Source organism: Streptomyces cinnabarinus, assembly GCF_027270315.1.
In the GTDB taxonomy this organism is placed as follows: Bacteria; Actinomycetota; Actinomycetes; order Streptomycetales; family Streptomycetaceae; genus Streptomyces; species Streptomyces cinnabarinus.
In genome coordinates this window covers 1710410-1768080 of record NZ_CP114413.1, presented here as the reverse complement: position 1 = coordinate 1768080, position 57671 = coordinate 1710410, and the positions used below count along the sequence as shown (strand labels likewise).

At 70.5% G+C, this 57671-nt stretch carries 53 protein-coding genes (1 of these 53 cut by a window edge); 43 read left to right on the top strand and 10 right to left on the bottom strand.

Annotated features, from left to right (window positions below):
• Positions 1 to 83 carry the end of an HIT family protein gene (locus STRCI_RS07890; RefSeq protein ID WP_269658136.1) on the top strand. It extends 466 nt beyond the left edge of the window, so only the last 83 of its 549 coding nucleotides appear in the window; the start codon falls outside the window, past its left edge; its stop codon occupies positions 81 to 83.
• Between the two features lie 46 nt (positions 84 to 129).
• Here STRCI_RS07890 and STRCI_RS07885 read toward each other — a convergent pair whose 3' ends face one another.
• Both STRCI_RS07885 and STRCI_RS07880 read right to left on the bottom strand, forming a co-directional pair.
• Complete coding sequence (locus tag STRCI_RS07885) at positions 130 to 1785, bottom strand: hypothetical protein (protein WP_269658135.1); 1656 nt, start codon at positions 1783 to 1785, stop codon at positions 130 to 132.
• Between the two features lie 210 nt (positions 1786 to 1995).
• Positions 1996 to 4194, bottom strand: a complete 2199-nt coding sequence (locus STRCI_RS07880) for an elongation factor G-like protein EF-G2 (RefSeq protein ID WP_269658134.1) — start codon at positions 4192 to 4194, stop codon at positions 1996 to 1998.
• Positions 4195 to 4397: 203 nt separating this feature from the next.
• Between STRCI_RS07880 and pgsA the strand changes: the two genes are divergently transcribed.
• From pgsA to STRCI_RS07805, 15 genes are all read left to right on the top strand, one after another.
• Positions 4398 to 5132 carry a phosphatidylinositol phosphate synthase gene (pgsA, locus tag STRCI_RS07875; RefSeq protein WP_269664504.1) on the top strand — a complete coding sequence of 245 codons (735 nt, stop codon included), beginning with the start codon at positions 4398 to 4400 and terminating at the stop codon, positions 5130 to 5132.
• Entirely contained in the window at positions 5129 to 6037 is a 909-nt protein-coding gene (locus STRCI_RS07870) for a phosphatidylinositol mannoside acyltransferase (RefSeq protein ID WP_269658133.1), read from the top strand. Before pgsA ends, STRCI_RS07870 begins: the two co-directional genes overlap by 4 nt.
• The gene (locus STRCI_RS07865) at positions 6034 to 7203 is read left to right on the top strand and encodes a glycosyltransferase family 4 protein (RefSeq protein ID WP_269658132.1); all 1170 of its coding nucleotides are present in this window, start codon (positions 6034 to 6036) and stop codon (positions 7201 to 7203) included. Before STRCI_RS07870 ends, STRCI_RS07865 begins: the two co-directional genes overlap by 4 nt.
• A gap of 70 nt (positions 7204 to 7273) precedes the next feature.
• Positions 7274 to 7837, top strand: coding sequence for a LemA family protein (locus STRCI_RS07860; protein ID WP_269658131.1), 564 nt, complete (start codon positions 7274 to 7276; stop codon positions 7835 to 7837).
• 117 nt (positions 7838 to 7954) lie between these two features.
• Positions 7955 to 8860: a pyridoxal 5'-phosphate synthase lyase subunit PdxS gene (pdxS, locus tag STRCI_RS07855; RefSeq protein ID WP_269658130.1), complete on the top strand. Its 906-nt coding sequence runs from the start codon at positions 7955 to 7957 to the stop codon at positions 8858 to 8860.
• Positions 8860 to 9465, top strand: a complete 606-nt coding sequence (pdxT, locus tag STRCI_RS07850) for a pyridoxal 5'-phosphate synthase glutaminase subunit PdxT (protein WP_269658129.1) — start codon at positions 8860 to 8862, stop codon at positions 9463 to 9465. The genes pdxS and pdxT overlap by 1 nt, the downstream gene beginning before the upstream one ends.
• A gap of 47 nt (positions 9466 to 9512) precedes the next feature.
• A complete protein-coding gene (locus tag STRCI_RS07845; protein WP_269658128.1) occupies positions 9513 to 10265 on the top strand; it encodes a YebC/PmpR family DNA-binding transcriptional regulator in 753 nt (250 codons plus the stop codon).
• Positions 10266 to 10405: 140 nt separating this feature from the next.
• On the top strand, positions 10406 to 10942 hold the full coding sequence (gene ruvC / locus STRCI_RS07840; RefSeq protein WP_269658127.1) for a crossover junction endodeoxyribonuclease RuvC: 537 nt from the start codon (positions 10406 to 10408) through the stop codon (positions 10940 to 10942).
• Positions 10939 to 11544, top strand: coding sequence for a Holliday junction branch migration protein RuvA (gene ruvA / locus STRCI_RS07835; protein WP_269658126.1), 606 nt, complete (start codon positions 10939 to 10941; stop codon positions 11542 to 11544). The genes ruvC and ruvA overlap by 4 nt, the downstream gene beginning before the upstream one ends.
• 26 nt (positions 11545 to 11570) lie before the next feature.
• Positions 11571 to 12644 carry a Holliday junction branch migration DNA helicase RuvB gene (gene ruvB, locus STRCI_RS07830; RefSeq protein ID WP_269658125.1) on the top strand — a complete coding sequence of 358 codons (1074 nt, stop codon included), beginning with the start codon at positions 11571 to 11573 and terminating at the stop codon, positions 12642 to 12644.
• A gap of 185 nt (positions 12645 to 12829) precedes the next feature.
• A complete protein-coding gene (gene yajC, locus STRCI_RS07825; protein ID WP_269658124.1) occupies positions 12830 to 13327 on the top strand; it encodes a preprotein translocase subunit YajC in 498 nt (165 codons plus the stop codon).
• 132 nt (positions 13328 to 13459) lie between these two features.
• Positions 13460 to 15223, top strand: coding sequence for a protein translocase subunit SecD (gene secD, locus STRCI_RS07820; RefSeq protein WP_269658123.1), 1764 nt, complete (start codon positions 13460 to 13462; stop codon positions 15221 to 15223).
• Position 15224: 1 nt separating this feature from the next.
• Entirely contained in the window at positions 15225 to 16340 is a 1116-nt protein-coding gene (secF, locus tag STRCI_RS07815; RefSeq protein WP_269658122.1) for a protein translocase subunit SecF, read from the top strand.
• A complete protein-coding gene (locus STRCI_RS07810) occupies positions 16337 to 16876 on the top strand; it encodes an adenine phosphoribosyltransferase (RefSeq protein WP_269658121.1) in 540 nt (179 codons plus the stop codon). Before secF ends, STRCI_RS07810 begins: the two co-directional genes overlap by 4 nt.
• Before the next feature lie 274 nt (positions 16877 to 17150).
• A complete protein-coding gene (locus STRCI_RS07805) occupies positions 17151 to 19694 on the top strand; it encodes a RelA/SpoT family protein (protein ID WP_269658120.1) in 2544 nt (847 codons plus the stop codon).
• Between the two features lie 78 nt (positions 19695 to 19772).
• Here STRCI_RS07805 and STRCI_RS07800 read toward each other — a convergent pair whose 3' ends face one another.
• Together STRCI_RS07800 and STRCI_RS07795 are read right to left on the bottom strand one after the other, a co-directional pair.
• Positions 19773 to 21002 (bottom strand): DUF349 domain-containing protein, encoded by a 1230-nt coding sequence (locus tag STRCI_RS07800; protein WP_269658119.1) that lies wholly within the window; start codon positions 21000 to 21002, stop codon positions 19773 to 19775.
• A gap of 136 nt (positions 21003 to 21138) precedes the next feature.
• Positions 21139 to 21987, bottom strand: coding sequence for a peptidylprolyl isomerase (locus STRCI_RS07795; protein WP_269658118.1), 849 nt, complete (start codon positions 21985 to 21987; stop codon positions 21139 to 21141).
• Between the two features lie 146 nt (positions 21988 to 22133).
• Here STRCI_RS07795 and STRCI_RS07790 point away from each other — a divergent pair, with 146 nt between their 5' ends.
• Together STRCI_RS07790 and hisS are read left to right on the top strand one after the other, a co-directional pair.
• Positions 22134 to 22844: an MBL fold metallo-hydrolase gene (locus STRCI_RS07790; RefSeq protein ID WP_269658117.1), complete on the top strand. Its 711-nt coding sequence runs from the start codon at positions 22134 to 22136 to the stop codon at positions 22842 to 22844.
• A 13-nt stretch (positions 22845 to 22857) separates the two neighbouring features.
• Positions 22858 to 24120, top strand: a complete 1263-nt coding sequence (hisS, locus tag STRCI_RS07785) for a histidine--tRNA ligase (RefSeq protein WP_269658116.1) — start codon at positions 22858 to 22860, stop codon at positions 24118 to 24120.
• Positions 24121 to 24352: 232 nt separating this feature from the next.
• Here the strand turns inward: hisS and STRCI_RS07775 are convergent, their stop codons facing one another.
• From STRCI_RS07775 to STRCI_RS07760, 4 genes are read right to left on the bottom strand one after another with little or no spacing between them, the layout of a single operon-like run.
• On the bottom strand, positions 24353 to 24979 hold the full coding sequence (locus STRCI_RS07775; protein ID WP_269658115.1) for a response regulator: 627 nt from the start codon (positions 24977 to 24979) through the stop codon (positions 24353 to 24355).
• A complete protein-coding gene (locus tag STRCI_RS07770; RefSeq protein WP_269658114.1) occupies positions 24976 to 26175 on the bottom strand; it encodes a sensor histidine kinase in 1200 nt (399 codons plus the stop codon). Before STRCI_RS07770 ends, STRCI_RS07775 begins: the two co-directional genes overlap by 4 nt.
• Positions 26172 to 27017: an ABC transporter permease gene (locus STRCI_RS07765; RefSeq protein WP_269658112.1), complete on the bottom strand. Its 846-nt coding sequence runs from the start codon at positions 27015 to 27017 to the stop codon at positions 26172 to 26174. The genes STRCI_RS07770 and STRCI_RS07765 overlap by 4 nt, the downstream gene beginning before the upstream one ends.
• Entirely contained in the window at positions 27014 to 27880 is an 867-nt protein-coding gene (locus tag STRCI_RS07760; RefSeq protein ID WP_269658111.1) for an ABC transporter ATP-binding protein, read from the bottom strand. Before STRCI_RS07760 ends, STRCI_RS07765 begins: the two co-directional genes overlap by 4 nt.
• A 145-nt stretch (positions 27881 to 28025) precedes the next feature.
• On the opposite strand from STRCI_RS07760, the gene STRCI_RS07755 reads away from it, so the two are divergent.
• The 3 genes from STRCI_RS07755 to rpsD all read left to right on the top strand — a co-directional run bounded on the left by STRCI_RS07755 (position 28026) and on the right by rpsD (position 30992).
• On the top strand, positions 28026 to 28682 hold the full coding sequence (locus STRCI_RS07755) for a vitamin K epoxide reductase family protein (protein ID WP_269658110.1): 657 nt from the start codon (positions 28026 to 28028) through the stop codon (positions 28680 to 28682).
• A gap of 43 nt (positions 28683 to 28725) precedes the next feature.
• Positions 28726 to 30081 (top strand): replication-associated recombination protein A, encoded by a 1356-nt coding sequence (locus STRCI_RS07750; RefSeq protein ID WP_269658109.1) that lies wholly within the window; start codon positions 28726 to 28728, stop codon positions 30079 to 30081.
• A gap of 296 nt (positions 30082 to 30377) precedes the next feature.
• Entirely contained in the window at positions 30378 to 30992 is a 615-nt protein-coding gene (gene rpsD / locus STRCI_RS07745; protein WP_059207958.1) for a 30S ribosomal protein S4, read from the top strand.
• A gap of 27 nt (positions 30993 to 31019) precedes the next feature.
• Here rpsD and STRCI_RS07740 read toward each other — a convergent pair whose 3' ends face one another.
• Positions 31020 to 33191, bottom strand: coding sequence for an ATP-binding protein (locus STRCI_RS07740; protein ID WP_269658108.1), 2172 nt, complete (start codon positions 33189 to 33191; stop codon positions 31020 to 31022).
• Positions 33192 to 33343: 152 nt separating this feature from the next.
• Here STRCI_RS07740 and STRCI_RS07735 point away from each other — a divergent pair, with 152 nt between their 5' ends.
• The 14 genes from STRCI_RS07735 to nusB all read left to right on the top strand — a co-directional run bounded on the left by STRCI_RS07735 (position 33344) and on the right by nusB (position 46595).
• On the top strand, positions 33344 to 33787 hold the full coding sequence (locus tag STRCI_RS07735) for a DUF948 domain-containing protein (protein WP_269658107.1): 444 nt from the start codon (positions 33344 to 33346) through the stop codon (positions 33785 to 33787).
• A gap of 7 nt (positions 33788 to 33794) precedes the next feature.
• Positions 33795 to 34145 carry a hypothetical protein gene (locus STRCI_RS07730; RefSeq protein ID WP_269658106.1) on the top strand — a complete coding sequence of 117 codons (351 nt, stop codon included), beginning with the start codon at positions 33795 to 33797 and terminating at the stop codon, positions 34143 to 34145.
• Complete coding sequence (alaS, locus tag STRCI_RS07725; RefSeq protein ID WP_269658105.1) at positions 34145 to 36817, top strand: alanine--tRNA ligase; 2673 nt, start codon at positions 34145 to 34147, stop codon at positions 36815 to 36817. The genes STRCI_RS07730 and alaS overlap by 1 nt, the downstream gene beginning before the upstream one ends.
• On the top strand, positions 36817 to 37281 hold the full coding sequence (gene ruvX, locus STRCI_RS07720; RefSeq protein WP_269658104.1) for a Holliday junction resolvase RuvX: 465 nt from the start codon (positions 36817 to 36819) through the stop codon (positions 37279 to 37281). Before alaS ends, ruvX begins: the two co-directional genes overlap by 1 nt.
• Before the next feature lie 121 nt (positions 37282 to 37402).
• Complete coding sequence (gene mltG, locus STRCI_RS07715; RefSeq protein WP_269658103.1) at positions 37403 to 39100, top strand: endolytic transglycosylase MltG; 1698 nt, start codon at positions 37403 to 37405, stop codon at positions 39098 to 39100.
• A 31-nt stretch (positions 39101 to 39131) separates the two neighbouring features.
• The gene (locus STRCI_RS07710) at positions 39132 to 39971 is read left to right on the top strand and encodes a shikimate dehydrogenase (protein ID WP_269658102.1); all 840 of its coding nucleotides are present in this window, start codon (positions 39132 to 39134) and stop codon (positions 39969 to 39971) included.
• 50 nt (positions 39972 to 40021) lie between these two features.
• Entirely contained in the window at positions 40022 to 40360 is a 339-nt protein-coding gene (locus STRCI_RS07705) for a hypothetical protein (protein ID WP_269658101.1), read from the top strand.
• A 185-nt stretch (positions 40361 to 40545) separates the two neighbouring features.
• Positions 40546 to 41730: a chorismate synthase gene (gene aroC, locus STRCI_RS07700; protein ID WP_269658100.1), complete on the top strand. Its 1185-nt coding sequence runs from the start codon at positions 40546 to 40548 to the stop codon at positions 41728 to 41730.
• Positions 41727 to 42245: a shikimate kinase gene (locus STRCI_RS07695; protein WP_269658099.1), complete on the top strand. Its 519-nt coding sequence runs from the start codon at positions 41727 to 41729 to the stop codon at positions 42243 to 42245. The genes aroC and STRCI_RS07695 overlap by 4 nt, the downstream gene beginning before the upstream one ends.
• Positions 42242 to 43333: a 3-dehydroquinate synthase gene (gene aroB / locus STRCI_RS07690; RefSeq protein WP_015661804.1), complete on the top strand. Its 1092-nt coding sequence runs from the start codon at positions 42242 to 42244 to the stop codon at positions 43331 to 43333. The genes STRCI_RS07695 and aroB overlap by 4 nt, the downstream gene beginning before the upstream one ends.
• A gap of 163 nt (positions 43334 to 43496) precedes the next feature.
• Positions 43497 to 44318, top strand: coding sequence for a Pro-rich N-terminal domain-containing protein (locus STRCI_RS07685; protein WP_269658098.1), 822 nt, complete (start codon positions 43497 to 43499; stop codon positions 44316 to 44318).
• A 115-nt stretch (positions 44319 to 44433) separates the two neighbouring features.
• On the top strand, positions 44434 to 45540 hold the full coding sequence (locus STRCI_RS07680; protein WP_269658097.1) for an aminopeptidase P family protein: 1107 nt from the start codon (positions 44434 to 44436) through the stop codon (positions 45538 to 45540).
• A gap of 51 nt (positions 45541 to 45591) precedes the next feature.
• The gene (gene efp / locus STRCI_RS07675; protein ID WP_015661807.1) at positions 45592 to 46158 is read left to right on the top strand and encodes an elongation factor P; all 567 of its coding nucleotides are present in this window, start codon (positions 45592 to 45594) and stop codon (positions 46156 to 46158) included.
• A gap of 2 nt (positions 46159 to 46160) precedes the next feature.
• Positions 46161 to 46595 carry a transcription antitermination factor NusB gene (nusB, locus tag STRCI_RS07670; RefSeq protein WP_269658096.1) on the top strand — a complete coding sequence of 145 codons (435 nt, stop codon included), beginning with the start codon at positions 46161 to 46163 and terminating at the stop codon, positions 46593 to 46595.
• 166 nt (positions 46596 to 46761) lie between these two features.
• Here nusB and bldD read toward each other — a convergent pair whose 3' ends face one another.
• A complete protein-coding gene (gene bldD, locus STRCI_RS07665; RefSeq protein WP_015661809.1) occupies positions 46762 to 47262 on the bottom strand; it encodes a transcriptional regulator BldD in 501 nt (166 codons plus the stop codon).
• Between the two features lie 252 nt (positions 47263 to 47514).
• Between bldD and pyrR the strand changes: the two genes are divergently transcribed.
• The 8 genes from pyrR to pyrF all read left to right on the top strand — a co-directional run bounded on the left by pyrR (position 47515) and on the right by pyrF (position 57440).
• A complete protein-coding gene (pyrR, locus tag STRCI_RS07660; protein WP_269658095.1) occupies positions 47515 to 48075 on the top strand; it encodes a bifunctional pyr operon transcriptional regulator/uracil phosphoribosyltransferase PyrR in 561 nt (186 codons plus the stop codon).
• Between the two features lie 82 nt (positions 48076 to 48157).
• A complete protein-coding gene (locus STRCI_RS07655; RefSeq protein WP_269658094.1) occupies positions 48158 to 49135 on the top strand; it encodes an aspartate carbamoyltransferase catalytic subunit in 978 nt (325 codons plus the stop codon).
• A gap of 4 nt (positions 49136 to 49139) precedes the next feature.
• Positions 49140 to 50426: a dihydroorotase gene (locus STRCI_RS07650; protein WP_269658093.1), complete on the top strand. Its 1287-nt coding sequence runs from the start codon at positions 49140 to 49142 to the stop codon at positions 50424 to 50426.
• Positions 50423 to 50983 (top strand): PH-like domain-containing protein, encoded by a 561-nt coding sequence (locus STRCI_RS07645; RefSeq protein ID WP_269658092.1) that lies wholly within the window; start codon positions 50423 to 50425, stop codon positions 50981 to 50983. Before STRCI_RS07650 ends, STRCI_RS07645 begins: the two co-directional genes overlap by 4 nt.
• Positions 50980 to 52122: a glutamine-hydrolyzing carbamoyl-phosphate synthase small subunit gene (gene carA / locus STRCI_RS07640; protein ID WP_269658091.1), complete on the top strand. Its 1143-nt coding sequence runs from the start codon at positions 50980 to 50982 to the stop codon at positions 52120 to 52122. The genes STRCI_RS07645 and carA overlap by 4 nt, the downstream gene beginning before the upstream one ends.
• Positions 52115 to 55423, top strand: coding sequence for a carbamoyl-phosphate synthase large subunit (carB, locus tag STRCI_RS07635; RefSeq protein ID WP_269658090.1), 3309 nt, complete (start codon positions 52115 to 52117; stop codon positions 55421 to 55423). The genes carA and carB overlap by 8 nt, the downstream gene beginning before the upstream one ends.
• A gap of 68 nt (positions 55424 to 55491) precedes the next feature.
• Complete coding sequence (locus STRCI_RS07630; protein WP_269658089.1) at positions 55492 to 56601, top strand: quinone-dependent dihydroorotate dehydrogenase; 1110 nt, start codon at positions 55492 to 55494, stop codon at positions 56599 to 56601.
• On the top strand, positions 56598 to 57440 hold the full coding sequence (gene pyrF, locus STRCI_RS07625; RefSeq protein WP_269658088.1) for an orotidine-5'-phosphate decarboxylase: 843 nt from the start codon (positions 56598 to 56600) through the stop codon (positions 57438 to 57440). The genes STRCI_RS07630 and pyrF overlap by 4 nt, the downstream gene beginning before the upstream one ends.
• Positions 57441 to 57671 lie beyond the last annotated feature (231 nt).

Here is a 57671-nt window from a genome sequence, read left to right as displayed (position 1 = left end):
CGGTGGTCGGCCACACGCGGGTGCTGCCGCAGTTGCTGGCGGACACGCGGAAGATGCTGGCGGAGGCCTGGCCGAAGGCTTGAGACGAGTGCCGCGGCCGTCCCCGCCGGGGGCGGCCGCGGCACTCCGTCACGCGTCGTACACGTCGGCCTTGCGGGGCGCGGGGTCCTGGACGGCCCCGCTGAGGAAGGCGGAGCGCGCCCCGAACTTCTCGGTGTCCACGCCGTTCTCCCGAAGCACCTTGATCGCCGCGGCATGCACCACGCGCAGCACCGGTGTGGCCGCGCGCAGCGCGTCGTCGGCCATGAAGCGGTGCCGCCAGGGCTTGTCCGCCCAGGCGTGCCGCAGGCCGAAGGGCTCGGGCAGGCTGAGGGTGCCGCCGAGCCAGTTCAGCAGCGGCGGGTACCAGCCGAGCGGGGCCCGGGCGGCGAGCCGGACCACCTCGTCGGCGTTGACCAGCGGCAGCTTGATCGTCCGGGTCTCCCAGGGCTTCAGCGACTTCTGGACCGACTTCGTGGGGGCCTCGGACTTCGAGGTGAACAGGGAGTGCACCGGCCCCAGCGCGTGCCCGGTGACCTCGATGCGCAGCGTCTCGTGCAGCACGGTCACCGTGATCAGCATGGTGATCACCAGCTGTCCGTCCCACAGCGTCCACTGCACGCCCAGGTAGTGCCGGTTGCCCGCGCCGAACTGCTGCTTGTTGCAGATGTCCTGTATCGCGTGCTGCTTGATCTGGTAGGCGTCCACGTCGGTGCCGTCGGGGCGGGAGACCGACTTGGCGTTCTCCCCGATCGGCGTGACGACCCAGTGCCGTATGGACGGGGTCGGGAAGCCGCCGGTGTTCAGCGGGCCGCGGGTGAGCATCTTCAGCTGGTCGTGGATGGACCGTATGACGTCCCAGCTGCGGAAGGGGTGGATCTCGCGGTCCGGGTCGGCCTGGACCAGGTCCTCGGCGAGCTGCCAGCTGCCCCAGCGCGTGCCCATGCCGAGGATGCCCTTGGGACCGGCGTAGAACACGGAGTTGGACTGCTGCTCGGCGCTGAGCTTGGCCAGGGACTGACGCAGTTGCTCGGCGGCGGTCTCGCCGGGGCTGCTCGGTACCGCCTCGGGGACCTTCGCGCCGACGCTGCTGCCGGCCAGCAGGCTGTCCCAGCGCTCGCGCAGGTCCTTGGCCGTGCGCTCGCAGATCTGCTTGGCCAGGTACCAGCCGACGACGGGCAGGACGACGGCCCCGCGCGCGTACCAGGCCCAGAAGCCGGTGAACGGCATCCGGATCAGGAAGATCACGGCGAGGGCGCCGACCGCGACGAGCAGCGCGGTGGCGAGCGTGCCCGCCCGCTTGTCCTCGCGCTTGGCCATGGCGGTGCGCAGCTGGAACACCAGCAGCCAGGTCAGCAGACCGGGCAGGAACAGCACTCCGCACAGGACCATGACGACGGTCAGGCGGTTGTCGCGCTCCTTGCGGATGTTGTTGGCCGCCAGGCAGTGGTCGACGACGACCGCTGGTTCGGCGCCGAAGGACTGGATGAGCGACCCCCGGCCGGGGCCGACCATGCGGTTGACGACCGCGCGGGAGAAGGCCTCACCGAGGTTCGGCTTGAACAGCTTTATCTTGCCCGCGTTGACCTTCGACTCGTGCCACTCGCTGTTGGCGTCCAGGATCTTCTCGACGTCACTGTCGCGGTAGGCCGCCGAGGCCAGCGCGAACGTCGCCGTCTGTCCCTCGTCGCCCGTGCGCGGCACCTGGGGACCGAAGATGTCCCCGTAACCGCTGTCAACGGTCATTCCCGCCCCCGATCGCCGCCCACTGTCGTTCTGCGGCCTTCCCGACTTCCGTGCCCGGCACACCTGTTGATCAGGTCATCAGCGTATCCGCAGCCACCGACAATTCGTCGGCGGACGGCCGAAGCCGCCCGCCGACGCGGAGGGGAGCGTTCCACAAAGGCCTTTCGGGTGGGGCGCGTTCGGCCCCACCCGGGTTGTGCCCGGTGCCAACTACGCGGAATCCCGCATCTCTTCGCGGATCCTCTCGGCGACCTGCTGCGGCATCGGCTCGTGCCGCGCGTAGGAGCGGTTGAAGCGGGCGGTGCCGTGCGACAGGGAGCGCAGATCGACCGCGTACCGGCCGATCTCGATCTCCGGCACCTCGGCGCGCACCAGTGTGCGTGCGCCAGGCGTCTGCTCGGTGCCGAGCACCCGGCCGCGGCGCCCGGACAGATCGCTCATCACAGCGCCCACGTACTCGTCGCCGACCAGCACACTCACCTCGGCCACCGGCTCCAGCAGATGGATCTTCGCGTCGGCCGCGGCCTCCCGCAGCGCCAGCGCCCCGGCCGTCTGGAAGGCGGCGTCGGAGGAGTCCACCGAGTGCGCCTTGCCATCGAGGAGCGTGATCCGTACGTCGATCAGCGGATGACCGGCGGCGACACCCTTGGCGGCCTGGGCCCGCACGCCCTTCTCGACGGACGGGATGAACTGCCGCGGCACCGCCCCGCCGACCACCTTGTCCACGAACTCGATGCCCGAGCCACCGGGCAGCGGCTCGACCTCGATCTCGCAGATGGCGTACTGCCCGTGCCCGCCGGACTGCTTCACATGCCGCCCGCGCCCGGCCGACTTGTCCGCGAAGGTCTCCCGGAGGGAGACGCGGTGCGGGACCACGTCGACCTGGACGCCGTAGCGGTTGCGCAGCCGCTCCAGGGCGACGTCCGCGTGGGCCTCGCCGAGGCACCACAGGACGACCTGGTGGGTGTCCTGGTTCTGCTCCAGGCGCATCGTGGGGTCCTCGGCGACCAGCCGGGACAAGCCCTGGGAGAGCTTGTCCTCGTCGGCCTTGCTGTGCGCCTGGATGGCGAGCGGCAGCAGCGGGTCGGGCATCTCCCAGGGCTCCATCAGCAGCGGGTCTTCCTTGGCGGAGAGCGTGTCGCCGGTCTCCGCGCGGCTCAGTTTGGCGACGCACGCCAGATCGCCCGCGATGCAGTGGGTGAGGGACCGCTGCTGCTTGCCGAACGGCCCGGACAGCGCGCCGATCCGCTCGTCGACGTCGTGGTCCTCGTGCCCGCGGTCGGCGAGCCCGTGGCCCGAGACATGGACGGTCTCGTCGGGGCGCAGGGTGCCGGAGAAGACGCGGACCAGCGAGACCCGGCCGACATACGGGTCGGAGGCCGTCTTCACGACCTCCGCGACCAGCGGCCCGCCGGGGTCGCAGACCTTCAGCTCGCGTGGCTTGCCGTCGACGGTGGTGACCCGGGGTGCCTCGCGCTCCAGCGGGGTCGGGAAGCCGCCGGTGACCAGCTCCAGCAGCTCGACGGTGCCGAGCCCCTGCCGGGCGCCCTCGGCCGCGGGGGCGGCGGCCAGGACGGGGAAGAACACCCCGCGCGCGACGGCGCGTTCCAGGTCCTCGATGAGCGTGCTGACGTCGACCTGCTCACCGCCGAGGTAGCGGTCCATGAGGGTCTCGTCCTCGCTCTCGGCGATGATCCCCTCGATGAGCCGGTTGCGGGCCTCCTCGATCTGCGGCAGCTGGTCCTCGCCCGGCTCGGACTCCTTGCGCTCCCCGGAGGCGTAGTCGAACAGCTTCTGCGACAGCAGCCCGATCAGCCCGGTCACGTGCGCGTGCCCGTCCGGTGCCTGCGGGCCGTGCAGCGGCAGATAGAGCGGGAGCACGGCGTCGGGGTCGTCGGCGCCGAAGGCCTCCGCGCAGATCCGCGTCATCTCCTCGTAGTCCGCGCGCGCGGACTCCAGATGCGTGACGACGATGGCGCGCGGCATGCCGACCGCCGCGCACTCCTCCCACACCATGCGGGTCGAGCCGTCCACGCCGTCCGAGGCCGAGACGACGAAAAGGGCCGCGTCCGCCGCTCGCAGACCGGCCCTGAGTTCCCCGACGAAGTCGGCGTATCCGGGGGTGTCCAGAAGATTGATCTTGATGCCGTCCCATTCGACGGGCACCAGGGAGAGCTGTACCGAGCGCTGTTGCCGGTGCTCGATGTCGTCGTAGTCGGAGACGGTGCCGCCGTCCTCCACGCGGCCCGCCCGGTTCACCGCTCCCGCGGTGAGCGCGAGAGCCTCCACCAATGTCGTCTTGCCCGATCCGGAGTGGCCGACCAGCACCACATTCCGTACGGACGCGGGGTGGTCGGCCGCTGTAGCCCTGCCGGCGGCTCCGGGGTGTGCGTTCGCCTTGTCGCCCATGATCCTGCCTCCCGTGCACGGTGAGGTCGCTGTGGGCGCGGACATGCGGACCCGCGTGCGGTGGCGGCTCCGATGACGCCCGCGGTCCTTCGAGCTTTCCACTCCCGTCACGGTGCGTCCATACGGCGGACGTGATCGCGACCGCCTCCCGCGCGGAGCGTGATCCGCCGCCCGGCCGCCGCCCACGCGCGGGCGTGGCTACGATGGGCCAGCCGGTGGCCAGCAGGGGCCGCGCGGCCACACCGAACCTCGGGAAGGTCATGCTGAACAAGTACGCGCGTGCATTCTTCACGCGTGTCCTCACACCGTTCGCCGCGTTTCTGATCCGGCGGGGCGTCAGCCCCGACGCGGTCACGCTGATCGGCACCGCCGGAGTGATGGCGGGCGCGCTGGTGTTCTACCCGCAGGGCGAGTTCTTCTGGGGCACGGTCGTGATCACGCTCTTCGTGTTCTCCGACCTCGTCGACGGCAACATGGCCCGCCAGCTCGGCCGCTCCAGCCGCTGGGGCGCCTTCCTGGACTCCACGCTCGACCGCGTCGCCGACGGCGCGATCTTCGGCGGTTTCGCCCTCTGGTACGCCGGTGGCGGCGACGACCTCGTCCTGTGCGCCGTCTCGATCTTCTGTCTGGCGAGCGGTCAGGTGGTGTCGTACACCAAGGCCCGGGGCGAGTCGATCGGTCTGCCGGTGGCCGTGAACGGTCTGGTGGAGCGGGCCGAGCGGCTGGTGATCTCCCTGGTGGCGGCCGGTCTCGCGGGGCTGCACACCTTCGGGGTGCCCGGCATCCAGTACCTGCTGCCCGTCGCGCTGTGGATCGTCGCCGTGGGCAGCCTGGTCACGCTGATCCAGCGGGTCGTCACCGTGCGCCGGGAGTCCGCGGAGGCGGACGCGGCGGCCGCGGTGGACAATGCCCCGCAGGGGAGCGAGGCGGCGAAATGAGTGCCCAGGAGCGGCTGACGGACGCGCTGTACGGCCTGGGCTGGGGCACCGTCAAGAAGCTCCCCGAACCGGTCGCGGTACGGCTCGGCCGCACCATCGCGGACGCCGTCTGGAAGCGGCGCGGCAAGGGTGTGCTGCGGCTGGAGAGCAACTACGCGCGCGTGGTGCCCGACGCGAGCCCGGAGCGCCTCGCGGAGCTGTCCCGCGCGGGGATGCGTTCGTACCTGCGCTACTGGATGGAGTCCTTCCGGCTCCCCGCGTGGAGCGCGGACCGCGTCAAGGGGGGCTTCGACCCCAAGGACGTGCACTACCTCACCGACGGCCTCGCGTCCGACCGGGGCGTCATCCTGGCCCTGCCGCACCTGGGCAACTGGGACCTCGCGGGCGCCTGGGTCACCACCAAGCTGGAAACGCCGTTCACCACGGTCGCCGAGCGGCTGAAGCCGGAGTCCCTCTACGACCGGTTCGTCGCCTACCGCGAGGGTCTCGGCATGGAGGTGCTGCCGCACAGCGGTGGCTCGGCCTTCGGCACGCTGGCCCGCCGACTGCGCGACGGCGGCCTGGTCTGCCTGGTCGCCGACCGTGATCTGTCCGCCTCCGGCGTCGAGGTCAAGTTCTTCGGCGAGACGGCCCGGATGCCCGCCGGACCGGCTCTGCTCGCCCAGCAGACCGGCGCGCTGCTGCTGCCGGTGACGCTCTGGTACGACGACTCGCCCGTGATGCGCGGGCGGGTGCATCCCCCGGTCGAGGTGCCCGAGACAGGTACCCGGGCCGAGAAGACGTCTGTCATGACACAGGCGCTGGCCGACGCCTTCGCCACGGGGATCGCCGAGCATCCGGAGGACTGGCACATGCTTCAGCGCTTGTGGGTGGCCGATCTGGACCCCGAGAAGGGGTCGTCGTGAGGATCGGCATCGTCTGCCCGTACTCCTGGGACGTGCCGGGCGGCGTCCAGTTCCACATCCGCGATCTCGCCGAGTACTTCATCCGCCTCGGCCACGAGGTCTCCGTGCTGGCCCCGGCCGACGACGACACCCCGCTGCCGCCGTACGTCGTCTCGGCCGGCCGCGCGGTCCCGGTGCCGTACAACGGCTCGGTGGCCCGGCTGAACTTCGGGTTCCTGTCGGCCGCGCGGGTACGGCGCTGGCTGCACGACGGCGCGTTCGACGTCGTGCACATCCACGAGCCGTCCTCGCCCTCCCTCGGGCTGCTGACCTGCTGGGCCGCGCAGGGGCCGCTGGTCGCCACCTTCCACACCTCCAACCCGCGCTCCAAGGCGATGATCGCCGCGTACTCGATCCTCCAGGCCGCCCTGGAGAAGATCAGCGCGCGCATCGCGGTGAGCGAGTACGCCCGGCGCACCCTGGTGGAACACCTGGGCGGCGACGCGGTCGTGATCCCCAACGGCGTCGACGTCGACTTCTTCGCCAAGGCCGAGCCCAAGGCGGAGTGGCAGGGCGACACGATCGGCTTCATCGGCCGCATCGACGAGCCCCGCAAGGGACTGCCGGTGCTGATGAAGGCGCTGCCGAAGATCCTCGCGGCCCGGCCGCAGTCCCGGCTGCTGGTCGCCGGGCGCGGTGACGAGAAGGAGGCGGTGGAGTCGCTGCCCGCCGAGCTGCGCTCCCGGGTGGAGTTCCTCGGCATGGTCAGCGACGAGGACAAGGCCCGCTTCCTGCGCAGCGTCGACCTGTACGTCGCTCCCAACACCGGCGGAGAGAGCTTCGGCATCATCCTGGTCGAGGCGATGTCCGCCGGAGCGCCGGTGCTCGCCTCCGACCTCGACGCCTTCGCCCAGGTCCTCGACCAGGGCGCGGCGGGAGAGCTCTTCGCCAACGAGGACGCCGACGCGCTCGCCGAGGCTGCCGTACGCCTGCTGGAGGACCCGGCACGCCGCGAGCAACTGCGCGAGCGGGGCAGCGCCCACGTCCGCCGCTTCGACTGGTCGACGGTCGGCGCGGACATCCTGTCGGTGTACGAGACGGTGACGGCGGGCGCGGCCGCGGTGGCGGCGACGGACGACGAGCGTGGGCCCGGGCTGCGGGCACGACTGGGGCTGGCACGGGACTGAGCGTCCGCGTCGCGCCCACGCGCGTGGGCGGGCGTAGCCGGGTTCCGGTACGTCGGTAACCTTGCCGCCCGTGACCGCAACCCTCATCTGGATCCTCGTCGCGCTCCTCGCGATCGGCGTCTACCTGAGCTGGACGGCGGGCCGTCTGGACCGGCTCCACGCCCGGATCGACGCCACCCGTGCCGCCCTCGACGCCCAGCTGCTCCGTCGGGCCTCCGTGACCCAGGAACTGGCCACCTCCGGAGTGCTCGATCCGGCGGCGTCGATCGTCCTGTACGAGTCCGCGCACGCCGCCCGGCAGGCGGAGGAGGAGCAGCGGGAGGTCGCCGAGAGCGAGCTGAGCCAGGCGCTGCGTGCCGTGTTCGCCGAACAGGCCCAGGTCGAGGGGGTCCGGGAGGCGCCCGGGGGAGAGTCGGCCGCCCATGAACTCACCGAGGCGGTGCGCCGGGTCCCCATGGCCCGCCGGTTCCACAACGACGCGGTCGGCGCCGCCCGCCGGCTGCGCGAGCACCGCAAGGTGCGCTGGTTCCGGCTGGCCGGCCACGCCCCCTTCCCGATGGCCTTCGAGATGGACGACGAGCCTCCGGCCGCCCTCGTCGACCGCACCGCCCAGCAGGGGCCCGGCACTGCCTGAATCCGGTTGAATCCGAAAAGGATCCACCGCCTCACCATTGGCCCTTGCTGTGGCCTGGTCCCGTCACGTTTCCTCGGTGCAGTAGAAACCCGCTTTTCACGTCAGTGAGGTCAATCCGTGTCCATCACCGAGAACCAGGCTTCCGCCACCGGCACTGCCCGCGTCAAGCGCGGTATGGCCGAGCAGCTCAAGGGTGGCGTCATCATGGACGTCGTCACGCCGGAGCAGGCGAAGATCGCCGAGGACGCGGGCGCGGTCGCCGTCATGGCCCTGGAGCGGGTCCCGGCCGACATCCGCAAGGACGGCGGGGTGGCCCGGATGTCCGACCCGGACATGATCGAGGGCATCATCGAGGCGGTCTCCATCCCCGTGATGGCCAAGTCGCGCATCGGCCACTTCGTCGAGGCCCAGGTCCTTCAGTCCCTCGGCGTCGACTACATCGACGAGTCCGAGGTCCTGACCCCGGCCGACGAGGTCAACCACTCCGACAAGTGGGCCTTCACCACCCCCTTCGTCTGCGGTGCCACCAATCTGGGCGAGGCCCTGCGCCGTATCGCCGAGGGCGCCGCCATGATCCGCTCCAAGGGCGAGGCCGGCACCGGCAACGTCGTCGAGGCCGTCCGCCACCTGCGCCAGATCAAGAACGAGATCGCCAAGCTGCGCGGCTTCGACAACAACGAGCTGTACGCCGCCGCCAAGGAGCTGCGCGCCCCGTACGAGCTGGTCAAGGAAGTCTCCGAGCTGGGCAAGCTCCCGGTCGTGCTGTTCTCCGCCGGTGGCGTGGCCACCCCGGCCGACGCCGCGCTGATGCGCCAGCTCGGCGCCGAGGGCGTCTTCGTCGGCTCCGGCATCTTCAAGTCCGGCGACCCGGCCAAGCGCGCCGCCGCCATCGTGAAGGCCACCACCTTCTACGACGACCCGAAGATCATCGCGGACGCCTCCCGCAACCTGGGCGAGGCCATGGTCGGCATCAACTGCGACACCCTCCCCGAGGCCGAGCGTTACGCGAACCGAGGCTGGTAATGACCACTCCCGTCATAGGCGTCCTGGCCCTTCAGGGCGACGTACGGGAGCACCTCGTCGCCCTGGCCACGGCCGATGCCGTGGCCAGGCCGGTGCGGCGCCCCGAGGAACTCGCCGAGGTGGACGGCCTGGTCATCCCCGGCGGTGAGTCCACCACCATCTCCAAACTGGCCATCCTCTTCGGCGTGATGGAGCCGCTGCGCACGCGCGTGCACAGCGGGATGCCGGTCTACGGCACCTGCGCCGGCATGATCATGCTCGCCGACAAGATCCTCGACCCGCGCTCCGGCCAGGAGACGGTCGGGGGCATCGACATGATCGTGCGCCGCAACGCCTTCGGACGTCAGAACGAGTCCTTCGAGGCCGCCCTCGACGTGCGGGGCATCGCGGGCGATCCTGTGGAGGGCGTCTTCATCCGCGCCCCCTGGGTGGAGTCCGTCGGCGCCGAGACCGAGGTGCTCGCCGAGCACGACGGTCACATCGTCGCGGTCCGCCAGGGCAACGCGCTCGCCACGTCGTTCCATCCGGAACTGACCGGCGACCACCGCGTGCACGGGCTCTTCGTCGACATGGTGCGCGCGAACGGGACAGTGGAGTCCTTGTAGGATCTCTGGCGTTCGTTCTTAGTGGGTTACGCGAAGGAGACAGGCAGATGTCCGGCCACTCTAAATGGGCTACGACGAAGCACAAGAAGGCCGTGATCGACGCCAAGCGCGGCAAGCTCTTCGCGAAGCTGATCAAGAACATCGAGGTCGCGGCCCGCATGGGCGGCGTCGACATCGAGGGCAACCCGACCCTTTACGACGCCATCCAGAAGGCCAAGAAGCAGTCGGTTCCCAACAAGAACATCGACTCCGCCGTCAAGCGCGGCGGAGGCCTCGAGGCCGGCGGCGCCGACTACGAGACGATCATGTACGAGGGCTACGGCCCGAACGGCGTCGCGGTGCTCATCGAGTGCCTCACCGACAACCGCAACCGCGCCGCCTCCGACGTCCGCGTCGCCATGACCCGCAACGGCGGCAACATGGCCGACCCGGGCTCCGTGTCGTACATGTTCAGCCGCAAGGGCGTCATCATCGTCCCCAAGGGCGAGCTGTCCGAGGACGACGTCCTCACCGCCGTCCTGGACGCGGGCGCCGAGGAGGTCAACGATCTCGGTGAGTCCTTCGAGGTCGTCAGCGAGGCCACCGACCTGGTCGCGGTCCGCACCGCGCTCCAGGAGGCCGGCATCGACTACGACTCCGCCGAGTCCAGCTTCGTGCCGTCCGTCCAGGTCGAGCTGGACGAGGACGGCGCCAAGAAGATCTTCAAGCTGATCGACGCCCTGGAGGACAGCGACGACGTGCAGAACGTCTTCGCCAACTTCGACGTCAGCGACGAGATCATGGAGAAGGTCGACGCGTAACGCTGCCGCGAACCGAGCGGATTCCGGCGGGCCGGTGGGACACACCCCACCGGCCCGCCGCCGTTGTCAGTGGCACCGGATAGCCTGCACAAACTGGGGGCACCACCCAGCGAAGCCGGGGGAGAACGAGGGGAGGGCGTGTGCGGGTACTCGGGGTTGACCCCGGACTGACGCGATGCGGGGTCGGGGTCGTCGAAGGCGTCGCGGGGCGGCCGTTGACGATGCTCGGCGTCGGTGTCGTACGCACGCCCGCGGACGCGGAGTTGGGGCAGCGCCTGGTCGCCGTGGAGCAGGGCATCGAGCAGTGGCTGGACGAGCACCGGCCCGAATTCGTCGCCGTGGAGCGGGTGTTCAGCCAGCACAACGTCCGTACGGTCATGGGCACCGCCCAGGCCAGCGCCGTCGCCATGCTCTGCGCCGCCCGCCGCGGCATCCCCGTCGCCCTGCACACCCCCAGCGAGGTCAAGGCGGCCGTCACCGGCAGCGGCCGCGCCGACAAGGCACAGGTCGGCGCCATGGTCACCCGCCTGCTGCGGCTCAGCGCGCCGCCCAAGCCCGCGGACGCCGCCGACGCCCTCGCCCTCGCCATCTGTCACATCTGGCGCGCCCCCGCGCAGAACCGACTCCAGCAGGCCGTCGCCCTGCACACAGCTTCATCGAAAGGCCGTAGCGCATGATCGCCTTCGTCAGCGGCCCGGTCGCCGCCCTCGCTCCCGACTCCGCGGTGGTCGAGGTGGGCGGGATCGGCATCTCGGTCCAGTGCACGCCCGGCACCCTCTCCGGGCTCCGCATGGGACAGCAGACCAAGCTCGCCACCTCCCTCGTGGTCCGCGAGGACTCGCTGACCCTGTACGGCTTCGCCGACGACGACGAACGCCAGGTGTTCGTGCTGCTCCAGACCGCGAGCGGGGTCGGCCCCCGGCTGGCCCAGGCGATGCTCGCCGTGCACTCGCCCGACGCCCTGCGCAGAGCCGTCGCCACCGGGGACGAGAAGGCGCTCACCGCCGTCCCGGGCATCGGCAGGAAGGGTGCGCAGAAGCTGCTCCTGGAACTGAAGGACCGCCTCGGCGAGCCCCTCGGCGCCCCCGCGATCGGTGCCCCGGTCAGCCAGGGCTGGCGCGACCAGCTGCACGCCGCCCTGATCGGCCTCGGGTACGCCACCCGCGAGGCCGACGAGGCCGTCACCGCGGTCGCCCCGCAGGCCGAGGCCGCCGGGGAAGCACCCCCGGTCGGCCAGCTGCTCAAGGCGGCCCTCCAGACCCTCAACCGCGCCCGCTGACCCCACCACGCTGAGGCACACCACTGATGAACTGGGACGACACCACCGACACCGACGCCGCCGGCGAGCGTCTTGTGGGCTCCGTCGCCGACCGTGAGGACCAGGCCGTCGAGGCCGCGCTGCGCCCCAAGGACCTGGGCGAGTTCATCGGTCAGGAGAAGGTCCGCGAACAGCTCGACCTGGTCCTGCGCGCCGCCCGCGCCCGCGGCGCCACCGCCGACCACGTCCTGCTCTCCGGCGCCCCCGGCCTCGGCAAGACCACCCTCTCGATGATCATCGCCGCCGAGATGGGCGCCCCGATCCGCATCACCTCCGGCCCCGCCATCCAGCACGCCGGCGACCTCGCCGCGATCCTCTCCTCCCTCCAGGAGGGCGAGGTCCTCTTCCTCGACGAGATCCACCGCATGTCCCGGCCCGCCGAGGAGATGCTGTACATGGCGATGGAGGACTTCCGGGTCGACGTGATCGTCGGCAAGGGCCCCGGGGCCACCGCCATCCCGCTGGAGCTGCCGCCCTTCACCCTGGTCGGCGCCACCACGCGCGCGGGCCTGCTGCCGCCCCCGCTGCGCGACCGCTTCGGCTTCACCGCGCACATGGAGTTCTACGAGCCCGCCGAGCTGGAGCGCGTGGTCCACCGCTCCGCGCACCTCCTCGACGTCGAGATCGACACCGCCGGAGCCGCCGAGATCGCCGGCCGCTCCCGCGGCACGCCCCGCATCGCCAACCGCCTCCTGCGCCGGGTCCGCGACTACGCCCAGGTCAAGGCGGACGGACGGATCACCCAGGACATCGCGGCGGCGGCCCTCGCGGTCTACGAGGTCGACGCCCGCGGCCTGGACCGGCTGGACCGGGCCGTCCTTGAAGCCCTGCTCAAGCTGTTCGGCGGCGGCCCGGTCGGCCTGTCCACCCTCGCCGTCGCGGTGGGGGAGGAGCGCGAGACGGTCGAGGAGGTCGCCGAGCCCTTCCTGGTCCGGGAGGGCCTGCTGGCCCGTACGCCCCGGGGCCGGGTCGCCACGCCCGCCGCATGGGTGCATCTCGGCCTCACCCCGCCGCACTCCCGGACCGGCGGAAACGGACAACAGGACCTGTTCGGGACGTGAGGGCGCCGTGACCGCGCCATCACGGCGCGGTATTGGCCGGGTCAGGAACCTGGGTGCCATGCTGAGCGTTGTTCCATGCACGCGGACTCGCTTAGACTCCGCCGATGCCGCCGTTGTCGGCGGCACACATACCCCCAACCATCAGGCCGCTCCCCATCGCGGTCGTGTGAAGGAAGTTCCGACCCGTGAGTCTCGTGACCCTCCTCCCGTTCATCGTGCTCATCGGGGCCATGTTCCTGATGACCCGGTCGGCCAAGAAGAAGCAGCAAGCCGCGGCCGACATGCGGAACCAGATGCAGCCCGGTTCCGGCGTCCGCACCATCGGGGGCATGTATGCCACGGTCAAGGAGGTCAACGAGGACACCGTCCTCGTCGACGCCGGTCCGGGTGTGGAACTGCTCTTCGCGAAGAACGCCATCGGTGCCGTCCTCTCGGACGACGAGTACAACCGCATCGTCCATGGCGTCGAGCACGACCTGAAGACCGACGCCGACGTCGTCCCGGACGACGCCTCCTCCCTCACCGAGTCCGACGACGCTGCCGCCGCCTCCGACGAGAAGTCCGTCGACCTCGGGAAGAAGGACGCGGACGCCGACGAGGAGCCCGCGGACGACGTCGCGGTCGCCGAGACGAAGGCCGACAGCGAGCCGAAGAAGTCCGACGGCGACTCCGACGCCAAGTAGCCGCTGACCGGGGGCGCGCGGACCCGCTCGCGCGCCCCGGGAGACACGTGGCTCTCGCAGGGGATCCCGACTACATGTCATGGCCGCCGACGCCCACCCGGCGAGAGGCGGCCCGAGAGGGAGTACGAGAAGGTGGCAGCACCTAAGAAGGGCCGGAGCGCGAGCGCCCAGAGCAAGCCGGGGCGCTCGCTGGCCCTCATTCTGATCGCCATCGTGGCGCTCACCGGGGGAATGTTCCTCTCCGGTCACACCACCCCGCGTCTGGGCATCGACCTGGCCGGCGGTACGAGCATCACGCTGCGCGCCGAGGCCGAGCCGGGCCAGGAATCGGCGATCAACAAGACCAACATGGACACCGCCGTCGACATCATGGAGCGGCGCGTCAACGGTCTTGGTGTCTCCGAGGCCGAGGTCCAGACCCAGGGCGATCGCAACATCATCGTCAACATTCCCAAGGGCACCAACTCCAAGGAAGCCCGGGACCAGGTCGGCACCACCGCCAAGCTGTACTTCCGCCCGGTCATCGCCACCGAGGTCTCCGGCGCCGCCGCGACGACCAGCCCGTCCCCGAGCGCCTCCGGCGGCGCCAAGGACAAGGCCACCGACAAGGCGACGGACAAGGCGACCTCCTCCTCGTCCCCCTCGGCGTCCAGCACGCCGTCGGCGACCTCCACCACGCAGGGCCGCGCGGCCACCGACGCCCTGAAGGCCGACCCCACCCCGTCGGACAGCGCGAGCTCCAGCGCCTCCCCGTCGGCAAGCGCCAGCCCCTCCGGCTCCGCGGACGCCGGCAAGCTCGAAGCGCAGTACGCCGCGCTCGACTGCACCGACGAGACGGCCCGCGCCAATGCCGGTGACGGCGCCAAGCCCGAGGACTCCACTGTCGCCTGCGGCCAGAACGCCGACGGCCAGTGGCAGAAGTACATCCTCGGCCCGGCCGAGGTCGACGGCACCGAGGTCGACAGCGCCGAGGCGTCGTTCAACACCCAGACCGCCGCCGGCTGGACCGTCAACATGAAGTTCACCGGCGAGGGCCGCAAGAAGTTCGGTGACATCACCGGCAAGCTCGCCCAGAACCAGCCCCCGCAGAACCAGTTCGCCATCGTCCTGGACAACGACGTCGTCTCCGACCCCCGGGTCAGCGAGGCGCTGACCGCCGGCACGGCCGAGATCTCCGGCAACTTCGACCAGGCGTCCGCGCAGTCCCTGGCCAACATGCTGTCGTACGGCGCCCTGCCGCTGACCTTCGGCGAGGACAGCGTCACCACGGTGACCGCCGCGCTCGGCGGTGAGCAGCTGCGGGCCGGTCTGATCGCCGGTGCGATCGGCCTCGCCCTGGTCGTCATCTACCTGGTGGTCTACTACCGGGGCCTGTCGCTCATCGCGGTCGCCTCGCTGCTGGTCTCCGCCGCCCTCACCTACGTGATCATGTCGCTGCTCGGCCCGGCCATCGGCTTCGCGCTGAACCTGCCGGCCGTCTGCGGTGCCATCGTCGCCATCGGCATCACAGCGGACTCGTTCATCGTGTACTTCGAACGCGTCCGGGACGAGATCCGCGAGGGCCGCACCCTGCGTCCCGCCGTCGAGCGGGCCTGGCCGCGCGCCCGGCGCACCATCCTCGTCTCCGACTTCGTGTCGTTCCTGGCCGCCGCGGTGCTCTTCGTCGTCACCGTCGGCAAGGTCCAGGGCTTCGCGTTCACGCTCGGCCTGACCACCGTGCTCGACGTGGTCGTGGTGTTCCTGTTCACCAAGCCGCTGCTGACGCTCCTGGCGCGCAGGAAGTTCTTCGCCAGCGGCCACCCCTGGTCCGGTCTCGACCCCAAGCGTCTCGGGGCCCAGCCGCCACTGCGCCGTACCCGCCGTCCCTCCGCCCCCATCGAGACGAAGGAGGCGTGAGATGTCGAAGCTCGGCAACCTCGGCGCCCGACTGCACCGTGGCGAAATCGGCTACGACTTCGTCGGCAACCGCAAGATCTGGTACGGCCTGTCCATCCTGATCACCATCACGGCGATCGTGGGCCTCGCGGTGCGCGGCCTGAACATGGGCATCGAGTTCCAGGGCGGAGCGGTCTTCACCACCCCGAAGACCTCCGTCTCCGTCTCCCAGGCGCAGGAGTACGCGGAAGAGGCCTCCGGCCACGACGCGATCGTCCAGAAGCTCGGCAACGGCACGCTCCGCATCCAGGTCGCGGGCATCGAGACCAAGGAGGCCGACCGGGTCTCCACGGAGCTCGCCAAGGACCTGAAGGTCGACGAGAACGACGTCACCGGCGAACTGGTCGGCCCCAGCTGGGGTGAGCAGATCGCCAACAAGGCCTGGCAGGGCCTCGGGATCTTCCTGGTCCTGGTCGTGATCTATCTGGCGATCGCCTTCGAGTGGCGCATGGCGGTCGCCGCGTTCGTCGCCCTGATCCACGACATCACCATCACGGTCGGCATCTACGCCCTGGTGGGCTTCGAGGTCACCCCGGGTACGGTGATCGGTCTGCTGACGATCCTCGGCTACTCGCTGTACGACACAGTCGTCGTCTTCGACAGCCTCAAGGAACAGACGAAGGACATCACCAAACAGACCCGCTGGACCTACAGCGACGTCGCCAACCGGTCGATCAACAGCACCCTGGTCCGCTCCATCAACACCACGGTGGTCGCGCTGCTGCCGGTGGCGGGCCTGCTGTTCATCGGCGGCGGCTTCCTCGGCGCGGGCATGCTGAACGACATCTCGCTGTCGCTGTTCGTCGGCCTCGCGGCCGGTGCGTACTCCTCGATCTTCATCGCCACGCCGCTCGTCGCCGATCTCAAGGAGCTCGAGCCGCAGATGAAGGCCCTCAGGAAGCGCGTACTCGCCAAGCGGGCCCAGGCCGCGGCCAAGGGCGAGCCGCTGACCGCCGGTGTCATCGACGAGCCCGTGGGCGACGAGCCGGACGACGCCCCGCACGCGGTCGTCGGCCCCCGCAACCAGCCCGCGTCCCGCAGCCGGGGCCGTGGCCGGCCCTCGGGGAAGCGCCGATGACCGGCATCGAGGAGCTGCTGCTCAGCCGTATCCGCGATGTGGCCGACTACCCGGAGCCGGGCGTGATGTTCAAGGACATCACCCCGCTCCTGGCGGACCCGGCGGCGTTCACCGCGCTCACCGACACCCTCGCGGGGATCGCCGAGCGAACCGGCGCCACCAAGGTCGTGGGCCTGGAGGCCCGTGGCTTCATCCTCGGCGCCCCCGTCGCCGTCCGCGCCGGACTGGGCTTCATCCCGGTGCGCAAGGCGGGCAAGCTCCCCGGAGCCACCCTCAGCCAGGCCTATGACCTGGAGTACGGCTCGGCGGAGATCGAGGTGCACGCCGAGGACCTGAGCGCCGAGGACCGGGTGCTGGTCGTCGACGACGTCCTCGCCACCGGCGGTACCGCCGAGGCGTCGATCCAGCTCATCCGCAGGGCGGGCGCCGAGGTCGCGGGCCTCGCCGTGCTGATGGAGCTCGGCTTCCTCGGCGGCCGCGACCGCCTGGCACCGGCGCTCGACGGTGCCCCTCTGGAGGCCCTGCTCAAGATCTGAGCAACCCGGTGCACACGGGGCGCACACTTCCCGGAAGGGGGGCGTGCGCCCCGCGCGCATGTCCGGGCACGCATCGGTGCGGCACGCGGGAGTGAGGACCCGGAAAGCCTTCGGCCACCCGGAGGACACCGGCCAGGAATCCCCGGGCGGTCTCTCATGTTGCTCCGGTGTACAGGCCTCACATCGGCCTGAAGGCGATCCTGGGGCGCAGGATCGCTACCATGGGGTCTCCGGAGCCTGACCGGGGGACCCGGATCGCGCACGAGGAGCCCTCTTGCCAGACGAGGCCCAGCACCTGACCGCCGCCAAGCCCGACTCCGCCTCGGGCCCCGCGGCCAAGCCCGCGCCGGACACGTCGACCGCGAAGAACACGCGCAAGGACGTCCACGGGCCGGTCCAGCACGCCCAGTCCGCGCCCGTGGGCAAGCCGGCCGACCAGTCGCGCCCCAAGCCCGCCCCGCCCGAGCGCCCCGCCACGCCCGCGGTCCGCCCGAACACCGGCCAGCCGCCCCGCTCCGGCTCCTCGAACCGCGTCCGCGCCCGCCTCGCCCGCCTCGGCGTCCAGCGCTCCAACCCGTACAACCCGGTGCTGGAGCCGCTGCTGCGGATAGTGCGCAGCAACGACCCGAAGATCGAGACCGCCACCCTCCGCCAGATCGAGAAGGCCTACCAGGTCGCCGAGCGCTGGCACCGCGGTCAGAAGCGCAAGAGCGGCGACCCGTACATCACGCACCCGCTCGCCGTCACCACCATCCTCGCCGAGCTGGGTATGGATCCGGCCACGCTCATGGCGGGCCTGCTGCACGACACCGTCGAGGACACCGAGTACGGCCTCGACCAGCTCCGCCGTGACTTCGGCGACTCCGTCGCGCTGCTCGTCGACGGCGTGACCAAGCTGGACAAGGTCAAGTTCGGCGAGGCCGCGCAGGCCGAGACCGTGCGCAAGATGGTCGTCGCCATGGCCAAGGACCCCCGCGTCCTGGTCATCAAGCTCGCCGACCGCCTGCACAACATGCGCACCATGCGCTACCTCAAGCGCGAGAAGCAGGAGAAGAAGGCGCGCGAGACCCTGGAGATCTACGCGCCGCTCGCCCACCGCCTGGGCATGAACACCATCAAGTGGGAACTGGAGGACCTCGCCTTCGCGATCCTCTACCCCAAGATGTACGACGAGATCGTCCGGCTGGTGGCCGAAAGGGCACCCAAGCGTGACGAGTACCTGGCCATAGTGACCGACGAGGTCCAGCAGGACCTGCGCGCCGCCCGCATCAAGGCCACCGTCACCGGCCGCCCCAAGCACTACTACAGCGTCTACCAGAAGATGATCGTCCGCGGCCGTGACTTCGCGGAGATCTACGACCTGGTGGGCATCCGCGTCCTGGTGGACACCGTCCGCGACTGCTACGCGGCCCTGGGCACCGTCCACGCCCGCTGGAACCCGGTTCCGGGGCGGTTCAAGGACTACATCGCGATGCCCAAGTTCAACATGTACCAGTCGCTGCACACGACGGTCATCGGCCCCAACGGCAAGCCGGTCGAGCTCCAGATCCGCACCTTCGACATGCACCGCCGCGCCGAGTACGGCATCGCCGCGCACTGGAAGTACAAGCAGGAGGCCGTCGCCGGCGCCTCCAAGGTGCGTACCGACGTGCCCAAGGCCGGCAAGGGCAAGGACGACCACCTCAACGACATGGCGTGGCTGCGCCAGCTCCTGGACTGGCAGAAGGAGACCGAGGACCCCGGCGAGTTCCTGGAGTCCCTGCGCTTCGACCTGTCCCGCAACGAGGTCTTCGTCTTCACCCCCAAGGGCGATGTCATAGCGCTCCCGGCCGGGGCCACCCCGGTGGACTTCGCCTACGCCGTGCACACCGAGGTCGGCCACCGCACCATAGGGGCCCGGGTCAACGGCCGGCTCGTCCCCCTCGAATCCACCCTGGACAACGGCGACCTGGTCGAGGTCTTCACCTCCAAGGCGGCCGGCGCGGGCCCCTCCCGGGACTGGCTCGGCTTCGTGAAGTCGCCGCGCGCCCGCAACAAGATCCGCGCCTGGTTCTCCAAGGAACGCCGCGACGAGGCCATCGAGCAGGGCAAGGACGCCATCGCCCGCGCGATGCGCAAGCAGAACCTGCCCATCCAGCGCATCCTCACCGGCGACTCCCTGGTCACCCTCGCGCACGAGATGCGCTACCCCGACATCTCCTCGCTGTACGCGGCGATCGGCGAAGGCCATGTGGCCGCGCAGAACGTCGTACAGAAGCTGGTGCAGGCGCTCGGCGGCGAGGAGGCGGCCACCGAGGAGATCGACGAGGCGGTCCCGCCCGCCCGTGGCCGCAGCCGCAAGCGGCGCAGCAGCCAGGACCCCGGTGTGGTGGTCAAGGGCGTCGACGACGTCTGGGTCAAGCTTGCCCGCTGCTGTACGCCCGTCCCCGGCGACCCGATCATCGGCTTCGTCACCCGCGGTAGTGGCGTATCGGTTCACCGCAGTGACTGCGTCAACGTGGAGTCACTGTCCCGCGAGCCCGAACGGATCCTCGACGTCGAGTGGGCGCCCACCCAGTCCTCGGTCTTCCTGGTCGCCATCCAGGTCGAGGCCCTCGACCGGTCCCGGCTCCTGTCCGACGTCACCCGCGTCCTGTCCGACCAGCACGTCAACATCCTCTCCGCGGCCGTGCAGACCTCCCGCGACCGCGTCGCCACCTCCCGCTTCACCTTCGAGATGGGCGACCCCAAGCACCTGGGGCACGTCCTGAAGGCGGTCAGGGGCGTCGAGGGCGTCTACGACGTGTACCGCGTGACATCGGCGCGCAGCCGGTCGTAGAGACGTGTGAGGCGGCTGCCGTAGAGGCATACGAAAGGGCCCCGCACCGGAGTGCGGGGCCCTTTCACACCTACGGTCTCAGCCGCCGAACTCCTGGAGGCCCTTCAGGGCCTGGTCCAGCAGGGCCTGGCGGCCCTCCAGCTCGCGCTCCAGCTTGTCGGCCTTGGCGTTGTTGCCCTGGGCGCGCGCCTGCTCGATCTGGCCGCGGAGCTTGTCCACGGCGGCCTGGAGCTGACCGGTCAGACCCGCGGCACGCGCGCGTGCCTCCGGGTTGGTCCGGCGCCACTCGGCCTCCTCGGCCTCCTGGATCGCCCGCTCCACGGCGTGCATCCGGCCCTCGACCTTCGGCCGGGCGTCCCGCGGCACATGGCCGATGGCCTCCCAGCGCTCGTTGATCGACCGGAACGCGGCCCGCGCGGTCTTGAGATCCGTCACCGGGAGGATCTTCTCGGCCTCATGGGCCAGCTCCTCCTTCAGCTTGAGGTTCTCCGACTGCTCGGCGTCCCGCTCGGCGAAGACCGAGCTGCGCGCCGCGAAGAACACGTCCTGGGCGCCGCGGAAGCGGTTCCACAGATCGTCCTCGTGCTCGCGCTGGGCCCGGCCCGCGGCCTTCCACTCCGCCATCAGCTCGCGGTAGCGCGCGGCCGTCGGACCCCAGTCCGTCGACCCGGACAGCGCCTCGGCCTCGGAGACCAGCCGCTCCTTGGTCTTGCGGGCCTCCTCGCGCTGCGCGTCCAGCGCCGCGAAGTGCGCCTTGCGCCGCTTGGAGAACGCCGAGCGCGCGTGCGAGAAGCGGTGCCACAGCTCGTCGTCGGACTTGCGGTCGAGACGCGGCAGCCCCTTCCAGGTGTCCACCAGCGCCCGCAGCCGCTCACCGGCCGCCCGCCACTGGTCGGACTGGGCCAGCTCCTCCGCCTCGACGACCAGCGCCTCCTTGGCGTGCCGGGCCTCGTCGGACTGCTTGGCGCGCTGCTGCTTGCGCTCCTCGCGACGCTTGTCGACCGACTCCACGAGCTTGTCCAGACGCTGCCGCAGCGCGTCCAGGTCACCGACCGCGTGGTGCGCGTCGACCTGCTCGCGGATGTGGTCGATCGCCACCTGGGCGTCCTTCGCCGACAGGTCGGTGGTCTTCACTCGCTTCTCGAGGAGGCCGATCTCGACAACCAGGCCCTCGTACTTGCGCTCGAAGTAGGCCAGCGCCTCCTCAGGGGAGCCGGCCTGCCAGGAACCGACGACCTGCTCGCCGTCGGCCGTACGCACGTACACGGTCCCCGTCTCGTCGACGCGGCCCCACGGGTCGCTGCTCACAGCGCCTCCTCCACATGATGCCTGCGAGGGGCTTCAGTGCCCCCGGGCATCGTCCACAGTTTCGTCACGGCCAACATAGGCGACCGGCGGGTTGCCTGTCCGCATCCCGCGCGACCGAAATTTCGCAGTTGGGGGGTCAGGATTTGCTGACAGTTGCCTTGTTGATCACCACGGTCGCGTTGGGCGCCGTGTTGCCCGTCGTGGGGTCCGCGGCCTGCGCCCCGGCGGCGGAGAGCTTCGTGAGGACCTTCATCCCCGACTCGGTCACCGTGCCGAAGGGCGTGTAGTTGGCCGGCAGCGGACTGTCCTGGTAGACGAGGAAGAACTGGCTGCCGCCGGAGTCCTTGCCCTCACCGGTCTGGGCGTTGAACTGGTTCGCCATCGCGACCGTGCCCGCCGGGTAGACGTCGCCCTTGACGTCCTTGTCCTTGAGGTTCTCGTCCGGGATGGTGTAGCCCGGCCCGCCGGTGCCGGTGCCCGTCGGGTCGCCGCACTGCAGGACGTAGATGCCGCTGTCCGTCAGCCGGTGGCACTTGGTGTGGTCCAGGTAGCCCTTGTTCAGCAGGAAGTTGAACGAGTTCACCGTGTGCGGGGCGGCCTCGGCCTTGAGCGCTATGTCGATCTCACCGCAGGTCGTCGACAGCTTCATCGTGTAGTCCGCGGACTTGTCGATGGTCATGGCCGGTTCCTTCTTCCAGCTCATGGTCTCGACCTCGCCCTTGGCCGCCTTCTCGCACGGGTCCGGGACCTTGCTGGTCGGCGCGGCGCTCGGCGTGACCTCCGCGCCCGCGTTCGACTTGCCGTCGTCCCCGTCGAAGGCGCCCGCCGTGTAGAGCCCGAGGCTGCCGATGAGGACGACGCCGATCGCCGACGCGATCACCGCGTTGCGCGTGCGTGACTTGCGCCGCGCGTCCGTGCGCCGCTGCTGCTGCCGCAAGAACTTCTCCCGGGCGAGCTGACGCCGCCGCTGTTCCTGGCTGACCACGGGGTTGTCTCCTCAAGCGTCTGTATGCGTCTGGGTGTGCCCCGTACCGTATATGGGTTCGCTGAGGAATCGGCAGCGCCGGTAGGCTCTGACCTCAGGCGCAGCCCACCGACTTGTCACCCGAACCGACACAACGAAGGACGATCGTGCTCATTGCCGGGTTCCCCGCCGGGGCCTGGGGGACGAACTGTTATCTCGTCGCCCCCGCCGCCGGTGAGGAGTGCGTGATCATCGACCCTGGCCATCAGGCCGCCGAAGGCGTCGAGGAAGCGATCAGAAAGCATCGCCTCAAGCCCGTCGCCGTCGTCCTCACCCACGGCCACCTCGACCATGTGGCCTCGGTCGTCCCCGTGTGCGGCGCGCACGACGTACCGGCCTGGATCCACCCCGAGGACCGGTACATGATGAGCGACCCCGAGCGGGCGCTCGGCCGCTCCATCGGGATGCCGCTGATGGGCGAACTGACCATCGGGGAGCCGGACGACGTCAAGGAACTGACCGACGGCGTGAAGCTGGAGCTGGCGGGCCTTGAGCTGACCGTCGCCCACGCACCGGGCCATACCAAGGGGTCGGTGACCTTCGGGCTGCCCGAGGCGGCGGACATCCCGCCGATCCTGTTCTCGGGCGACCTGCTGTTCGCCGGCTCCATCGGACGCACCGACTTCCCCGGTGGCTCCATGGACGACATGCTCGAGTCCCTGGCCCGCGTGGTCCTGCCGCTCGACGACGCCACCGTGGTGCTGCCCGGTCACAACGAGTACACGACCATCGGCCAGGAACGCGCCACCAACCCGTATCTGCGGCAGGTGGCCGACGGCCAGGGAGCAGCCCAGCAGGCTCCCCGACGAGGAATGTGACGAGAGACTTTCCGTGAGCACCTTCAAGGCCCCCAAGGGCACCTACGACCTGATCCCGCCGGACAGCGCCAAGTTCCTGGCCGTCCGCGAGGCGATCGCGGCTCCGCTGCGCAACTCCGGCTACGGCTACATCGAGACGCCCGGCTTCGAGAACGTCGAGCTGTTCGCGCGCGGTGTCGGTGAGTCCACCGACATCGTGACCAAGGAGATGTACGCGTTCGAGACCAAGGGCGGCGACCAGCTCGCGCTGCGTCCCGAGGGAACCGCCTCCGTGCTGCGCGCCGCGCTGGAGGCCAACCTGCACAAGGCGGGCAACCTCCCGGTCAAGCTCTGGTACTCCGGCTCGTACTACCGCTACGAGCGCCCCCAGAAGGGCCGTTACCGCCACTTCTCCCAGGTCGGCGCCGAGGCGATCGGGGCCGAGGACCCGGCGCTGGACGCCGAGCTGATCATCCTGGCGGACCAGGCGTACCGCTCGCTGGGCCTGCGCGACTTCCGTATCCTGCTCAACAGCCTCGGCGACGCGGAGTGCCGTCCGGTCTACCGCGCCGCCCTCCAGGACTTCCTGCGCGGCCTGGACCTCGACGAGGACACCCTGCGCCGCGCGGAGATCAACCCGCTGCGCGTCCTCGACGACAAGCGCGAGTCGGTCCAGAAGCAGCTCGGGGAGGCGCCCCTGCTGCGCGACTATCTCTGCGACGCCTGCAAGGCGTACCACGAGGAGGTCCGCGAACTGATCACGGCCGCGGGCGTGGCCTTCGAGGACGACGCCAAGCTGGTGCGCGGCCTCGACTACTACACGCGCACGACCTTCGAGTTCGTCCACGACGGCCTGGGCTCCCAGTCCGCGGTGGGCGGCGGCGGCCGCTACGACGGTCTGTCCGAGATGATCGGCGGCCCCGCGCTGCCGTCCGTCGGATGGGCCCTCGGCGTCGACCGCACGGTCCTCGCCCTGGAGGCCGAGGGCGTGGAGCTCGCGCTGCCCTCCACGACCAGCGTGTTCGCGGTGCCGCTCGGCGAGGAGGCCCGGCGGGTCCTGTTCGCGAAGGTCACCGAGCTGCGCAAGGTCGGCATCGCGGCGGACTTCTCGTACGGCGCGAAGGGCCTCAAGGGCGCCATGAAGAACGCCAACCGCAGTGGCGCCCGCTACACCGTCGTGGCCGGTGAGCGCGACCTCGCGGAAGGCGTCGTCCAGCTCAAGGACATGGAGACCGGCGAGCAGACGGCGATCGGCGTCAACGAGATCGTGGCCGAGCTGGAGTCCAAGCTCGGCTGACCCGCCTGACAGAGGGCGCCGGGCACAGGCCCGGCGCCCTCTTCATGTGTCGAGGAGCCCATGCCGCAGGACAATGGTGACCGCCGCCGCCCGATCGTCCACCCCCAACTTGCCGAAGACGCGCAGCAGATGTGTCTTCACCGTCGGCTCCCCGATGCTGTGTCCATGTGCGGTTGCCGGCGCGTGGGCCGTCGCTCGATCCCGGCGTCCGCGCGGTTTTCGGTGCGTGGTGTCAGTGGTCGAGCAGTCCGTGGCGCATGGCGTTCGTCACGGCGGCTGTGCGGTCGTCGACTCCCAGCTTTCCGAAGACGCGCAGCAGATGCGTCTTCACCGTCGACTCCCCGATGAACAGCCGCCGCCCGATCTCCGCGTTGGTGCAGCCCTCCGCGACCAGTCGCAGCACCGCCACCTCACGGTCCGACAGCCGCGGCCGCTCCGGCTTGGTGCGCAGCTGGTCCACCAGCCGGGCCGCCACGGACGGTGCCAGCACCGTCTCGCCCCGTGCGGCCGCCCGTACGGCCTCCGCCAGTTCCCCGCGCGGCAGATCCTTCAGCAGGTAGCCCGCGGCGCCCGCTTCCACGGCCCGCAGGATGTCGCGGTCCGTCTCGTACGTCGTGAGGACGATCACCCGGCACGGCAGCCCGGCCGCGGTCATCCGCACGATCGAGTCCACGCCCCCGCCGCCCGGCATCCGCAGGTCCATCAGCACGATGTCGGGCCGCAGTTCGGCCGCCAGCGCCTCGGCCTGCGGGCCGCTGGAGGCGTCGGCGACGACGGTCAGGTCCGGTTCGGCGCTCAGCATCGCCCGCAGGCCCTCCCGTACGACGGGATGGTCGTCGGCCAGGATGATCCGGATCATGAGGAACTCCTCGGAGGGGGTACGGGCAGCCGGACCGTCACTGTCGTGCCCTTGCCCGGTGCGCTGTCGATCCGGGCGGTACCGCCGGCCTCGGCGGCCCGGGCGCGCAGCCCCGCAAGACCGTAGCCGTCGGTCACGGACGAGGGGTCGAAGCCGGTGCCGTCGTCCCGAACGGACACGGTGAGGGCGTCGGGCGAGTACGTCAGCGTGATCCCGACGGACACCGAACTCCCGGCGTGCTTACGGGCGTTCGACAACGCCTCCTGGCAGGAGCGCAGGGCCACCACCTCCGGTCCCGCGGGCAGGGGACGCACCGGTCCGGTCACCTCCAGCGTCGCCGCCCGGCGCGCCGCGAGCCGGCCCAGCGCGTCCGGGAGCGAGGCACCGTCCAGATCGGCCGGCGCCGCCCCGGCGACCAGGGCGCGGGCCTCGGCCAGGTTCTGCCGGGCCGTATCGTCCATCAGGGCCAGATGACGCCGCGCCTGCGGAACATCGTGCTCCAGCTCGGCCTCGACGGCCTGGACGAGCATGAGCAGGCTGGTGAAGCCCTGGGCGAGCGTGTCGTGGATCTCCCGCGCCATCCGCTCCCGCTCGGCCAGCGCCCCGTGCGCCGCCGACAGCCGCGACACCTCGTGGCGGCTCGCGTCCAACTCCGCGATCAGCTCGGCCCGCTCCTGGCTCTGCTCGATGACCCGGATGATCCAGCTGCCGACGGCGATCGAGAAGACGAACGTGACGAGCGCGAACACCGAGTTGAAGAACACGGCCTCGTCCCCGGGCCACCACAGCAGCGCCCAGCCCAGCACGGGCACGAGGTTGATCACGCCCACGGCCACGAACGCCCACCGCGTCCGCAGCGTCATGAAGCACTGGGGGACCAGCGCGAACGTCATCAGCCGCGTCTCGCCCACCAGCACCGCAGACGGCAGGAACAGCGCCACAGCCGCCGTCAGATAGCCGAGCGCCCGCCGCTCGTCGGGCGGATCGGCCCGCAGGATGGGGCGGCCGACGAGGACGTACAGCGGGATCAGCGGCACCAGCAGCGCCGCCGACGTGAGCCGGACCGGCCACCCCGGGAAGCCCGTGCCGAGCACGAACACCAGGGTGGCCAGCCAGATCAGCGCGAAGAACGTGTCCCAGAGCCGGAACGAGCGGTCCCAGGTGTACGCGCTCGCCGCGGCCGTGGACACGGTCATCCGGCGCGCCGGTTCTTCCACCGGAAGGTCAGCAGACACAGCGCCAATCCTCCGACGCACCACGCCCCGAGCACCAGGGCGATCCGCTCGAACTCCCAGCCGCCCGCCTGCTCCAGGATCTGCGCCGAGTCCGGCAGGAACACCCCGCGCAGCCCCTGGCACATCCACTTCAGCGGGAACAGGGCGCCGATGTTCAGCATCCAGTCGGGGATGGTGTCGATCGCGATGTACACCCCGGAGATGAACTGCAGGACCAGGAAGGGCAGGACCACCACGGAGGTCGCGCTCTTGCCCGACTTGGGGACCGAGCTGATCGCGATGCCGAGCAGCGCGCACGCCGTGAGACCGAGGACGAAGACCCAGGTGAAGTGGAACCAACTGGTCAGGTCCGAGGGCAGATTCACGTCGTAGAGCGTCGTGCCGACGAGCAGCAGGATCGCTGTCTCCAGCAGACCGGTGACCAGAACCAGCCAGATCTTGCCGAGGAAATAGGAGGCCGGGGGCATCGGAGTGCCGCGCAGCCGGCGCAGCACCTTCTCGTCGCGTTCGATGGCGATCGAGATGCCGAGGGACTGGAAGCTCGTCGACATGATGCCGGCGGCCATCATCGCGGGGACGTACAACTGCGAGGCGGTGACGCCGGCGCCGTCCACGTCGTCGCTGAAGATCGACGCGAACAGGAACAGGAAGACGACCGGGAAGGCGAAGGTGAACACCACCTGGTCGCGCTGGCGGAAGAACTGCCTGATCTCCAACGCACCCCGCCGCATCCCGAGCCCCCAGGCCCCGGGCAGGCGCTCCACGGAAGCCTCGCTCCGAAGCCGTACGGCGGTCGTGGTCATCGCGCGTCCTCCTGTCCGGTGAGCCGGAGGTAGACGTCCTCCAGCGTGGGGCGGGTCACCGTGAGCCCCGGGATCTCACCGTCGAAGCGGTGCGTCAGCTCGGCGACCGTGCGGGTGGGCGTGTCGGTGTGCTCGGCGCGCGGGGTGCCGTCCCGCTCGGTCCACTCGACGGTGGCGCCGGTGCCGTGCCGCTCGCGCAGTGCGGCGGGCGGGCCCTCGGCGACGATCCGTCCCGCGGTGACGATGGCGAGCCGGTCCGCCAGCGCCTCTGCCTCCTCCAGGTAGTGCGTGGTGAGCACGATGGTCGTGCCCTCGTCGGAGAGCGTGCGGATCAGCTCCCAGAACTGACGCCGGGCCGCGGGGTCGAACCCGGTCGTCGGCTCGTCGAGAAGCAGCAGATCGGGGCCGCCGATCACGCCGAGCGCGACATCGAGACGGCGCCGCTGGCCGCCCGAGAGCGCCTTGATCCGGCTGTTCGCCTTCGCCTCCAGACCGACCAGGCCGATGACCTCCTCCGGGTCGCGCGGCCTCGGGTAGTAGCGCGCGAAATGCTGCACGGTCTCGCGGACCGTCAACTCGGCGGGCGCCGATTCGTCCTGCCAGACAATTCCGACACGTGAACGCCACGCACGCGTGCCCTGCGCCGGGTCCGCGCCGAGCACGAAGACCTCGCCCGCGTCCCGGTCCCGGTGGCCCTGGAGGATCTCCACCGTGGTGCTCTTGCCCGCGCCATTGGGTCCGAGCAGGCCGAACACCTCTCCCGCGCGGATACCGAGATCGATGCCGTCGACCGCGGTGAGGTCGCCGTACCGCTTGCGCAGTCCTCGTACATCCACCGCGAGTTCGCTCCTGTGTGCTGTCATGCGTCGAGCCTCGGCCGGAACCGAACGTTCAGGGACGATCGTCCGTACCTCCTTATGTCCACCGAACGGTGGACACGGGCCCTGGTGCGGCACAATGGCCCCTGCTCAAAGAAGGTCCAACTCTCAAGCAGACGGAATCGGCGTGATGAGCAAGACGACAGTGAAAGACGTCTCCACCGAGCCCGAACCGGAGCGCACCGTCGAGGCGCCACGCAGAGAGGGCGGCAGTACCGCCTTCGCGCTGATGCTGGTGATCACCGGCGCTGCCGGACTGCTCGCGGCGTGGGTCATCACGATCGACAAGTTCAAGCTGCTGGAGGCCAAGGTCGAGGGGAAGACCTTCGTCCCCGGGTGCAGCCTGAACCCCGTCGTCTCCTGCGGCAGCGTCATGGAGAGCGACCAGGCGTCGGTCTTCGGCTTCCCCAACCCGATGCTCGGCCTAGTCGCCTACGGCATCGTCATCTGCGTCGGCGTCAGCCTGCTCGCCCGCGCCCGCTTCCCGCGCTGGTACTGGCTCACCTTCAACGCCGGCACCCTCTTCGGCGTGAGCTTCTGCGCCTGGCTGATGTTCCAGTCGCTGTACCGCATCGGCGCCCTGTGCCTGTGGTGCTCCCTGGCCTGGGTCGCGACGATCATCATGTTCTGGTACGTGACCTCGTTCAACGTGCGCAACGGCTTCCTGCCGGCACCGCGCTGGCTGAAGAGCTTCTTCGGCGAGTTCACCTGGGTGCTCCCGGTGCTGCACATCGGCGTCATCGGCATCCTGATCATGACCCGCTGGTGGGACTTCTGGACCAGCTGATCGGCCCGAGGGCATTGTCAGTGCCGTGATTTAGGGTTTCAGCGTGGAGCCCGACCTGTTCACCGCCGCCGCGGAAGAGCGCCAGGAGAAAGACCCGGCCGCCAGCCCCCTGGCCGTCCGGATGCGCCCCCGCATCCTCGACGAGGTGGTGGGCCAGCAGCATCTCCTCAAGCCCGGCTCACCGCTGCGCAGACTGGTCGGGGAGTCCGGCGGCGGCCCCGCCGGACCTTCCTCGGTGATCCTCTGGGGCCCGCCCGGCACCGGCAAGACGACCCTGGCGTACGTCGTCTCCAAGGCCACCAACAAGCGGTTCGTGGAGCTGTCCGCGATCACCGCGGGCGTCAAGGAGGTCCGCGCGGTCATCGAGGGCGCGCGCCGCGCCACCGGCGGGTTCGGCAAGGAGACCGTCCTCTTCCTCGACGAGATCCACCGCTTCAGCAAGGCCCAGCAGGACTCCCTGCTCCCGGCGGTGGAGAACCGCTGGGTGACCCTGATCGCGGCGACCACCGAGAACCCCTACTTCTCGGTCATCTCCCCGCTGCTGTCCCGCTCCCTGCTGCTGACCCTCGAACCCCTCACGGACGACGACCTGCGGGGACTTCTGCACCGGGGGCTCACCGACGAGCGCGGCCTCAAGGGCGCCGTCACCCTCCCCGGCGACACCGAGGACCACCTCCTGCGCATTGCGGGCGGCGACGCCCGGCGCGCCCTGACCGCCCTGGAGGCCGCCGCCGGGGCCGCCCTCGACAAGGGCGAGGAGGCGATCTCCCTCACCACCCTGGAGGAGACCGTCGACCGCGCCGCCGTGAAGTACGACCGCGACGGCGATCAGCACTACGACGTGGCCAGCGCCCTGATCAAGTCCATCCGCGGCTCCGACGTCGATGCCGCCCTGCACTACCTGGCCCGCATGATCGAGGCCGGCGAGGACCCCCGGTTCATCGCCCGCCGCCTGATGATCTCCGCCAGCGAGGACATCGGCCTCGCCGATCCGAACGCCCTGCCCATCGCGGTCGCCGCCGCCCAGGCCGTCGCCATGATCGGTTTCCCCGAGGCCGCCCTCACCCTCAGCCACGCCACCATCGCCCTCGCCCTGGCCCCGAAATCCAACTCCGCGACGACCGCGATCGGCGCCGCCCTGGAGGACGTACGCAAGGGGCTGGCCGGGTCCGTGCCGCCGCATCTGAGAGACGGCCACTACAAGGGCGCCGCCAAGCTCGGGCACGCGCAGGGGTATGTGTACCCGCACGACCTGCCCGAGGGCATCGCCGAGCAGCAGTACGCCCCGGACGCCCTGAAGGACCGCGAGTACTACGCCCCGACCCGGCACGGCACGGAGGCGCGGTACGCGGACGCCGTGGAGTGGACCAGGAAGCACCTCGGTCGCAGGCGGTCCTGAGCACCCTGTAAACTGCTCCGAAGTGCTGAGTCCCGCGCAGTCAGAGCGGGACATCCAGCCGGAGCCCCTCCGGGGGTTCCAGGAGCGTCGCGCACCGTCGATCGGTGTCGCGGGCAGCCCACCACCATCCCGTCGCAGTACGGGACCGGCCGGTGGGCCACTCGCGTGCTGCACGTATGTGCCCAGACCAGGGGAGCGGCTGCCCGGCAGGCCCTTCGAGGCCCCAAGGGTTTCCCCGGCTGCGGATGCGACCTCCCGCCAACACTGACAAGCCGAACACCAAGAAATGAGAGATTGTGGCGAACCAGTCCCGCCCCAAGGTCAAGAAGTCGCGTGCCCTCGGCATCGCGCTGACCCCGAAGGCCGTCAAGTACTTCGAGGCCCGTCCCTACCCGCCGGGTGAGCACGGCCGTGGCCGCAAGCAGAACTCGGACTACAAGGTCCGTCTGCTGGAGAAGCAGCGTCTGCGTGCGCAGTACGACGTGTCCGAGCGTCAGCTCGTCCGCGCCTACGAGCGTGCCGCCAAGACCCAGGGCAAGACCGGTGAGGCCCTGGTCATCGAGCTCGAGCGTCGTCTCGACGCCCTGGTCCTGCGTTCGGGCATCGCCCGCACCATCTACCAGGCCCGTCAGATGGTCGTGCACGGCCACATCGAGGTCAACGGCCAGAAGGTCGACAAGCCGTCGTTCCGCGTCCGTCCCGACGACGTCGTGATGGTCCGCGAGCGCAGCCGCGAGAAGACCCTCTTCTCCATCGCCCGTGAGGGCGGCTTCGCCCCCGAGGGCGAGACCCCGCGCTACCTCCAGGTGAACCTCAAGGCCCTGGCGTTCCGCCTGGACCGTGAGCCGAACCGCAAGGAGATCCCGGTGATCTGCGACGAGCAGCTCGTCGTCGAGTACTACGCCCGTTGATCCTTCAGCGGTCGTAGGCACTGCGCCTCAGCCCGCCGTCTCCCCGCCCTTCCGGGTGGGCGAGGCGGCGGGTTCCTGCGTTTCGGGGGTGACCTTGGTCTGCCGCACCGGCCCGCGCGGCACCGGCAGCGCCTCCAGCGCCTGCGCCGTCGGCCGCCCCAGACCCAGCGCCCGGGTCACCGCCGCCTCCCGGTCCAGCAGGGCACCGGCGCGTACGCAGTCCTCGTACCGCTCATCGCCGAGCCGCTCCCGGGCCATGGCCTCGCACAGTTCGTGCGGGGCGTTGTAGTAGGCCGAGCCGAACAGCGGCAGCCCCACCGAGGGCCACATCCGCCCGGCCGCCCCTTGCAGCACCGCCGCCTCCGCCGCGTCCCCCTCCGTCACGGTGACCAGGGCCAGCAGCTCCACCGTGAGCACCGAGCCCAGCAGATCGTGGAAGGAGTGTGCGCTGCCCAGACAGTCCGTCAGCAGCTCCCGCGCCCGGCCCTGATCGCCCTCCCGCCAGGCCGCGTACGCCAGCACGTACAGCGCGTACGACCGGGCCCAGCGCTCGCCGTGGTCCTCGCAGACCCGGCGCACGTCCTCGCACAGCCGTACCGCCTCGGCCAGATCGTCCTGGAAGGCCCGGGTCATGCCCAGCTCCACCTGGCCCATCAGGACATTGCTGTTGAGCTCGCCGATTTCCTGGTAGCGGTCCAGCGCCGAGCGCAGCAGCGCCTCGGCACCGGCCATGTCGTCGCTGACCAGGGCCAGACAGCCAGTGCGGTGCTCGGCGTAGGCCGCCGCGGTCTCGTTCACCGACAGCTCCGCCTCCTCGGCGCACTCGTGCAGGGCGGCGAGCGCGGGGACCGTGTCGCCCTGGAGGATCGCCACATAGCCGAGCACCCACAGGGCCTTCAGCCGGGACTGCTCATGTCCGGAGTCCAGCCGCACCGCCTGGTCCAGCCAGTGCCGCCCCTCCGACAGCCGCCCGCAGCCGACCCAGTAGAACCACAGGGAGCCCGCGAGGAGCTGCCCCAGATGTGCCTCGTCGGGCTCGGACAGACAGTGCTCCAGCGCGCTGCGCAGATTCGGCAGCTCCGCCTCCACGCGCGCGGCGACCTCGGACTGGCGTGGCGAGAACCAGTCCAGCTCGCACCAGGTCGCCAGGCCCAGGTACCAGTCGCGGTGCCGGCGCCGCAGCCGGTCCGCGTCCCCGGTGGCCACCAGCCAGTCGGCGCCGTAGGCCCGGACGGTGTCGAGCATCCGGTACCGCACGCCTGAGCCGGTCTCCTCGCGGGAGACCACCGACTGCGCGAGGAGTTCCGAGAGCACGTCGAGGACATCTTCGGAGTGCAGACCGTGCCCGCTGCACACGTACTCCACGGCCTCCAGGTCGAACCGCCCGGCGAACACCGACAGCCGCGCCCACAGCAACCGCTCCTCGGGCGTGCACAGTTCATGGCTCCAGCCGATCGCCGTACGCAGTGTCCGATGCCGCCACGGCGAGTCCCCGCCGGCCCTGGTCAGCAGCCGGAACCGGTCGTCGAGCCGGGCCAGCAACTGCCCGGGGGACAGCGCCCGCAGCCGCCCGGCCGCCAGCTCCACGGCCAGCGGGATCCCGTCCAGCCGGCGGCACAGCTCCCGTACGTCCGCGTCGTCCGCGACCGCCACCCCGTGCAGGGCGGCCCGGTCCGTGAACAGTTCCACCGCCTCGTCCTCGCCCAGCGGCGCCAGCGGGAGCAGCCGCTCACCCGGCACCGCGAGCGGTCTGCGGCCCACGGCGAGCACCCGCAGCCCGGGCGCCCGGCCCAGTAACTCGGTCACCAGCTCCGCGCAGGACTCCACCAGATGCTCGAACCCGTCCAGGAGCAGCAGGAGTTGACGGTCGGCGAGCCGGTCGAGGAGGGTCTCGCGGGGTGGGCGCGTGGTGTGGTCGGTCAGTCCCAGGGCCGCCACCACCGCGTGGTCGACGAACGCGGGATCGCGCACCGGCGCCAGTTCCACCCGCCACACCCCGTCCGGCGGCGCGGACCGGGCGGCGGCGCGGGCGGCGAGCCGGGACTTGCCCACCCCGCCCACCCCGGTCACCGTCACCAGCCGGGTCCCGGCGAGCGCCTCGGCCAGCCCCGTCAGTTCGGCCGTGCGTCCGACGAACGCGTCGAGCTCCAGGGGCAGATTGCCGGCCACCGGGGTGTCCTCACCCTGTCCTTCTCGCATGGGATACGGAGCGTACTGAAGCGTATTCACTCCGTACAATCGCTTCGCGCAACTCGGGCGCGCACGGGCGGTAATCCGGTACGGAGCCCCACGCCCGGCGCGATAGGCTCGGTCCACGACTTTTCGATGTTGAGGCGCGTTTCAGGGAGCGGGTGCACACAGTGTCCGGTGGAGAGGTGGCCGGGATCCTGGTGGCCGTGTTCTGGGCGATCCTGGTCTCCTTCCTCGCTGTGGCACTGGTGAGGCTGGCCCAGACGCTCAGGGCGACCACCAAGCTGGTCGCGGACGTGACCGATCAGGCCGTACCGCTCCTGGCGGACGCCTCCTCCGCGGTGCGCTCGGCGCAGACCCAGATCGACCGGGTCGACGCCATCGCCTCCGACGTCCAGGAAGTCACCTCCAACGCCTCCGCGCTGTCGTCCACGGTGGCCTCCACCTTCGGTGGCCCCCTGGTCAAGGTCGCGGCCTTCGGCTACGGCGTGCGCCGGGCCATCGCGGGCCGCAAGGACGACGTGCCCGTGCGAGAACCCCGGCGTACCGTGATCGTGGGCCGCACCGTTCCGGCCGCACGGCGGAGCAAGCGGAAGAAGGGCTGATCCAGCGATGTTCCGCCGTAGCTTCTGGTTCACCACGGGCGTCGCGGCCGGTGTGTGGGCCACTACCAAGGTCAACCGCAAACTGAAGCAGCTGACCCCCGAGCACCTGGCCACCCAGGCCGCCAACAAGGCGCTGGAGGCGGGCAACCGGCTCAAGGACCGCGCCGTCGGCTTCGCGCTCGACGTCCGCGACAACATGGCCCAGCGGGAGGCCGAGCTGGAGGACGCGCTGGGCATCGGCGCGGACCCCGAACTCCCCGCGCCGCGGCGTCAGGCCGCGATCGAGAACCGCAGCAAGCCGAAGTCGTACGTCATCGACAACACGACGTACTCGTACAACCGGAATGAGGACCACTGATGGAGTCGGCTGAGATCCGCCGCCGCTGGCTGAGCTTCTTCGAGGAGCGCGGGCACACCGTCGTCCCTTCGGCGTCGCTCATCGCGGACGACCCGACTCTGCTCCTCGTCCCGGCCGGCATGGTGCCCTTCAAGCCCTACTTCCTGGGTGAGGTCAAGCCGCCCTTCGACCGCGCCACCAGCGTGCAGAAGTGCGTGCGCACCCCGGACATCGAAGAGGTCGGCAAGACCACCCGGCACGGCACGTTCTTCCAGATGTGCGGCAACTTCTCGTTCGGCGACTACTTCAAGGAAGGCGCCATCAAGTACGCCTGGGAGCTGCTCACCGGCCCCCAGGACAAGGGTGGTTACGGCCTGGAGCCGGAGAAGCTCTGGATCACCGTCTACAAGGACGACGACGAGGCCGAGCGCATCTGGCACGAGGTCGTCGGGGTGCCGAAGGAGCGCATCCAGCGCCTCGGCATGAAGGACAACTACTGGTCCATGGGCGTCCCCGGTCCCTGCGGCCCCTGCTCCGAGATCAACTACGACCGCGGCCCCGAGTTCGGCGTCGAGGGCGGCCCCGCCGTCAACGACGAGCGGTATGTGGAGATCTGGAACCTCGTCTTCATGCAGTACGAGCGCGGCGAGGGCATCGGCAAGGACAACTTCGAGATCCTCGGAGAGCTGCCGAGCAAGAACATCGACACCGGCCTCGGACTTGAGCGGCTCGCCATGATTCTGCAGGGCGTGCAGAACATGTACGAGATCGACACCTCCATGGCCGTCATCAAGAAGGCCACCGAGCTGACCGGCGTGGCCTACGGCGACGCCCACGACTCGGACGTCTCCCTGCGCGTGGTCACCGACCACATGCGTACGTCGGTGATGCTCATCGGCGACGGCGTCACCCCCGGCAACGAGGGCCGCGGTTACGTCCTGCGCCGCATCATGCGCCGCGCCATCCGCAACATGCGGCTGCTGGGCGCCACCGGTCCGGTCGTGAACGACCTCGTCGACACCGTGATCGCGATGATGGGCCAGCAGTACCCGGAGCTGGTCACCGACCGCGAGCGCATCGAGAAGGTCGCCCTCGCCGAGGAGAACGCCTTCCTCAAGACGCTGAAGGCCGGCACCAACATCCTCGACACCGCCGTCAGCGACACCAAGGCCGCCGGTGGCGCGGTCCTCGCCGGCGACAAGGCGTTCCTGCTCCACGACACCTGGGGCTTCCCGATCGACCTCACCCTGGAGATGGCCGCCGAGCAGGGCCTTTCCGTGGACGAGGACGGCTTCCGGCGCCTGATGAAGGAGCAGCGGGAGCGCGCCAAGGCCGACGCCCAGGCCAAGAAGACCGGCCACGCCGGCGCCGGCGCCTACCGGGCGATCGCCGACAAGGTCGGCGAGACCGAGTTCATCGGCTACGGCGACACCGAGGGCGAGTCGACGATCGTCGGCATCCTCGTCGACGGCGCCTCCTCCCCGGCCGCCACCGAGGGCGACGAGGTCGAGATCGTCCTGGACCGCACCCCGTTCTACGCCGAGGGCGGCGGCCAGATCGGCGACACCGGCCGGATCCGCGTCGACACCGGTGCCGTGATCGAGATCCGCGACTGCCAGAAGCCGGTCCCGGGCGTCTACGTCCACAAGGGCGTCGTCCAGGTCGGAGAGGTCACCGTCGGGGCCAAGGCCCAGGCCTCCATCGACTCCCGCCGCCGGACGGCCATCGCCCGCGCCCACTCGGCCACCCACCTCACCCACCAGGCCCTGCGCGACGCCCTCGGCCCGACGGCCGCCCAGGCCGGTTCCGAGAACCAGCCCGGCCGCTTCCGCTTCGACTTCGGCTCGCCCTCCGCCGTGCCCACGGCCGTGATGACCGACGTCGAGCAGAAGATCAACGAGGTGCTCGCCCGCGACCTGGACGTGCGCGCCGAGGTCATGGGCATCGACGAGGCCAAGAAGCAGGGCGCCATCGCCGAGTTCGGCGAGAAGTACGGCGAGCGGGTCCGGGTGGTGACCATCGGCGACTTCTCCAAGGAGCTGTGCGGCGGCACCCACGTCCACAACACCAGCCAGCTCGGCCTGGTCAAGCTGCTCGGCGAGTCGTCGATCGGCTCGGGTGTGCGCCGTATCGAGGCCCTCGTCGGTGTCGACGCCTACAACTTCCTCGCCCGTGAGCACACGGTCGTCGCCCAGCTCCAGGAGCTGATCAAGGGCCGTCCGGAGGAGCTCCCGGAGAAGGTCTCCGCCATGCTCGGCAAGCTGAAGGACGCCGAGAAGGAGATCGAGAAGTTCCGCGCCGAGAAGGTGCTCCAGGCCGCCGCCGGTCTTGCCGAGTCCGCCAAGGACGTCCGGGGCATCGCCCTGGTCACCGGGCAGGTCCCGGACGGCACCACCGCCGACGACCTGCGCAAGCTCGTGCTCGACGTGCGCGGTCGCATCCAGGGCGGCCGGGCCGCCGTGGTCGCCCTGTTCACCGTGGCGGGCGGCAAGCCGCTTACCGTCATCGCCACCAATGAGGCCGCCCGCGAGCGCGGTCTGAAGGCCGGCGACCTGGTCCGTACGGCCGCCAAGACCCTCGGCGGCGGCGGTGGCGGCAAGCCGGACGTCGCCCAGGGCGGCGGCCAGAACCCGGCCGCCATCGGCGAGGCCGTGGACGCCGTGGAGCGCCTGGTCGGGGAGACGGCCAAGTAATGCGCAGAGGACGCCGACTCGCCATCGACGTCGGGGACGCCCGCATCGGGGTCGCCTCGTGCGACCCCGACGGGATCCTCGCCACCCCGGTGGAGACGGTGCCCGGCCGGGACGTCCCGGCGGCCCAGCGCCGGCTGAAGCTGCTGGTGGAGGAGTACGAGCCGATCGAGGTCGTCGTCGGGCTCCCGCGCTCCCTCAAGGGAGGCGAGGGCCCGGCCGCGGTCAAGGTCCGCGGCTTCGCCCAGGAGCTCGCCAAGGGCATCGCGCCCGTGCCGGTGCGGCTCGTGGACGAGAGAATGACCACGGTGACGGCCAGTCAGGGACTGCGTGCTTCCGGGGTGAAGTCGAAAAAGGGCAGATCGGTCATTGACCAGGCAGCCGCTGTGATCATCCTCCAGCAGGCCCTGGAATCCGAACGGGTGTCAGGTAAAGCACCCGGCGAGGGCGTCGAAGTGGTCATCTGATCGCGATACGGTAACGTTCCGCGCGATGCGGCGGTGTTCGAACAGCTGCCGCACAAAGAGAGGCGGAACGGAAGCCGGGCAGGACGCCGCGCGACCGCCGCCTCGCGGCTCTAGGGGATCGATGACTGAGTATGGCCGGGGCCAAGGCTCCGAACCGTGGCATCCCGAGGACCCGTATTACGGGGACGGGGGATGGGGAGGACAGCAGGCCGAGCAGGGCCAGCAGTCCCCCTACGGCGGCCAGCCACAGCACTATCCGCAGCAGCCGCAGCAGCCGCAACAGCAGTACGGCGACTGGGGCACCGGCCAGCAGGCCGCATACGGTCAGGGACACGGACAGCCCCAGCAGTACGACCAACAGCAGTACGACCAGCAGCAGTACGACCAGCAGCAGTACGCGGGCCAGGGCTACCAGCAGCAGGGTTACGACAACAGTGGCTGGGGCACCGGCACGCACGGTCAGGTCCCGTACACCGACCCGTCGGATCCGTACGGCCAGCAGGCCGCCACCTACGGAGGTCAGCAGCCGGACTACTACGGGACGCCCGAGGCGTACCCGCCGCCGGAGCCGCCGAGCAGGCGGCAGCCCGAGCCCGAGCAGCCGCGCACCGACTGGGACCCGGGTCCCGACCAGGGCGAGCACGCCTTCTTCGCGGGCGGCGACGACGATGACGACGACCTCGACGACGAGTCGGGGGACCGGCGCGGCCGGGGCGACCGGCGGGGCCGGGGTGGTGGCAAACCCAAGAAACGCCGCAGCGGATGCGCCTGTCTGGTGGTGCTGCTGGTGTTCGGCGGAGGTGTCGCCGGAGTCGGATATTTCGGGTATCAGTTCTACCAGGATCGTTTCGCCTCGGCTCCGGACTACGCCGGGGAAGGCACCGACGACACGGTCTCCATCGTGGTGCCCAAGGGTGCGGGCGGTGCCCAGATCGGGCGGATCCTCAAGGATGCGGGCGTTGTCAAGAGCGTCGACGCGTTCGTCTCCGCGTTCACGCAGAACAACGGCGACCGGATCCAGGCCGGGGCCTATCTGCTGAACAAGCAGATGTCCGCCAAGAGCGCGGTCGACATGATGCTCGACCCCAAGAGCCAGAACAACCTCGTCGTCGCCGAGGGCCTGCGCAACAGCGCGGTCTACAAGCTGATCGACGCGCGCGTCGGCGCGGCCGAGGGCACCACGGCGAAGATCGCGAAGTCCAAGTACAAGGACCTCGGGCTGCCCGACTGGGCGCTGGGCCACGGCGACCTCAAGGACCCGCTGGAAGGGTTCCTCTATCCCTCCAGCTACGCGGCCAGCAAGGGCCAGAAGCCGGAGGCCATCCTCAAGGACATGGTCACCCGCGCCACCGAGAAGTACGAGGAGATGGGCCTGGAGAAGAAGGCCGAGAGCGTGGGCCTCGACGACCCCTGGCAACTCCTCACCGTGGCGAGCCTGGTCCAGGCCGAGGGCACCAGCCACGAGGACTTCCGCAAGATGGCCGAGGTCATCTACAACCGCCTCAAGCCGGGCAACCCGCAGACGTACGGCGCCCTGGAGTTCGATTCCACGTACAACTACGTGAAGAACCAGAGCAAGATCGACCTGACGATCGCCGAGCTGAAGCAGTACGACAACCCCTATAACACCTACTTCGTCAAGGGACTGCCGCCCGGCCCGATCGACAACCCCGGCGAGGACGCGCTCAAGGGCGCCCTGAAGCCGACGGATGACGGCTGGTACTACTTCATCTCGCTCGATGGCAAGACCAGCAAGTTCACCAAGACGCTCGCCGAGCACGAGAAGCTCGTCGAGGAGTTCAACGCGTCGCGGGACTAGACGCGGAACCAGAACTGAGGACGGTTCACGGATGACAGTTCGGGCCACTGACGCCCGTCGGGCCGCGGTGCTCGGCTCGCCCATCGCCCACTCCCTCTCCCCGGTGCTGCACCGCGCCGCGTACGAGGAGCTGGCGCTGGCCGGCTGGACGTACGACCGGTTCGACGTGGACGAGGACGCGCTGCCCGGCTTCTTTGACGGGCTCGGTCCGGAGTGGGCCGGGCTGTCGCTGACGATGCCGCTGAAGCGGGCGGTCATCCCGCTGCTCGACGAGGTCAGCGAGACGGCCCGCTCGGTCGAGGCGGTCAACACCGTGGTGTTCACCGAGGACGGCCGCCGGCTCGGCGACAACACCGACATCCCCGGCATGGTCGCCGCCCTGCGTGAACGCGGCATCGAACAGGTCGACTCCGCGGCCGTCCTGGGCGCGGGCGCCACCGCCTCCTCCGCCCTGGCCGCCCTCGCCCGGATCTGCACCGGCGAGGTCGTGGCCTACGTCCGCAGCGCCGCCCGCGCCGCGGAGATGCGCCAGTGGGGCGAACGGCTCGACATCGAGGTGCGTACGGCGGACTGGTCCGACGCCGCCGAGGCGCTCGGCGCGCCCCTGGTCATCGCCACCACTCCGGCCGGTACGACCGACGAGCTCGCCTCCGCCGTACCCGAGCGGCCCGCCACGCTCTTCGATGTGCTGTACGAACCGTGGCCGACGACGCTCGCCGCGCGCTGGTCCGCTTACGGCGGTGCCGTGGTCAGCGGTCTCGACCTGCTGGTGCACCAGGCGGTGCTCCAGGTGGAGCAGATGACCGGACGTGCTCCGGCCCCGCTGGACGCCATGCGAAAAGCGGGCGAACACGCGCTCGACGCCCGATAAGATCCACTCCGGTTCCGCAGGGGGCGGGACCAGGAGGGGAACGACGTCCGATGTCCGCAGTCCAGCCACTGGCGTCCGCGAAGAGCCAGATCTTCGAGAGCCTGTTGTGGTTCCTGCCCGACTGGGTGCAGAACACCGTGCTCGTACTGATCATCCTGGCCGTGCTGGCGACCTGGATCATCAAGTTGCGCAACAAGATCGTCGGCCGCCGTGCCCTGCGCCAGGCGCAGACCCAGCCGGTGCCCGCGGCCGCCCAGTACGACCAGGGCAGCGGCGCCGACCACCTCGGCCCCTACGCCCCGCGGCAGACCCAGCCCCAGCAGCCGAGCGGTGCCGACTTCCTCGGCGCGTACGCCCCGCAGCGGCGCCCGGAGGACGGCACCGCCTGATGACGCAGCCGCGTCGCGGGCTGACACATTCGCGTCCGACTGATGGACCGGCGGCCGGGGACGGCTCCGGGACGTGGGAGGATCGGTTGTGGCGGGCCGGGGCCGCGCACCTGGTCCAGCCGTCGCCGTACGCGAGGACACGCGTACGAAGGGCAGTACCAGGGCGCGAGCACTGAGGAGCATCGTTGAGCAGGTTGCGCTGGCTGACCGCGGGGGAGTCCCACGGCCCCGCACTCGTGGCGACGCTGGAGGGCCTCCCGGCCGGCGTGCCGATCACCACGGAGATGGTGGCGGACCACCTGGCCCGGCGCCGGCTCGGCTATGGCCGCGGCGCGCGGATGAAGTTCGAGCGCGACGAGGTCACCTTCCTCGGCGGCGTCCGGCACGGCCTCACCCTGGGCTCCCCGGTGGCGATCATGGTCGGGAACACCGAGTGGCCGAAGTGGGAGCAGGTCATGTCGGCCGACCCGATCGACCCGGAGATCCTCGCCGGACTCGCCCGCAACGCCCCGCTGACCCGGCCGCGCCCCGGCCACGCGGACCTCGCGGGCATGCAGAAGTACGGCTTCGACGAGGCCCGGCCGATCCTGGAGCGCGCCTCGGCGCGTGAGACGGCGGCCCGGGTCGCGCTCGGCGCCGTCGCCCGGTCGTACATCAAGGAGACGGCCGGCATCGAGATCGTCAGCCATGTCGTCGAGCTGTGCTCCGTCAAGGCCCCGCAGGGCGTCTACCCGACCCCGGCCGACGTCGACAAGCTCGACGCCGACCCGCTGCGCTGCCTCGACGCCGACACCTCCAAGGCGATGGTCGCGGAGGTCGACCAGGCTCACAAGGACGGCGACACCCTCGGCGGCGTGGTCGAGATCCTGGCCTACGGCGTGCCGGTGGGCCTCGGCTCGCACGTGCACTGGGACCGCAAGCTCGACGCCCGGCTCGCCGGTGCGCTCATGGGCATCCAGGCCATCAAGGGCGTCGAACTCGGCGACGGCTTCGAGCTGGCACGTGTGCCCGGCTCCAAGGCGCACGACGAGATCGTGAACACCCCCGAGGGCATCAAGCGGGTCTCCGGCCGCTCCGGCGGCACCGAGGGCGGTCTGACCACCGGTGAGCTGCTGCGGGTCCGTGCCGCGATGAAGCCGATCGCGACCGTGCCGCGCGCCCTGCAGACCGTGGACGTCACCACCGGCGAGGCCGCACAGGCTCACCACCAGCGCTCCGACGTCTCCGCGGTCCCGGCCGCCGGCATCGTCGCCGAGGCCATGGTGGCCCTGGTCCTCGCGGACGCGGTGGCGGAGAAGTTCGGCGGCGACAGCGTCCCCGAGACCCGCCGCAACGTCCGGTCGTACCTCGACAACCTGGCCATCCGATGAGCCCCGCGCCCGTGGTCGTCCTGGTCGGCCCGATGGGCGTCGGCAAGTCCACAGTCGGGCAGCTGCTGGCCGAGCGGCTCGGGGTGGGCTACCGGGACACCGACGACGACATCGTCGCCGAGCAGGGCCGGACCATCGCCGAGATCTTCGTCGACGAGGGCGAGGCCGCCTTCCGCGCGATCGAGAAGCAGGCGGTGCGCCGGGCCCTCGGCGAGCACGACGGCATCCTCGCCCTGGGCGGCGGCGCGATCCTGGACGAGGACACCCGCGCCGCCCTCGCCGGGCTCCGGGTCGTCTACCTCTCGATGGACGTCGAGGAGGCGGTCAAGCGCACCGGCCTCAACGCGGCCCGCCCGCTGCTCGCCGTCAACCCGCGCAAGCAGTGGCGCGAGCTGATGGAGGCCAGGCGGCACCTGTACGAGGGGATCGCCACGGCGGTCGTCACCACCGATGGCCGTACGCCCGAAGAAGTCACCCAAGTCGCCTTGGACGCACTGGAGTTGAAGGAAGCATGAGCGAGGCAGTGACGCGGATCCAGGTCGGCGGCACGGCGGGCAGTGAGCCGTACGAGGTCCTGGTGGGCCGTCAGCTCCTGGGCGAACTGGGCGGGTTGATCGGCGACAAGGCCAAGCGGGTCGCCGTGATCCACCCCGAGGCGCTGGCGGACACCGGCGACGCGCTGCGCGCCGACCTCGCCGGGCAGGGCTACGAGGCCGTCGCCATCCAGGTGCCGAACGCGGAGGAGGCCAAGACCGCCGAGGTCGCCGCCTACTGCTGGAAGGCGCTCGGTCAGTCCGGCTTCACCCGCACCGATGTCGTGGTCGGCGTCGGCGGCGGTGCCACCACCGACCTCGCCGGCTTCGTGGCGGCCACCTGGCTGCGCGGGGTGCGCTGGATCGCGATCCCCACCACGGTCCTGGCCATGGTGGACGCGGCCGTCGGCGGCAAGACCGGCATCAACACCGCCGAGGGCAAGAACCTCGTCGGCGCCTTCCACCCGCCCGCCGGTGTCCTGTGCGACCTGGCCGCGCTGGACTCGCTCGCGGTCAACGACTACGTCTCCGGGCTCGCCGAGGTCATCAAGGCCGGCTTCATCGCCGACCCGGCCATCCTCGACCTCATCGAGTCCGACCCCGAGGCCGCCCGCACCCCGCAGGGCCCGCACACCGCCGAGCTGATCGAGCGCTCCATCCGCGTCAAGGCCGAGGTCGTCTCCTCGGACCTGAAGGAGGCGGGCCTGCGCGAGATCCTCAACTACGGCCACACCCTCGGCCACGCCATCGAGAAGAACGAGCGCTACAAGTGGCGCCACGGCGCCGCGGTGGCCGTGGGCATGCACTTCGCCGCCGAACTGGGGCGTCTCGCGGGCAGGCTGGACGACGCGACGGCCGACCGGCACCGCACGATCCTCGAAGCCGTCGGCCTTCCGCTGCACTACCGCTACGACCAGTGGCCCAAGTTGCTGGAGACCATGAAGGTCGACAAGAAGTCCCGCGGCGACCTGCTCCGCTTCATCGTCCTGGACGGTCTGGCCAAGCCGACCGTCATGGAGGGACCGGATCCGGCGGTGCTCCTCGCCGCGTACGGAGAAGTGGGGCAGTAAGTCCGCCAGGGCGTCGTACGCCCGATTTTCCTGTGGGAATGGGCACTTCCGACCGCCCTCGGCCGTTCACCAAACGGCGGCCGGGGGCGGTACCGTTCGGTAGGGAGCGGGGCCGGGCCTCGCTGCCAGCGCCCCTGGCCCGTACGAGATGGAGTGGCACCGGATGCAGCACGCAGTGGGTTCTCCGCTGCCGCCCCACCAGCCGGGGCACGGACCGGCCGTCGGCTGGTCCCCGGCCGCACAGCACCAGGGAGCCGCCCCGGTGCCCCCGCCGCCCCCGGGCTTCACCGCACCGCCCCCGGGCCCCGTGCCACCAGCCCCGCACCAGGTCCCGTCGCACGCGGCCCCGGACACCACCGGCCATGTGCCGCTGCCGCCCGGCGGCCCGGTCGCCATGCCGGCCACCCCGGCCGCGCCCGACCCGGCCACCACCACGCTCGCGGTGCTGCTCATCGGCCCGGCCGGCGCCGGGAAGACCAGCGTCGCCAAGTACTGGGCCGACCACCGCCGGGTCCCCACGGCCCACATCAGCCTCGACGACGTCCGCGAGTGGGTCCGCTCAGGCTTCGCCGACCCTCAGACCGGCTGGAACGACCACTCGGAGGCGCAGTACCGCCTGGCCCGCCGCACCTGCGGCTTCGCCGCCCGCAACTTCCTCGCCAACGGCATCTCCTGCATCCTCGACGACGCCGTCTTCCCCGACCGCCCGGTGGTGGGCCTCGGCGGCTGGAAGCGTCACGTGGGCCCCGGCCTGCTCCCGGTCGTCCTCCTCCCCGGCCTCGAAATCGTCCTGGAACGCAACGCGGAACGCTCGGGCAACCGCCGCCTCACCGACGAGGAGGTCGCCCGCATCCACGGCCGCATGGCGGGCTGGTACGGCTCGGGCCTCCCGATCATCGACAACTCCCAACTGGACGTCCCCCAGACGGCACAGGTACTGGACGACGTGCTGGCACGTTCCATAGCGAGTCCGCCGAGCTGGTAGTTACCCAGGGGCGCGGGGAACTGCGCGACCAGCCCCCACCGGCGCGCACCCGTCGATCAACCCACTCGGCGGCTCCCAAAACGCGCCGCACCTACAAAGCTCCTACGCTCGACACATGTCAGAGGTGTACGCCACCCGAAGAGCCAGGCTCAAGGACCGCTGCCAAGCCGGCGGCAGCCACTCCGCTCTGATCACGCGCCCCGCCAACGTCCGCTACCTGGCAGGCGCGGCCCCCAAGGACGCCGTCCTGCTGATCGGCCGTACCGAGGACGTCCTGGTGTGCACCGGCCCGCCCGACGACCGCCCCGCCGAGGGCCGCCCGGACGAGGCACTGCGCGTGCACAACCTCCCCCGCGCCGAGGGCGACCCCGCGGTGGCGGCCGCCGACCTCGCCGGAGCACAGCGCGCGGAATCCCTGGCCGTGGAGGAACACCACCTCACCGTCGCCCGGTACCGGGCCATCGGCTCCGTCGTGCCGAGGCTGCGCCTCGCGGAGCTGGGCGGAGCAGTGGAGCAGCTCCGGGTCGTCAAGGACGAGGAGGAGATCTCCTGTCTGCGCATCGGCGCCGAGATCGCCGACCAGGCCCTCGGGGAACTCCTGGAGTCCATCCTGGTCGGCCGCACCGAACGGCATCTCGCGCTGGAGCTGGAGCGCCGGCTGGTCGACCACGGCGCCGACGGACCCGCCTTCGCGACCTCCGTCGCCACCGGGCCGAACTCCGGACGACGCGCCCACCGGCCCACCGACCGACGGGTCGAGGAGGGCGACTTCCTCTCCGTCTGCCTGGGCGCCACCTACCGCGGCTACCGCTGCGAGATCGGCCGTACCTTCGTCATCGGCACCTCGCCCGCGGACTGGCAGATCGAGCTGTACGACCTGGTCTTCGCCGCTCAGCGCGCCGGCCGGGAGACCCTTGCACCCGGCGCCGCCTACCGCGACGTGGACCGCGCGGCACGCCAGGTGCTGGACTCCGCGGGCCATGCGGAGGGCCTGCTACCGCTCACCGGTCACGGCGTCGGACTCGAAATCGACGAGGACCCGCAGTTGGCCCCCGCGGCCATGGGTAAACTGGACGCTTGCGTGCCGGTCACCGTCGAACCGGGGGTCCACCTCCCGGGCCGGGGCGGCGTCCGGATCGATGACACGCTCGTCGTCCGCCCCGAGGCGGACGGCGGACCCGAGCTACTCACCATCACGACCAAGGAGCTGCTCGCCCTCTAGACAGGAGCGTGCGCCGGGGTCGTCCACGTCAGTCCAGGAGATTCCGCAACCGTGGCTTCCACGAACGACCTCAAGAACGGCATGGTGCTCAAGCTCGAAGGCGGCCAGCTCTGGTCCGTCGTCGAGTTCCAGCACGTCAAGCCCGGCAAGGGCCCGGCCTTCGTGCGCACCAAGCTCAAGAACGTGCTGTCCGGGAAGGTCGTCGACAAGACCTTCAACGCCGGCGTGAAGGTCGAGACGGCCACCGTCGACAAGCGCGACATGCAGTTCTCCTACATGGACGGCGAGTACTTCGTCTTCATGGACATGGAGACCTACGACCAGCTGATGGTCGACCGCAAGGCCGTCGGCGACGCCGCCAACTTCCTGATCGAGGGCTTCACCGCCACCGTCGCGCAGCACGAGGGCGAGGTGCTCTTCGTCGAGCTGCCGGCCGCCGTCGAGCTCGTCATCCAGGAGACCGAGCCGGGCGTCCAGGGCGACCGCTCCACCGGTGGCACCAAGCCCGCCACGCTGGAGACCGGCCACCAGATCCAGGTCCCGCTCTTCATCACCACCGGCGAGAAGATCAAGGTCGACACCCGCACGAGCGACTACCTCGGCCGGGTGAACAGCTAACCGTGGCTGCCCGCAACACGGCCCGCAAGCGCGCCTTCCAGATCCTCTTCGAGGGCGACCAGCGTGGCGTCGACGTCCAGACGGTCCTCGCGGACTGGGTCCGGCTGTCCCGGACCGACACCCGGCAGCCGCCGGTGAGCGAGTACACGATGGAGCTGGTCGAGGGCTACGCCCGGCAGGCGCGGCGCATCGACGAGCTGATCGCGCAGTACGCGGTCGGCTGGACGCTCGACCGGATGCCGGTCGTCGACCGCAACATCCTGCGGCTCGGCGCCTACGAGCTGATCTGGGTCGACGGAACCCCGGACGCCGTCGTGCTGGACGAGATGGTGCAGCTGGCCAAGGAGTTCTCGACGGACGAGTCGCCCTCGTTCGTCAACGGCCTCCTCGGCCGTCTGAAGGAGCTCAAGCCCTCGCTGCGCCGGGAAGAGGCGTAGCGGGACACCCACCATCGCCGGAGGGCCCACAGCGAGTCGCTGTGGGCCCTCCGGCATGTCCGCGTACGCCTGAGGCGCCCGGGGAGCGCAGAAAGCCGCCGGGGTGGCCGGAACCGTCAAGTTCCGGCCACCCCGGCGGCACGTTTCTGCTCAGTCGGCAGAAGGGTCAGGCTTCCTCGTGGGACACCGCGCGACGGGCGTCGGCGTCCAGCACACCCCAGCTGATCAGCTGCTCGGTGAGGACCGAGGGGGACTGGTCGTAAATGACGGCGAGTGTGCGCAGGTCGTCCTGGCGGATCGAGAGCACCTTGCCGTTGTAGTCACCGCGCTGCGACTGGATCGTCGCGGCGTAGCGCTGGAGCGGGCCGGCCTTCTCGGCCGGGACGTGCGCCAGCCGCTCAAGGTCCAGGACAAGCTTCGGCGGCGGCTCGGCGGCGCCGCCCGGCGTGGTGCCCGGGAGCAGCTCCTGGACCGGAACGCCGTAGAAATCCGCCAGCTCGGCAAGGCGCTGTACGGTCACGGCGCGGTCGCCGCGCTCGTAGGAGCCGACCACCACGGCCTTCCAGCGTCCCTGGGACTTCTCCTCGACACCGTGGAGGGAAAGGCCCTGCTGGGTGCGGATGGCCCGGAGCTTGGCCCCGAGCTGTTTGGCGTATTCGCTGGACATATAGCTCCCCGGACACTGTGTCGACGCGGCGGGCCGTCTTCCTGCCGCGCGGCTGGTAACTCACTGTGAGGTTACGCAGCGTGACTCTCATGCGTCAAGCCGAATGGTCCACACCGACTCTTCCGTGGTAGCGGCGACGGACTGGGCCAAGGGGGTGATCCGGGTCCGTTTCCCGGCCTGCTACGGTGGATGACGTTAACCCGACGTCCTTTAAGGTCCGTCCCGTGAGGCGGAGAAGGAGGTCCTTCTCGTATGGACACACAAGCGTCCGATGCGCGGCCCGTTCTCGAAGGCCCCGACATCGCGCGGGTCTTGACCCGCATCGCCCACGAGATCGTCGAGCGCGCCAAGGGCGCCGACGACGTGGTGCTCCTCGGCATTCCGACCCGGGGCGTCTTCCTCGGCCGGCGGCTCGCCGTCAAGCTCGAAGAGATCACCGGACGCAAGATCCCGGTCGGCTCCCTCGACATCACCATGTACCGCGACGACCTGCGGATGCACCCGCCGCGGGCCCTCGCGCGCACCGAGATCCCCGGTGACGGCATCGACGGCCGCCTCGTCGTCCTCGTCGACGACGTGCTCTTCTCCGGCCGCACCATCCGCGCCGCCCTCGACGCGCTGAACGACATCGGCCGCCCGCGCGCGGTGCAGCTCGCCGTGCTCGTCGACCGCGGCCACCGCGAACTGCCCATTCGCGCCGACTATGTCGGCAAGAACCTCCCCACGTCGTTGCGGGAGACGGTCAAGGTCCAGCTCACCGAGGAGGACGGTCGAGACACCGTGCTGCTCGGTGTGAAGCAGACCGAGCAGTAGCAAGCCGGGCGCACGGCCCACTGCGGGCCCCTGCGCTGCCGTTTGCCCGAAACCTCCCGAATTGCCTTACGGAGCCTGACAGATGCAGCGTCATCTCATCTCGGCCGCCGATCTCACCCGCGACGACGCCGTCCAGATCCTCGACACCGCCGAGGAGATGGCCCGGGTGGCCGACCGGCCCATCAAGAAGCTGCCGACCCTGCGCGGCCGCACCATCGTCAACCTCTTCTTCGAGGACTCCACGCGGACCCGGATCTCCTTCGAGGCCGCCGAGAAGCGGCTGTCCGCGGACGTCATCAACTTCACCGCCAAGGGATCCAGCGTCTCCAAGGGCGAGTCCCTGAAGGACACCGCCCAGACCCTGGAGGCCATGGGCGTCGACGCCGTGGTCATCCGGCACGGCGCCTCCGGAGCGCCCTACCGGCTCGCCAACTCCGGCTGGATCGACGCCGTCGTCATCAACGCCGGTGACGGCACCCACCAGCACCCGACCCAGGCCCTGCTGGACGCCTTCACCATGCGCCGCCGGCTGGTCGGCCGGGACGCCGGGCTCGGCCGCGACCTCGCGGGCAAGCGGATCACGCTCGTCGGCGACGTCCTGCACAGCCGGGTCGCCCGCTCCAACGTCGACCTGCTGCACACCCTCGGCGCCGAGGTCACCCTGGTCGCCCCGCCCACCCTGGTGCCGGTCGGCGTCGACACCTGGCCCTGCGAGGTGTCGTACGACCTCGACGCGGTACTCCCCAAGTCCGACGCCGTGATGATGCTCCGCGTCCAGCGCGAGCGGATGAACGCCGCGTTCTTCCCGACCGAGCGCGAGTACTCGCGGCGCTACGGCCTGGACGGTGAGCGCATGGCGAAGATGCCCGAGCACGCGATCGTGATGCACCCCGGCCCGATGGTCCGCGGGATGGAGATCACCGCCGAGGTCGCCGACTCCGACCGCTGCACCGTCGTCGAGCAGGTCGCAAACGGAGTCTCCATCCGGATGGCCGTCCTGTACCTGCTGCTGGGCGGCAACCAGCCGGCCGTCACCCACACCCGCACCGAGGAGAAGTAAGACCATGAGCAAGATCCTGATCCGTGGTGCGAAGGTGCTCGGCGGCGAGCCGCAGGACGTGCTGATCGACGGCGCGGTCATCGAGGCGGTCGGCACCGGGCTGTCCGCCGAGGGCGCCGAGGTCGTCGAGGCCGAGGGCCGGGTGCTTCTGCCGGGCCTGGTCGATCTGCACACCCATCTGCGCGAGCCCGGCCGCGAGGACTCCGAGACCGTGCTCACCGGCACGCGCGCGGCGGCGAGCGGCGGCTACACCGCCGTGTTCGCCATGGCCAACACCTTCCCCGTCGCCGACACCGCCGGTGTGGTCGAGCAGGTCTACCGGCTCGGCCAGGAGCACGGCTACTGCGACGTGCAGCCCATCGGCGCCGTCACCGTCGGCCTGGAGGGCAGGAAGCTCGCCGAGCTGGGCGCCATGCACGAGTCGGCCGCCGGGGTCACCGTCTTCTCCGACGACGGCAAGTGCGTCGACGACGCGGTGATCATGCGCCGGGCCCTGGAGTACGTGAAGGCCTTCGGCGGGGTCGTCGCCCAGCACGCGCAGGAGCCGCGGCTGACCGAGGGTGCCCAGATGAACGAGGGCATCGTCTCCGCCGAATTGGGCCTCGGCGGCTGGCCCGCGGTGGCCGAGGAGTCGATCATCGCCCGCGACGTCCTGCTCGCCGAGCACGTCGGCTCCCGCGTCCACATCTGCCACCTGTCGACCGCAGGGTCCGTCGAGATCGTGCGCTGGGCCAAGTCCCGCGGCATCGACGTCACCGCCGAGGTCACCCCGCACCACCTCCTCCTCACCGACGAGCTGGTCCGGACGTACAACCCGGTCTACAAGGTCAACCCGCCGCTGCGCACCGAGCGTGATGTGCTGGCACTGCGCGAGGCGCTCGCCGACGGCACGATCGACATCGTCGCCACCGACCACGCCCCGCACCCGCACGAGGACAAGGACTGCGAGTGGGCCGCGGCCGCCATGGGCATGGTCGGCCTGGAGACCGCGCTGTCAGTGGTGCAGGAGACCATGGTCGACACCGGGCTCCTCGACTGGGCCGGGGTCGCCGCGCGCATGTCCTTCAAGCCCGCCGAGATCGGGCAGGCGAAGGGCCACGGCCGCCCCGTCTCGGCTGGTGAGCCCGCCAACCTCACGCTCGTCGATACGGCATACCGTGGGTCCGTGGACCCCGCGGGCTTCGCCTCGCGCAGTCGCAACACCCCGTACGAGGGGCGTGAGCTGCCGGGCCGTGTGACGCACACGTGGCTCCGGGGCAAGGCCACGCTCGTCGACGGGAAGCTCACGTGACACCCCTTTTGACCATTGCCGCAGACCAGAAGTCGGCCGAGGTGACCGACTGGGCCGCCCGGGTCGGCTGGCTCGTCGGACTCGTCCTCTTCGTCGCGCTCGTCTACTGGCTGATGCGCGAGGGCTGGAAATGGCGCGGCACGCTCCAGGGCGACCTGCCCGAGCTGCCCAGCGCGCCGTCCGAGCCGGGCGAGGCGACACTGACGATGAGCGGCCGCTACCACGGCTCCACCACCGCCGGGCAGTGGCTCGACCGGATCGTGGCGCACGGCCTGGGCGCCCGCAGCCGGGTCGAGCTCACGCTGACCGACGCGGGCCTGGTCGTCGAACGCCCCGGGGCGAACGACTTCTTCGTCCCGGCCGGGCAGCTGCGCGAGGCCCGGCTCGACAAGGGCATCGCCGGCAAGGTGCTCACCGAGGGCGGACTGCTCGTCGTGACCTGGGCGCACGGCGACCGCCTGATCGACTCCGGCTTCCGCTCGGACACGGCCGCCGAGCACAACACCTGGGTCGACACCCTGAACCAGATGATCAACAACACGGAAGGCGCACGATGACGACCTCCACAAGGGGAGCCACCAAGGTTCCCGCCGTCCTCGTCCTGGAGGACGGCCGGATCTTCCGCGGCCGTGCCTACGGGGCCGTGGGGGTGACCTTCGGCGAGGCCGTGTTCTCCACCGGCATGACCGGCTACCAGGAGACGCTCACCGATCCCTCGTACCACCGCCAGGTCGTCGTGATGACCGCCCCGCACGTCGGCAACACCGGCGTCAACGACGAGGACCCGGAGAGCAAGCGGATCTGGGTCGCCGGATACGTCGTGCGCGACCCCGCGCGCGTGCCCTCCAACTGGCGCTCGCGCCGGTCCCTCGACGACGAGCTGCGGCACCAGGGCGTCGTCGGGATCTCCAGCATCGACACCCGCGCGCTCACCCGCCATCTGCGCGAGCGCGGCGCCATGCGCGTCGGCATCTTCTCCGGCAACGCCCTGCCCGACGAGGGCACCATGCTCGCCGAGGTCCGCCAGGCCCCCGAGATGAAGGGCGCCGACCTCTCCGCCGAGGTCGCCACCAAGGAGGCCTACGTCGTCCCCGCGATCGGTGCGAAGAAGTTCACCGTCGCCGCCGTCGACCTCGGCATCAAGGGCATGACCCCGCACCGGATGGCCGAGCGCGGCATCGAGGTGCACGTGCTGCCGGCCACGGCGACCGCCGAGGACGTGTACGCCGTGAACCCGGACGGCGTGTTCTTCTCCAACGGCCCCGGCGACCCGGCCACCGCGGACCACCCGGTCTCGGTCATGCAGGCGGTCCTGGAGCGCGGCACCCCGCTCTTCGGGATCTGCTTCGGCAACCAGATCCTCGGCCGCGCGCTCGGCTTCGGCACCTACAAGCTGAAGTACGGCCACCGCGGCATCAACCAGCCGGTGCAGGACCGTACGACCGGCAAGGTCGAGGTCACCGCGCACAACCACGGCTTCGCCGTCGACGCCCCGCTCGACCAGGTCTCCGAGACCCCCTTCGGCCGCGCCGAGGTCTCCCACGTCTGCCTCAACGACAACGTGGTGGAGGGCCTGCAGCTCCTCGACCGGCCGGCCTTCAGCGTCCAGTACCACCCCGAAGCGGCAGCGGGCCCGCATGACGCCGCCTACCTGTTCGACCGCTTCGTATCCCTGATGGAGGGCCAGCGTGCCTAAGCGCACCGATATCCAGTCCGTCCTGGTCATCGGCTCCGGCCCGATCGTCATCGGCCAGGCCGCCGAGTTCGACTACTCCGGCACCCAGGCGTGCCGCGTGCTCAAGGCCGAGGGCCTGCGCGTCGTCCTGGTGAACTCCAACCCGGCGACGATCATGACCGACCCGGAGATCGCCGACGCCACCTATGTCGAGCCGATCACCCCGGAGTTCGTCGAGAAGATCATCGCCAAGGAGCGCCCGGACGCCCTGCTGCCCACCCTGGGCGGCCAGACGGCCCTGAACACCGCGATCTCGCTGCACGACAACGGCGTCCTGGAGAAGTACGGCGTCGAGCTGATCGGCGCCAATGTGGAGGCGATCCACAAGGGCGAGGACCGCGACCAGTTCAAGCTGGTCGTCGACGCGGTCAACGCGAAGATCGGGTACGGCGAGTCCGCCCGCTCCGTCATCTGCCACACCATGGACGACGTCCTCAAGGGCGTCGACACCCTCGGCGGCTACCCGGTCGTCGTCCGCCCGTCCTTCACCATGGGCGGCGCCGGCTCCGGCTTCGCGCACGACGAGGAGGAGCTGCGCCGCATCGCCGGGCAGGGCCTCACGCTCTCGCCGACCACCGAGGTGCTCCTGGAGGAGTCCATCCTCGGCTGGAAGGAGTACGAGCTGGAGCTGATGCGCGACAAGCACGACAACGTGGTGGTCGTCTGCTCCATCGAGAACTTCGACCCCATGGGCGTCCACACCGGTGACTCCATCACCGTCGCGCCCGCGATGACGCTGACGGACCGCGAGTACCAGATCCTGCGGGACATCGGCATCGCCGTGATCCGCGAGGTCGGCGTCGACACCGGCGGCTGCAACATCCAGTTCGCGGTGGACCCCGAGGACGGCCGGGTCATCGTCATCGAGATGAACCCGCGCGTGTCCCGGTCGTCGGCGCTCGCCTCCAAGGCGACCGGCTTCCCGATCGCCAAGATCGCCGCCAAGCTGGCCGTCGGCTACACCCTCGACGAGATCCCGAACGACATCACGCGGGAGACCCCGGCCTCCTTCGAGCCCACGCTCGACTACGTGGTCGTCAAGGCCCCCCGGTTCGCCTTCGAGAAGTTCCCGCAGGCCGACTCCACTCTGACCACCACCATGAAGTCGGTCGGCGAGGCCATGGCCATCGGCCGCAACTTCACCGAGGCCTTCCAGAAGGCGCTGCGCTCGCTGGAGAAGAAGGGCAGCCAGTTCACCTTCGTCGGCGACCCCGGCGACAAGGCCGCCCTGCTGACCGAGGCCGTACGGCCCACCGACGGCCGCATCAACACCGTCATGCAGGCCATCCGCGCGGGTGCCACCCCTGAGGAGATCTTCGAGTACACGAAGATCGACCCCTGGTTCGTCGACCAGCTCTTCCTGATCAAGGAGACAGCCGACGACCTCGCCGAGACGGGTGAGCTCACCCCCGAGCTGCTCGCCGAGGCCAAGCGGCACGGCTTCTCCGACCAGCAGATCGGCGAGATCCGCGGCCTGCGCGAGGACGTCGTCCGCGAGGTCCGGCACGCGCTCGGCATCCGCCCGGTCTACAAGACCGTCGACACCTGTGCCGCCGAGTTCGCCGCGCGGACGCCGTACTTCTACTCGTCCTACGACGAGGAGACCGAGGTCGCCCCGCGCGAGAAGCCCGCGGTGATCATCCTCGGCTCGGGCCCCAACCGCATCGGCCAGGGCATCGAGTTCGACTACTCCTGTGTGCACGCCTCCTTCGCGCTGAGCGACGCCGGGTTCGAGACCGTGATGGTCAACTGCAACCCGGAGACCGTCTCCACCGACTACGACACCTCGGACCGGCTGTACTTCGAGCCGCTGACCCTCGAGGACGTGCTGGAGATCGTCCACGCGGAGTCCCTCGCGGGCCCGATCGCGGGCGTGATCGTCCAGCTCGGCGGCCAGACCCCGCTGGGCCTGGCGCAGGCGCTGAAGGACAACGGCGTGCCGATCGTCGGCACCTCCCCGGAGGCGATCCACGCCGCCGAGGACCGCGGCGCCTTCGGCCGCGTCCTGAAGGAGGCCGGCCTCCCGGCCCCCAAGCACGGCACCGCCACCACCTTCGCCGAGGCCAAGGCCATCGCCGACGAGATCGGCTACCCGGTCCTCGTCCGGCCGTCGTACGTCCTCGGCGGACGGGGCATGGAGATCGTCTACGACGAGACCCGCCTCGCCTCCTACATCGCCGAGTCCACCGAGATCAGCCCCAACCGGCCGGTCCTCGTCGACCGCTTCCTGGACGACGCGATCGAGATCGACGTGGACGCCCTCTACGACGGCGAGGAGCTCTACCTCGGCGGCGTGATGGAGCACATCGAGGAGGCCGGCATCCACTCCGGCGACTCCGCGTGCGCGCTGCCCCCGATCACCCTCGGCGGCTTCGACATCAAGCGGCTCAGGGCGTCCACGGAGGCCATCGCGCGCGGCGTCGGCGTCCGCGGCCTGATCAACATCCAGTTCGCGATGGCGGGTGACATCCTCTACGTCCTGGAGGCCAACCCGCGCGCGTCCCGTACGGTCCCCTTCACCTCCAAGGCGACCGCGGTGCCGCTGGCGAAGGCCGCAGCCCGGATCTCGCTGGGCGCGACTGTCGCCGAGCTGCGCGCCGAGGGCCTGCTCCCGGCGAACGGCGACGGCGGCGAGCTGCCGCTGGACGCGCCGATCTCCGTAAAGGAGGCCGTCATGCCGTGGTCGCGCTTCCGCGACATCCACGGCCGCGGCGTCGACACCGTCCTCGGCCCGGAGATGCGCTCCACCGGCGAGGTCATGGGCATCGACTCCGTCTTCGGCACGGCGTACGCCAAGTCCCAGGCGGGCGCCTACGGCCCGCTGCCCACCCGGGGCCGCGCCTTCATCTCGGTGGCCAACCGCGACAAGCGGTCGGTGATCTTCCCCGCGCGTGAGCTGGTCGCGCACGGCTTCGAGCTGCTCGCCACCTCCGGCACCGCCGAGGTCCTCAAGCGCAACGGCATCACCGCCTCGGTGGTCCGCAAGCAGTCCGAGGGCACCGGCCCGAACGGCGAGAAGACCATCGTCCAGCTCATCCACGACGGCGGCGTCGACCTCATCGTCAACACCCCGTTCGGCACCGGCGGCCGCCTCGACGGCTACGAGATCCGTACGGCGGCCGTGGCGCGGTCCGTGCCGTGCCTGACGACCGTGCAGGCGCTGGCCGCCGCGGTACAGGGCATCGACGCCCTCAACCACGGTGACGTGGGCGTCCGTTCACTCCAGGAACACGCCGAACACCTGACCGCGGCCCGCGACTAGCAGCCAACAGGGGGACACCGGAAACGGTGTCCCCCTCTTGGTGAGGACACCACTTCTTGGTGAGGAACATGTACAAGATCTTCTTCAACCTCGTCTTCAAGCGGATGGACCCCGAGCAGGCGCACCATCTCGCCTTCCGCTGGATCCGGCTCGCGGTGCGCGTCCCCGTGCTGCGCACCTTCATCGCCGCCGTGCTCGCGCCCCGCTACAAGGAACTGCGCACCGAGGCCTTCGGGCTGCGCATGCACGGGCCGTTCGGGCTCGCCGCCGGGTTCGACAAGAACGCGGTCGCGATCGACGGGATGTCGATGCTCGGCTTCGACCACGTCGAGATCGGCACCGTCACCGGGGAGGCCCAGCCCGGCAACCCCAAGAAGAGGCTGTTCCGGCTGGTGGCGGACCGGGCGCTCATCAACCGCATGGGCTTCAACAACGAGGGCTCGCTGGCCGTCGCGGCCCGGCTGGCCTCCCGTACGCCCGTCTTCCGGACCGTCCTCGGAGTCAACATCGGCAAGACCAAGGCGGTGCCCGAGGCCGAGGCGACCGGGGACTACGTGAAGTCGACCGAGCGCCTGGCGCCGTACGCCGACTACCTGGTCGTGAACGTGTCCTCGCCGAACACGCCGGGGCTGCGCAACCTCCAGGCCACCGAGGCGCTGCGGCCCCTGCTGAGCGCCGTGCGCGAGGCCGCCGACCGTACCGTCACCACGCGCCGCGTGCCGCTCCTGGTGAAGATCGCGCCGGATCTCGCCGACGAGGACATCGACGCCGTGGCCGATCTCGCCGTCGAGCTGGGTCTGGACGGGATCATCGCCACCAACACCACCATCGCGCGTGAGGGACTCGGTCTGACGTCCGCGCCCGCCCTGGTCCAGGAGACCGGCGGACTCTCCGGAGCCCCGCTCAAGGAGCGCTCCCTGGAGGTGCTGCGGCGCCTCTACGCGCGCGTGGGCGACCGCATCACCCTGGTCGGCGTGGGCGGCATCGAGAACGCCGAGGACGCCTGGCAGCGCATCCTGGCCGGCGCCACGCTGGTCCAGGGGTACAGCGCCTTCATCTACGAGGGGCCCTTCTGGGGCCGTGCCGTCCACAAGGGGCTCGCCGCGCGCCTGCGCACCAGCCCGTACGCCACCCTCGCCGACGCGGTCGGCGCCGACGTAAGGAAGGCCGCAGCATGACTCTGGAGCCCTTCGGCGCGCGGCTGCGCCATGCCATGGACGAGCGCGGCCCGCTGTGCGTCGGCATCGACCCGCACGCCTCCCTGCTCGCGGAGTGGGGCCTGAACGACGACATCGCCGGTCTGGAGCGGTTCAGCCGTACGGTCGTCGAGGCGATGGCGGACCGGGTCGCCGTGCTGAAGCCGCAGAGCGCGTTCTTCGAGCGCTTCGGGTCGCGCGGGGTCGCCGTGCTGGAGAAGTCGGTGGAGGAGGCCCGGGCGGCCGGGGCGCTGGTGGTGATGGACGCCAAGCGCGGCGACATCGGCTCGACCATGGCCGCGTACGCCGAGGCTTTCCTGCGCAAGGACTCCCCGCTGTTCTCGGACGCGCTGACCGTCTCGCCCTACCTCGGCTACGGCTCGCTGTCGCCCGCGGTGGCGCTGGCGCGGGAGAGCGGTGCCGGGCTCTTCGTGCTGGCGCTGACCTCCAACCCGGAGGGCGGCGAGATCCAGCACGCGGTGCGGGCCGACGGGCGGAACGTGGGCGCGACCATGCTGGCCCACCTCGCCGCCGAGAACACGGGGGAGGAGCCGCTGGGCTCCTTCGGTGCGGTCGTCGGGGCCACGCTCGGCGATCTGTCCACCTACGACCTCCGGATCAACGGCCCGCTCCTGGCGCCGGGCATCGGCGCCCAGGGGGCGACCCCCGCCGACCTTCCCCGGGTGTTCGGGGCGGCGGTGCGCAATGTGGTGCCGAACGTCAGCCGGGGAGTGCTCCGGCACGGTCCCGACGTCGGTGCGCTGCGGTCGGCCGCGGAGCGGTTCGCGGAGGAGATCCGGGCGGCCGTGACGGCCGGCTGAGTCGTCGGGGCAGGTCGGCCGGGGGGTATTTAGACGCTTGTTCGAGTCCTTCGGGGGGCGACTCCGGGCCGACTTGAGCCTGAATACATCCTCAAATCCGGGGCAATATGTCTGAAATGTCCGTACTGACGGAGGCTGACCAGGACTTTTCCGCTGTTCTCGCTGACTCTGGCGGACTTGCCCGCTAGTCTCCGAGCAGAGAACGGGCAAGCGTGTTGCTCGTGGCTCCCC

Coding starts and splice junctions, on each gene's coding strand:
- carA (WP_269658091.1), top strand. CDS start 50,980: ATGACGACCTCCACAAGGGGAGCCACCAAGGTTCCCGCCGTCCTCGTC.
- STRCI_RS07845 (WP_269658128.1), top strand. CDS start 9,513: ATGTCCGGCCACTCTAAATGGGCTACGACGAAGCACAAGAAGGCCGTG.
- STRCI_RS07885 (WP_269658135.1), bottom strand. CDS start 1,785: ATGACCGTTGACAGCGGTTACGGGGACATCTTCGGTCCCCAGGTGCCG.
- STRCI_RS07685 (WP_269658098.1), top strand. CDS start 43,497: ATGCAGCACGCAGTGGGTTCTCCGCTGCCGCCCCACCAGCCGGGGCAC.
- STRCI_RS07775 (WP_269658115.1), bottom strand. CDS start 24,979: ATGATCCGGATCATCCTGGCCGACGACCATCCCGTCGTACGGGAGGGC.
- pyrR (WP_269658095.1), top strand. CDS start 47,515: ATGGACACACAAGCGTCCGATGCGCGGCCCGTTCTCGAAGGCCCCGAC.
- secF (WP_269658122.1), top strand. CDS start 15,225: ATGTCGAAGCTCGGCAACCTCGGCGCCCGACTGCACCGTGGCGAAATC.
- STRCI_RS07655 (WP_269658094.1), top strand. CDS start 48,158: ATGCAGCGTCATCTCATCTCGGCCGCCGATCTCACCCGCGACGACGCC.
- alaS (WP_269658105.1), top strand. CDS start 34,145: ATGGAGTCGGCTGAGATCCGCCGCCGCTGGCTGAGCTTCTTCGAGGAG.
- aroB (WP_015661804.1), top strand. CDS start 42,242: ATGAGCGAGGCAGTGACGCGGATCCAGGTCGGCGGCACGGCGGGCAGT.
- STRCI_RS07650 (WP_269658093.1), top strand. CDS start 49,140: ATGAGCAAGATCCTGATCCGTGGTGCGAAGGTGCTCGGCGGCGAGCCG.
- ruvX (WP_269658104.1), top strand. CDS start 36,817: ATGCGCAGAGGACGCCGACTCGCCATCGACGTCGGGGACGCCCGCATC.
- pgsA (WP_269664504.1), top strand. CDS start 4,398: ATGGGCCAGCCGGTGGCCAGCAGGGGCCGCGCGGCCACACCGAACCTC.
- mltG (WP_269658103.1), top strand. CDS start 37,403: ATGACTGAGTATGGCCGGGGCCAAGGCTCCGAACCGTGGCATCCCGAG.
- STRCI_RS07680 (WP_269658097.1), top strand. CDS start 44,434: ATGTCAGAGGTGTACGCCACCCGAAGAGCCAGGCTCAAGGACCGCTGC.
- pyrF (WP_269658088.1), top strand. CDS start 56,598: ATGACTCTGGAGCCCTTCGGCGCGCGGCTGCGCCATGCCATGGACGAG.
- STRCI_RS07730 (WP_269658106.1), top strand. CDS start 33,795: ATGTTCCGCCGTAGCTTCTGGTTCACCACGGGCGTCGCGGCCGGTGTG.
- STRCI_RS07740 (WP_269658108.1), bottom strand. CDS start 33,191: ATGCGAGAAGGACAGGGTGAGGACACCCCGGTGGCCGGCAATCTGCCC.
- STRCI_RS07755 (WP_269658110.1), top strand. CDS start 28,026: ATGAGCAAGACGACAGTGAAAGACGTCTCCACCGAGCCCGAACCGGAG.
- STRCI_RS07765 (WP_269658112.1), bottom strand. CDS start 27,017: ATGACCACGACCGCCGTACGGCTTCGGAGCGAGGCTTCCGTGGAGCGC.
- bldD (WP_015661809.1), bottom strand. CDS start 47,262: ATGTCCAGCGAATACGCCAAACAGCTCGGGGCCAAGCTCCGGGCCATC.
- ruvB (WP_269658125.1), top strand. CDS start 11,571: ATGAACTGGGACGACACCACCGACACCGACGCCGCCGGCGAGCGTCTT.
- STRCI_RS07760 (WP_269658111.1), bottom strand. CDS start 27,880: ATGACAGCACACAGGAGCGAACTCGCGGTGGATGTACGAGGACTGCGC.
- STRCI_RS07770 (WP_269658114.1), bottom strand. CDS start 26,175: ATGACCGTGTCCACGGCCGCGGCGAGCGCGTACACCTGGGACCGCTCG.
- STRCI_RS07695 (WP_269658099.1), top strand. CDS start 41,727: ATGAGCCCCGCGCCCGTGGTCGTCCTGGTCGGCCCGATGGGCGTCGGC.
- ruvA (WP_269658126.1), top strand. CDS start 10,939: ATGATCGCCTTCGTCAGCGGCCCGGTCGCCGCCCTCGCTCCCGACTCC.
- STRCI_RS07705 (WP_269658101.1), top strand. CDS start 40,022: ATGTCCGCAGTCCAGCCACTGGCGTCCGCGAAGAGCCAGATCTTCGAG.
- STRCI_RS07630 (WP_269658089.1), top strand. CDS start 55,492: ATGTACAAGATCTTCTTCAACCTCGTCTTCAAGCGGATGGACCCCGAG.
- STRCI_RS07880 (WP_269658134.1), bottom strand. CDS start 4,194: ATGGGCGACAAGGCGAACGCACACCCCGGAGCCGCCGGCAGGGCTACA.
- STRCI_RS07870 (WP_269658133.1), top strand. CDS start 5,129: ATGAGTGCCCAGGAGCGGCTGACGGACGCGCTGTACGGCCTGGGCTGG.
- STRCI_RS07810 (WP_269658121.1), top strand. CDS start 16,337: ATGACCGGCATCGAGGAGCTGCTGCTCAGCCGTATCCGCGATGTGGCC.
- STRCI_RS07710 (WP_269658102.1), top strand. CDS start 39,132: ATGACAGTTCGGGCCACTGACGCCCGTCGGGCCGCGGTGCTCGGCTCG.
- pdxT (WP_269658129.1), top strand. CDS start 8,860: ATGACCACTCCCGTCATAGGCGTCCTGGCCCTTCAGGGCGACGTACGG.